This window comes from Solwaraspora sp. WMMD792, assembly GCF_029626105.1.
GTDB lineage: Bacteria > Actinomycetota > Actinomycetes > Mycobacteriales > Micromonosporaceae > Micromonospora_E.
The window spans coordinates 2,418,058-2,475,728 of the sequence record NZ_JARUBH010000009.1; the positions used below are offsets into that span (position 1 = coordinate 2,418,058).

At 71.1% G+C, this 57,671-nt stretch carries 30 protein-coding genes (2 of these 30 only partly in view); 8 read left to right on the plus strand and 22 right to left on the minus strand.

Annotated elements, in window-relative coordinates; all coding sequences use genetic code 11:
• The 5 genes from O7629_RS12490 to O7629_RS12510 all read right to left on the minus strand — a co-directional run.
• Positions 1 to 1,221, minus strand: partial view of a DEAD/DEAH box helicase gene (locus O7629_RS12490; RefSeq protein ID WP_278169343.1) — the 5' portion only. Its footprint begins 927 nt before the window's first position; only the first 1,221 of its 2,148 coding nucleotides appear in the window; its start codon is at positions 1,219 to 1,221; its stop codon lies beyond the left edge, outside the window.
• Complete coding sequence (brxD, locus tag O7629_RS12495) at positions 1,221 to 2,555, minus strand: BREX system ATP-binding protein BrxD (protein ID WP_278169344.1); 1,335 nt, start codon at positions 2,553 to 2,555, stop codon at positions 1,221 to 1,223. The genes O7629_RS12490 and brxD overlap by 1 nt, the downstream gene beginning before the upstream one ends.
• Positions 2,552 to 5,350 carry a BREX-2 system phosphatase PglZ gene (gene pglZ / locus O7629_RS12500; RefSeq protein WP_278169345.1) on the minus strand — a complete coding sequence of 933 codons (2,799 nt, stop codon included), beginning with the start codon at positions 5,348 to 5,350 and terminating at the stop codon, positions 2,552 to 2,554. The genes brxD and pglZ overlap by 4 nt, the downstream gene beginning before the upstream one ends.
• The gene (locus tag O7629_RS12505) at positions 5,347 to 9,210 is read right to left on the minus strand and encodes a DUF6079 family protein (protein WP_278169346.1); all 3,864 of its coding nucleotides are present in this window, start codon (positions 9,208 to 9,210) and stop codon (positions 5,347 to 5,349) included. Before O7629_RS12505 ends, pglZ begins: the two co-directional genes overlap by 4 nt.
• Before the next feature lie 108 nt (positions 9,211 to 9,318).
• On the minus strand, positions 9,319 to 9,459 hold the full coding sequence (locus tag O7629_RS12510) for a hypothetical protein (RefSeq protein ID WP_278169347.1): 141 nt from the start codon (positions 9,457 to 9,459) through the stop codon (positions 9,319 to 9,321).
• A gap of 239 nt (positions 9,460 to 9,698) precedes the next feature.
• On the opposite strand from O7629_RS12510, the gene O7629_RS12515 reads away from it, so the two are divergent.
• Together O7629_RS12515 and O7629_RS12520 are read left to right on the plus strand one after the other, a co-directional pair.
• A complete protein-coding gene (locus O7629_RS12515; RefSeq protein ID WP_278169348.1) occupies positions 9,699 to 11,078 on the plus strand; it encodes a helix-turn-helix transcriptional regulator in 1,380 nt (459 codons plus the stop codon).
• Positions 11,079 to 11,142: 64 nt separating this feature from the next.
• Complete coding sequence (locus O7629_RS12520; protein WP_278169349.1) at positions 11,143 to 11,535, plus strand: hypothetical protein; 393 nt, start codon at positions 11,143 to 11,145, stop codon at positions 11,533 to 11,535.
• Positions 11,536 to 11,644: 109 nt separating this feature from the next.
• On the opposite strand, the gene O7629_RS12525 is transcribed toward O7629_RS12520, so the two are convergent.
• The 8 genes from O7629_RS12525 to O7629_RS12560 all read right to left on the minus strand — a co-directional run bounded on the left by O7629_RS12525 (position 11,645) and on the right by O7629_RS12560 (position 25,568).
• A complete protein-coding gene (locus O7629_RS12525) occupies positions 11,645 to 12,568 on the minus strand; it encodes a hypothetical protein (RefSeq protein WP_278169350.1) in 924 nt (307 codons plus the stop codon).
• 20 nt (positions 12,569 to 12,588) lie between these two features.
• A complete protein-coding gene (locus tag O7629_RS12530) occupies positions 12,589 to 13,737 on the minus strand; it encodes a DUF3696 domain-containing protein (RefSeq protein WP_278169351.1) in 1,149 nt (382 codons plus the stop codon).
• Positions 13,734 to 14,822, minus strand: coding sequence for a DUF262 domain-containing protein (locus tag O7629_RS12535; protein WP_278169352.1), 1,089 nt, complete (start codon positions 14,820 to 14,822; stop codon positions 13,734 to 13,736). The genes O7629_RS12530 and O7629_RS12535 overlap by 4 nt, the downstream gene beginning before the upstream one ends.
• 217 nt (positions 14,823 to 15,039) lie before the next feature.
• Positions 15,040 to 16,191, minus strand: a complete 1,152-nt coding sequence (locus O7629_RS12540) for a hypothetical protein (protein WP_278169353.1) — start codon at positions 16,189 to 16,191, stop codon at positions 15,040 to 15,042.
• A 96-nt stretch (positions 16,192 to 16,287) separates the two neighbouring features.
• Entirely contained in the window at positions 16,288 to 21,294 is a 5,007-nt protein-coding gene (locus O7629_RS12545; RefSeq protein ID WP_278169354.1) for a DEAD/DEAH box helicase, read from the minus strand.
• Positions 21,291 to 24,629, minus strand: a complete 3,339-nt coding sequence (locus O7629_RS12550; protein WP_278169355.1) for a hypothetical protein — start codon at positions 24,627 to 24,629, stop codon at positions 21,291 to 21,293. Before O7629_RS12550 ends, O7629_RS12545 begins: the two co-directional genes overlap by 4 nt.
• A gap of 212 nt (positions 24,630 to 24,841) precedes the next feature.
• On the minus strand, positions 24,842 to 25,111 hold the full coding sequence (locus O7629_RS12555; protein WP_278169356.1) for a hypothetical protein: 270 nt from the start codon (positions 25,109 to 25,111) through the stop codon (positions 24,842 to 24,844).
• A complete protein-coding gene (locus O7629_RS12560) occupies positions 25,104 to 25,568 on the minus strand; it encodes a hypothetical protein (protein WP_278169357.1) in 465 nt (154 codons plus the stop codon). Before O7629_RS12560 ends, O7629_RS12555 begins: the two co-directional genes overlap by 8 nt.
• Before the next feature lie 351 nt (positions 25,569 to 25,919).
• Between O7629_RS12560 and O7629_RS12565 the strand changes: the two genes are divergently transcribed.
• Positions 25,920 to 26,705, plus strand: coding sequence for a helix-turn-helix transcriptional regulator (locus tag O7629_RS12565; RefSeq protein WP_278169358.1), 786 nt, complete (start codon positions 25,920 to 25,922; stop codon positions 26,703 to 26,705).
• The gene (locus O7629_RS12570; RefSeq protein ID WP_278169359.1) at positions 26,702 to 26,881 is read left to right on the plus strand and encodes a DUF397 domain-containing protein; all 180 of its coding nucleotides are present in this window, start codon (positions 26,702 to 26,704) and stop codon (positions 26,879 to 26,881) included. The genes O7629_RS12565 and O7629_RS12570 overlap by 4 nt, the downstream gene beginning before the upstream one ends.
• Before the next feature lie 109 nt (positions 26,882 to 26,990).
• On the opposite strand, the gene pglX is transcribed toward O7629_RS12570, so the two are convergent.
• The 3 genes from pglX to O7629_RS12585 all read right to left on the minus strand — a co-directional run bounded on the left by pglX (position 26,991) and on the right by O7629_RS12585 (position 32,696).
• Positions 26,991 to 30,575, minus strand: a complete 3,585-nt coding sequence (gene pglX / locus O7629_RS12575; RefSeq protein WP_278169360.1) for a BREX-2 system adenine-specific DNA-methyltransferase PglX — start codon at positions 30,573 to 30,575, stop codon at positions 26,991 to 26,993.
• A gap of 97 nt (positions 30,576 to 30,672) precedes the next feature.
• Positions 30,673 to 31,686 carry a hypothetical protein gene (locus O7629_RS12580; RefSeq protein WP_278169361.1) on the minus strand — a complete coding sequence of 338 codons (1,014 nt, stop codon included), beginning with the start codon at positions 31,684 to 31,686 and terminating at the stop codon, positions 30,673 to 30,675.
• A gap of 95 nt (positions 31,687 to 31,781) precedes the next feature.
• Positions 31,782 to 32,696 (minus strand): hypothetical protein, encoded by a 915-nt coding sequence (locus O7629_RS12585; protein WP_278169362.1) that lies wholly within the window; start codon positions 32,694 to 32,696, stop codon positions 31,782 to 31,784.
• Between the two features lie 283 nt (positions 32,697 to 32,979).
• Between O7629_RS12585 and O7629_RS12590 the strand changes: the two genes are divergently transcribed.
• The gene (locus O7629_RS12590; RefSeq protein ID WP_278169363.1) at positions 32,980 to 33,714 is read left to right on the plus strand and encodes a hypothetical protein; all 735 of its coding nucleotides are present in this window, start codon (positions 32,980 to 32,982) and stop codon (positions 33,712 to 33,714) included.
• 30 nt (positions 33,715 to 33,744) lie between these two features.
• Here O7629_RS12590 and O7629_RS12595 read toward each other — a convergent pair whose 3' ends face one another.
• The 3 genes from O7629_RS12595 to O7629_RS12605 all read right to left on the minus strand — a co-directional run bounded on the left by O7629_RS12595 (position 33,745) and on the right by O7629_RS12605 (position 43,330).
• Entirely contained in the window at positions 33,745 to 34,761 is a 1,017-nt protein-coding gene (locus O7629_RS12595; RefSeq protein WP_278169364.1) for a DUF559 domain-containing protein, read from the minus strand.
• A 204-nt stretch (positions 34,762 to 34,965) separates the two neighbouring features.
• On the minus strand, positions 34,966 to 39,738 hold the full coding sequence (gene pglW / locus O7629_RS12600; protein ID WP_278169365.1) for a BREX system serine/threonine kinase PglW: 4,773 nt from the start codon (positions 39,736 to 39,738) through the stop codon (positions 34,966 to 34,968).
• Between the two features lie 223 nt (positions 39,739 to 39,961).
• Entirely contained in the window at positions 39,962 to 43,330 is a 3,369-nt protein-coding gene (locus O7629_RS12605; RefSeq protein ID WP_278169366.1) for a S8 family serine peptidase, read from the minus strand.
• 266 nt (positions 43,331 to 43,596) lie between these two features.
• Here O7629_RS12605 and O7629_RS12610 point away from each other — a divergent pair, with 266 nt between their 5' ends.
• Positions 43,597 to 45,228 (plus strand): ricin-type beta-trefoil lectin domain protein, encoded by a 1,632-nt coding sequence (locus O7629_RS12610; RefSeq protein ID WP_278169367.1) that lies wholly within the window; start codon positions 43,597 to 43,599, stop codon positions 45,226 to 45,228.
• A gap of 10 nt (positions 45,229 to 45,238) precedes the next feature.
• On the opposite strand, the gene O7629_RS12615 is transcribed toward O7629_RS12610, so the two are convergent.
• Positions 45,239 to 47,101: a S8 family serine peptidase gene (locus tag O7629_RS12615; protein ID WP_278169368.1), complete on the minus strand. Its 1,863-nt coding sequence runs from the start codon at positions 47,099 to 47,101 to the stop codon at positions 45,239 to 45,241.
• A 188-nt stretch (positions 47,102 to 47,289) separates the two neighbouring features.
• Between O7629_RS12615 and O7629_RS12620 the strand changes: the two genes are divergently transcribed.
• Entirely contained in the window at positions 47,290 to 48,570 is a 1,281-nt protein-coding gene (locus tag O7629_RS12620; protein ID WP_278169369.1) for a hypothetical protein, read from the plus strand.
• On the opposite strand, the gene O7629_RS12625 is transcribed toward O7629_RS12620, so the two are convergent.
• Positions 48,521 to 49,102 (minus strand): sigma-70 family RNA polymerase sigma factor, encoded by a 582-nt coding sequence (locus O7629_RS12625; RefSeq protein ID WP_278169370.1) that lies wholly within the window; start codon positions 49,100 to 49,102, stop codon positions 48,521 to 48,523. The genes O7629_RS12620 and O7629_RS12625 overlap by 50 nt on opposite strands.
• 179 nt (positions 49,103 to 49,281) lie before the next feature.
• Here O7629_RS12625 and O7629_RS12630 point away from each other — a divergent pair, with 179 nt between their 5' ends.
• Positions 49,282 to 51,846, plus strand: coding sequence for a hypothetical protein (locus O7629_RS12630; protein WP_278169371.1), 2,565 nt, complete (start codon positions 49,282 to 49,284; stop codon positions 51,844 to 51,846).
• On the opposite strand, the gene O7629_RS12635 is transcribed toward O7629_RS12630, so the two are convergent.
• Positions 51,830 to 57,671, minus strand: partial view of a hypothetical protein gene (locus tag O7629_RS12635; protein ID WP_278169372.1) — the 3' portion only. Its footprint extends 3,329 nt past the window's final position; only the last 5,842 of its 9,171 coding nucleotides appear in the window; the start codon falls outside the window, past its right edge — the gene reads right to left on this strand; the stop codon is at positions 51,830 to 51,832. The genes O7629_RS12630 and O7629_RS12635 overlap by 17 nt on opposite strands.

Genomic DNA, 57,671 nt, shown 5'->3' on the forward strand with positions numbered 1-57,671 from the left:
GATCTGCTGGGCGACGATGTGCCGGGGCTCCGGCGGCGCGACGATGTCCTCGACCCAGCCCTGACCCCACAGCCGGAGCAGTCCGGCGGCGTGCACCAGGCCCGGTGTGTCCAGCGCGAGGAACAGGCAGTTACGGGTGCCGCCCGCCCGCCGCCCGGTGCGGCCGATGCGCTGCAGGAACGCGGCGACGGTCCGGGGAGCGTTGATCTGGATCACCCGGTCGAGGTCGCCGACGTCGATGCCGAGTTCGAGGGTGCTGGTGGAGACGATGACGCAGTCGCGCCCTTCGGCGAAGGCCTGTTCGGCCCGTCGCCGGTCGTCCAACGCGAGCGAGGCGTGCGACAGGTACGTGGTGACGCCGGCCAGCCGCAGTTTCTGCCCGAGCTCTTCGACCAGCGCCCGCGAGTCGCAGAACACCAGCCGCTTCTCGCCGCCGTGCAACGCCGCGATGATCCGGGCCGCGTTGTCCGCCGACCCGACGTAGTCCAGCTCCACCTTCCCGGGCGGCGGTCCCACTGAAGCAGCTCCAGCCGACACCGCTGGCGCGATCGCGGCAGCGGGCAGGTCCGGAGCGACGACCCTGGCCGGACGTTCACGCCGGCCGGATCCCTGCAGCCAGCTCAGCAGCTCGTCAGGGTTGCCGACGGTGGCAGACAGGCCGACCCGTTGCACCGGCCGGCCGGCGACCCGGGTCAGCCGCTCCAACACCGCCAGCAGATGCCAGCCCCGGTCGTCACCGGCGAAGGCGTGTACCTCGTCGATGACGACCGCACGGACCGACCGGAGAAACTCGTCGTGGTCGACGTTGCGGCTGACCAACATCGACTCCACCGACTCGGGGGTGGTCAGCAGGACGTCGGGGCGATCCCGGAGAATCCGGCGGCGCTGCCCGGCGGTGACGTCGCCGTGCCACACCGCGGCCCGCCGACCGAGCCAGCCGGTGTACTGCTCCACCCGTGGCAGCAGGTTGTTCAGCAGCGCCTTCAGCGGGCAGAGATACAGCAGGCCGGGGCCGGACCAGTTCTCCTGAGCCATCCGCGACAGCAGCGGAAACAGTGCGGCTTCGGTCTTACCGGCGGCAGTGGGTGCCAGCAGCAGCGCGTCGTCGCCGGCGAGCAGCGGAGTGACCGCGCCGGACTGCAACGGACGCAACGCCGGCCACTGCAACGAGTTGACGATGTGGTGCAGCAGTACCGGATGCAGCAGGTCGGCGGCGGCCATCACAAGTCGTCGAGGGCGATGTCGTCGGCCCGGGCCGCGTTGCGTTCGACATCGGTCAGCTCGGTGTCGTTGAGCGTGAGCGGGTAGTGCTCCCGGGGCCGGAAGTCAGGCACCTGGTCGACCCGGTCGAGCACGTCGACCAGTTTTTTGAGGAACAGCCGGGGGGCCACCCCGACCCTGCCGCCCAGTCCGCCGGCGACGGCGCGGGCGAACTGGGCGACGAAATCGTCGTCGACGAGCCCGGCGATGCGGTCCGCGCCCGTGCCGGTGGCGCCGACGGCGTACAGGTCACGGACCCGGGTGCCCAGCTCGACCAGTGACTCGTGGGTGAAGCCGGGGAGCCGGATCTGCACCGCCCGAGGGTTGTCGAACCTCGGGTCGGCGGTGAAGTCGACCGCCAGCCGCTGGGCCAGCGGGGCGAGCCGCTGCACCCCCTGCGGTCCGTCGTAGAACGCCGGTGTGCCGGTGATCAGCAGATACAGCCCGGGGAACCGCCCGGAGTGCACTTCGTCGATGAGTTGCCGCAGCGCGTTGAGCGCCTTGTCCCTGGCGTCGGAGCGGACCCGTTGCAGGGTCTCCACCTCGTCGAGCACCAGCAGCAGGCCGGGGTGTCCGCTGTCGCGCAGCACCACCAGCAGGCCCTGCAGGAAACTCAACGCGGCGAAGTGGTCGAGGTCGCCGCGTACCCCGGCGGCCCGGCGGGCGGCGGCGGCCACGTGCGGCTGGCCGCCGAGCCAGGCGAGCACCGCGTCGGCGGTCGCGGTCTCACCGGCGAGGGTCGCCGTACGGTAGCCGCGCAGCGCGGCCGCGAACGCCGGCGCGGTTCGGCTGACCACGGCGAGGCGCTGTTCGAGGAGCAGACCGACGGCCGTATCGAGGACCGCCGGGTCGTCTGCGCTGACGTCGCCGCCGGCGAGGACGTCCTCTTCCAGGGCGTAGAACCAGCCGTCGACGACCGCCCGGAGCGCGCTGGGCGGGAAGGTGGCGGTGGCGAGCCGCTCAGTGAGCCGGCGGTAGACGGTTTCGAGCCGGTGCAGCGGGGTCTCGTTCTCGGATATCTGCACCTCGGCGACGGCCAGGTTGGCCCGCTTGGCGCGCTCGGCGATCCACCGGGTGGTGAACGTCTTACCGGAGCCGTACTCGCCCCGGATCGCCTTGAACACCGCCCCGCCGGTGGTGACGGTCGTCAGGTCGTCACCGATCGCGGCGTTGATCCGGTCCATGCCGACGGCGAACAGGTCAAGCCCGGCAGCGGGTACGGCACCGCGCCGCAAAGCGTCGATCACCTCGCGGCGGCGGGCCGGGCTGGCGGTGGGTTCGGCCGGCGACGTCATCGGCGCTCCCCGGCACCGGGCAGGCCGAACTGCTCGCGCAGCAGCTGCTGGTTGAGCCGCACCGTGCGGTCCTGGTCGGTCAGTGACAGCACCGGATAGCTGTCGACGTTGAGCACCCGCTGCAGGGTGGTGACGAACCCGGTGGCCCGCAGCGGGGCTTCGCCGGCCCGCTGGGCGAGCACCGCCAACGGCAGTACGCCGCCGGCCTCGACGAGTGCCCGCAGGGCCGCTGCGACCTTGGCGTCGGCCGGTCGCCGGGGCATCGCGTCGCGCTGCTCGACGTACAGGTTGCTCGTCAGCAGCGCGTCCACCAGGTCCGCGCCGGTGGGTGCCGGCGCCGCCGGGGGCGCTGCGGTCGGCGTCGGTACGGCGAACAGCGGCTGCTCGCCTTCGACCGGCGCCGGTGCCCGACGTTGCCGACCTCCTGCCGGGCGGGGCGGCGCGGCCGGCGTGGGTGCCGCCACAGCTGGTACGGCGGTGCGGGCCGGCTGCCACCAGTCGGGGTGCTGTGGGCCGAGCGCCGCCCAGCCGGCGGGCGGGTTGGCCGCGTTGGGCGGCAGGAACGCCAGCAGCGGCACGGTGACCTCGGCCAGTGATGCGCCGCCGTGGTAGCCGGCCCGGGTGGGTCGGTAGCGCAGCGCCGGGTCCCACAGGGCAACGATGCGGTGCCCGGGTGCGACGACCCGGGGGCCGGCGAGCACCATCTCGCCGTCGGCGGGGGGCGTGTCGCCTCGACGGTGCCGGGCGGACAGTGCGTCGGTGGTCGCGCGGGCGGTGGCACCGTGGTCGAGTACGTGCCCGTGGTCGCTGGTGATGATCACGGCGCGGCCGGCGGACCGGGCCAGGTCGAGCAGGCTGCGCAGGAAGCCGATCTGCCCGAGCTGCCAGCCGGGTTCGTCGCCTTCCCGACCGTACGCGAGGGTGTCGTCGACGGTGTTGATCACGACGGCGACGAGCCGGGCCGGGTCGGCCACGGCGTCGCGCAGGTCGTCGGCGTACACCTCGCCGGCACCGCCGCGCGACGGACCCTTGTGGAAGATGACGGCCCGCTCGCCCCACCGGCCGGCGGTGAACATCTGCCGCTCGGTGACCTGGTTGCCCTCGCGCAGCTCACCGGCGAACAGCGAGGTCCGGCTGACCGCAGTGAGGGTGGGCAGGGCGGCGACCGCCGCCCGCCGCCGGGCTGGACCGCCGCCGGCGACCGGGTCGTACTCGTCCCACTGGTGGCGTAGCTCGGCGGCGAGTTCGACGGCGACGGCGGCGCTCATGCCGTCGAGCACGATGAACAGGGTGGGCCGGCGGGCGGCGATCAGCGGATCGACCACCCGACGCCGCACCTGCTCGATGGCCAGCAGGTCACCGTCGTTTCCGGGCCCGGCTGTGGTCCAGGCCGCGAGGCGGCCGGCGAACGCCTCGTCGATCGCCCGCCGACGCCGCGTCGCCTGCTGGTGGATGTCCCGGTACGCGGCCTGCAGTCCGGCGTGCATGTCGTCACCGGCCCACACCTGTGCCAGCGCCCGGTCCACCCAGCCCAGGTCGCTGATCTGCTGGTGGATGCCGTCGGCGACGCTGTCGGCAGCGGCCGGGTGGCTGGCGAGCCAGCGCAGCAGTCGGCGGGCCATCCGTACCCGGGTCACCTTGGCGGCTTCGTCGACGGCGAGCACATGCTCGGCGACGGCGGCGACGGCACTGTCCAGCTCGGCGTCCAGCGACGCGGACGCGGCGCCGGTGGCTGACGGCGCGCCGGTCGCCGACGCGGCGGCGCTCAGTGCTGCGGCGGCGCGGTCGAGGCGGTGAGCGAACCCGGTCCGCAAGATCCGGCTGTGCCCGGCGCAGCCGGTGGCGGCGAGCCCGGTCAGTAGCTCCTCTGCCCGGTCGAGGATTCCGTGGGCCTCCCGCCGCAGCTGGTCGTCACGGTCGGCGAGCATCCCGGTCACGGTTTCTACACAGGCCGCGGCGTACCGACGGATGGTGTCGTCGTCACCGCGTACCGCGCCGAGTAGCGGGTCGATCCGCCCCTGGGCCCGGGCCGCCTCCTGGTCGGCGCTGCTCCACACCGCGTCGCAGACCAGCCCGAGCGGCAGCGCGTCCGGCCCGTGGCCGGCGTCGATGAGGGCGATGACCGCCCGGGCGGGGTGGTGCAGGCGGCCGGTGAGCCAGCGGCCGAGTCCGGCCCGCTCCTCGGCCCGCAGGGTGGCGAACGCGTCGACCGCGCCGGGGCGGCGGGTCCACCGCAGCAGGGTCGGCACGTCGAGGTCTGCGGCGCGCGGGCCGGTCGGGTCGAGTCCGAATCGGGCGGCGGCCAGCCGGCCGAGCGCAACGTCGCGGCTTAGTACGCTGGCGGCGTCGAGCTTCGGCCAGCCGCCTGCGGGCATCGCTTCCAGCAGCGCGGACCCGGCCCAGCTTTCGGCCGCCAGCGCGGGTTCGACGTTGCGGGCGCCGAACGCGGCCAGCACCACGTCCCACGGTTCGATGGTGATGGCCCGCTGGCGGAATATCCGGCTGCGGATGCCGTCGCCGAGTTCGGTGGTGCGCAGCGGGGTGAGCAGGATCAGCACCTCGCCGTCCGGCCGGGTGACGAGGTGCTGCCAGATCGCCAACGGCGACGGGCAGGCGACGACGCGGGCCCGCCGGTCACCGGTCAGGACCAGCTGCGGTTCGTGCGGCCAGTCCGGTTCCGCGGTGACGACGACGACCGGATCCGGCTCCCCTGCGGCAGCGCGGCGCAGCTGGTCGCCGATCTCCTGGGCGAGGACGGCCGGACTGACCCGGTTGGCTGGCGCGGCGACGGTCACGGCACGACCCGCCAGCTGACTTCGACGTGCGCGTCGGGGTGAGCGGCGGCGAACGCCCGCAGCTGGGTCACCGCCTCGTCGAGCGCTGCGGCGGCGACGGTGGCCTGCCCGGTGGTGCTGGCGACCTGCCCGGCGGCGTCGGTGACCCGCTGCGACGGATCGGCCAGCGGCGGGCGCAGCTCGATCGCCGGGTTCGGCACCGACGGAACCGTCGGCGGTGGGGTCGCCGGCGGCGGGGTGGCCGGCGGCACCGCCACCGGCGTGACCTGCGACCCTGGCTGCGGCGGCGTGGGCGGTGCCGGCGTCCTTTCCCGCATCACCCGGGCGATGAGCTCGACGGCGTCGCGTTCGGCCCGGCGCAGCACCGGCACCAGCGGGGTGGTCAGCTCGTCCGCCTGGGCGGCGGCGTGCAGCTTGCCGAGGATCGCGGCCGCTTCGGCGGCGTACCGATCGGGCAGGTCGGCGATCAGACCAAGGTTGTCCCAGCGGGCGGCGACCAGGGCGCTGCGTACCTCGGCGGCGGCGGTGACGCTGCGGGCGACCTGGTCGACGCCGGCGGGTCCGCCGAGGTCGGCGCGGGCCAGCTGCTCGATGGTCTCCACCGCCGGGGCCCGGCCGGCGAGGGTGGCGAGCAGGGTGGCGGCGGTACGGGCGGTGGCCAGCCGCCCGGTCGGTGCGTCCGGGTCCAGGTGGAGGTGCTGGGCGTACTGCTCCAGTTTGGCGACCAGGTCGTCGGCGTCGCCGCGCCGCCGCTGTGCCTCGGTGACCAGGTCACGGGCGAGCAGTCCGACGATACGGCCCCGCCGCAGACCCGGTTTGTGCACCCCGAACAGCCGCGTCGCGCGGTCGCGGGCGGCGGTCCAGTCGGCTTCGCTGGGCAGCGGTTCGGACCGCAGGGTGTAGTCGGTGCTGATCCGGCCCGGTTCCGGGGCCGGGGAGACCGCCGCGCCGTGCAGGTAGAACATCCGGTCGGTCTGTTCGGCGAAAACGGCGACGATCAGCTGGGCCACCAGCGGGTCCAGCCCTCGGGGCTGCGGGTGGTCGATCCAGCGCAGCAGGTCCCGTACGGCCAGTTCACCGTCGATGCCTTCGACGGCGGCGCGTTGGGCGAAGTGCTGCACCCATTCGTTGCCGAGCACGAAGGCGGCCTCGTGCATCTGGCCGAGGCCGAGCGGGTTGGCCAGCCGCCGCATGGTCTGCCGGTGGGCGCGTTCGACCTCGACCCGGCCCTCCGGGTTACCGATGGCCTGGTTCACCCGGTCGAGCACGATGCGTACGTCGGCCGGGCGGACCGGCTCGCCTTTGCGGTCCGGGTCGAGGTCCGGGTGGGCGGGGAACTGGTGGGTGAACATCTGGTCGCCGATGGTGCGCAGCGCGTCGGCGAAGCTGGTGCCGACCGGCAGGGTCGGGTGGAAGGGCCGGATCAGCGGCTCCAGGTGATCGTCGTATCCGACGCGGACGTCGGTGGGCTGTTTGGTGGCCAGCCCGTACGCCTCCCGCAGCACGTCGCGCAGCTTGCCGGTCAGATTGCTGCGCTGGTTGGTCAGGGTGCTCAGAGCGCGACGCCGGTCGTCGGGGTTGAGATGCTCGGCGTGGCTGTCGAAGCGGCGCCCTTCGAGGATCTTCTCCAGGATGGCGAGTTTGCCGAGGTCGTTGAGGCGCTCCAGGGTCAGCGACGCCGGGATCCAGCAGACCGTACGGGGGTTGATCCGCTCCCGCAGTTGCTGCACCCGCTGCCGGTCGTCGGCCGGGGTGTGGGTGCCGCTGTCGAACGGGTAGTCGATGATCAGCCGCCAGCCGGCCGGGTCGGCCGGTTGGAAGGCGTCGTCGCGCAGGTCCCGGTCGTCGCGGACGTTGCCGTAGACGAGTTCGAGCCGTCGGCGGCTGCCGCGCCAGACCAGCTCCGCCTCGGCGTGGAAGGTGTCGGTCCACGGCACCCCGAGCTGGTCCCACAGCAGCCGCTGCACCAGGTTCTTGCGGGCACCGTCGTTGTCGTAGTGCTTGGCGGTGGCGAGCACGCTGTCGACGTCGACGCCGACCAGTTCGAGCGAGATGACCGGGTCGTCGCCGTCGCCGACGCGGATCTCACCGAAGACGCCGGCCCAGTCCTTGACTTTGCGCAGCACCTGGGCGACCTCGCCGCCGGGGATCGGGCTGACGATGGAGCCGTGGTTGAGCGCGGACAGCCGGCGGGCGGTCAGGTTGCGCAGCGCCGGCACGCTCGGCGCCAACGCCGCCAGCAGCAGGGTCTTCACCAGCCGGTCGTCTCCGGTGAATCCCCGGTGCCGGGCGGCGATCGGGCCGGGCAGCTCCTCGCCCCGGCGGGCCCGGTCGAGGTCCTCGTCGGTCAGGTCGTACTGGGCGAGCAGGTGGGGCCGCAGTTTGCCGGTGTAGATGCGTTGCGCGGTCTCGAACTCGTGCTTGAGTTTGTCGGTGAACGGCTGGTCGCCGCCGCCGCTGATCACGTCGTACAGGTCACCGAGGGGCACCAGTTGGCCGAGCCGCAGCGTTTCCCGCCGGTCGACCAGCAGTTGACGCATCAGCTTCAGCGCGGTGCGGGAGCGTTGCAGGGCGCTGGAGACGTGCACCAGGGTGGAGATGAACGCCGGGCTGAACGGGTAGGTGGCGCGGAACGCGTCCAGGTCGGCACCGGCGCCGGAGTCGACGCCGAGCAGGGCGTCCCAGACTTCGCGACGTACCTTGGTGGTGGTGTCGAAGGCGGCGGTGATCGCCTCGGCCGCGCCGGGCACGTCTTTGCGGGGTTTGAGTAGCCGCTTGCGGGCGATCTCCGGCAGGTTGCGGTCTTCCAGGGTGATCGTGTCGAAACGGCCGCTAGCCAGGTTGAGGGTGTCCTGGAAGCTCAGCTCATGCGCACCGGTCGCCCCTTCGCCGACAAGTTCCCGCAGGTCCCGCTGCCGGGCGATGAAGCTGATCACCGGGATCGGCCGGCGGGTGTCGCCGCCCTCGACGAAGTTGGTGATCTTCTGGATTTCCCTCGAGACGAACTGCTGATCGCCAATGGAGTTGGCCAGCCAGAGGATCAGCTCGTCGAGGAAAAGGATCAGGCCGTCGTAGCCGAGATCCTTGGCGTGCCGGCTGATCTCGGTGAGTCCCCGGTCCAGCGAGATGTACGCTTCGGCGTCCTCGCGGGCGTTGCTGAAGAAGCCTTTGTTCCAGCTGCTGAGCAGGTCGTTGACGAGCTTGCGCCGCTGCGGGTCCTCGGGGGCGGCGGCGAACGCGGCGTCGAGGCGCGGCCCGGTCCAGTACGCCTCGGAGTCGCCCCATTCGTCGTCGGGGTCGCCGCCGGGCAGATTGGCGATGAACTGGCCGTCGCCGATCGTCTTGCGCAGTTCGGCGGCTTGTTCCAGCAGCGCGTCGGTGCGGTGCACGGCCGGGATCGTCGCTCCCGGGTGCAATTGGCGGACCCGGTCGACGTAGCCGCCGAGGACCCGCTGCTCCAGCGACCGGGCGTCGAGCAGGTGGTACGGCACCAGCAGGAACTGCCGCCCGTCGAGCCAGACACTGTGTTTGGCGACCAGGCCGGAGAACTCCTCGCGGCCCCGGGCGGCCGGCTCACCGCGCAGCAGCGCGTGCAGTACGGCCATGAAGTGCGACTTGCCGGAACCGAACGATCCGTGCAGGTAGGCAGCCTTGGAGGTGTGGCCTTCGATCGCCGAGCGGATCAGCCCGAGTGCCTCGTCGAAGTTGCCGACCAGCCGGTCGGTTATCACGTATTCGGCCAGGGTCGCCTTGGCGTCGGTGACGCTGTCCGCCAGCTTGAGCACGAAGTCACTGGTGCTGGTCCGCTCCGGGATGCTGATGTACTCCCGCAGCAGCTGAGGTGAGGTCGACGCAGGCATGACGTTTACCGTACCGAGAGCGACGAAACGCACATCGACCGCGCGGACCGTTTCCGCCCACCGGACCGCCGCCACACTGCCCTCAGTTATCAATCCATCACATGTGGCTCATCTTTCACGTACGTACGCAGCGGCGAGGCCAGCCAGTGCGGCGACGATCCCGCCGATCGCGCTCACCGCAGCCGATCGCCCGGAGCCACCTGCCACAAGCATGATGACGACGATCGCCACGACGCCGAACAGGCCCACGCCAAGTGTCCGATTGACGACAGCGACCCGGCGAAGGCCAGGTCGACCGTGATCCGAATGGTCCACTGTCTGCGCTCCTCACCCGCCGTCCGGCGCCATCACCGCCGCCCTTGCAGAACAACAGAGACCAAGTAGCGCCGACACGCGCCGTTACCGGATACGCAAGCGCTTTGCACACGCTGGCACCCGCGTTGCACAGTGGAGGCAATACCGAGCGTGACCATGGGCGGGAGACTGCGATGAGCGGCGACCGCCGGTGGCCCGGCCTTCCCGAGACGCGTCGGGCGGCGGCAGCCGGCGACTACGGCAGCCTGATCCGGCTGGCCCGCACGGCCGCCCGGCTGACCCTCGCGGAGGCCGGACGACGCTGCGGCTACTCTGCGGCGAGCCTGTCGCGGATCGAACGCGGCCGGCAGCGGTTGACCGACGTGTCCGCCCTCCGACGGCTCGCCGACGTGTTCGACATTCCACCGGAGCTGTTCGGCTTGACCAACTCTGGCACATCGGCCAGCCACCACGAGTCCACTTCGATCGTTAGGCTTCCCGGTAGCCGATCCTGGCCGCAGACGGGAGAGGACGTGATCCGACGGCGCGCGGTACTGGGCGGACTGGCCGGGCTGGCCGGTGCTGCCATCCCCACCGGTCCGGGCTCTGCCGGCCACGCCGCCAGCCGCCCACCACAGCTGGCGGCCGGGCTGTCGGGCCTGCTCCTCGACGCGGATCCGAGCACCACCCCACCTGTCGGCCCGGTCGAGCTGCGCGCCACGCTGGCCGCCGCGTCGGCAGACCTTCAGGCGTGTCGGTACGCCCGACTCGCCACCCGCCTACCGCAGCTGGTCACCGGTGCGGCGACGGTCACCGCGAACGTCGCCGACGACCAACGGTGTGCCGCCACCGCCCTGGCAACCCGGGCGTACCACCTCACCGCACAGGTGTTGATCAAACTGCACGAGGACGGCATGTCCTGGTCGATCATGGACCGGGCCGGTCAGACGGTGCGGGCCTGCGGGGACCCGCTGCTGCAGGCCGAACATGCCCGGATCACCGCGATCGTGCTCCGGCGGACCCGGCACCGCGGCACCGCGCAAGAGGTCGTGCTCACCGGCGCGGCGACGCTCGACACCACGACCGGGCTGCGGCGGCGCGATGACGTCACCGCGTACGGACGACTGCTCGCCACCGCCGCCTACACGGCCGCACTCGTCGACCAGCGGGACACCGCTCTGGATCTGCTCGCCGAGGCGGACGAGGCCGCCCGGAGAGCGGATCTGAAGCCCGCCTTCGGCAGCGTCGACGTCGCGCTGTACCGGATCGGTGTCTCCCGCGCACTGGGTGACTTCGGCGCGGCGGTCGAATGCGCCCACGCCATCACCCCGCAGCAGTTGGGCACCGTGGAGCGTCAGGCCCGCTACTGGCAGGACACCGCGCTGGCGTTGCACGGCCGAGGTGCCAACGCAGCGGCATACCGGGCGTTGCTCGCCGCTGAGCAGACCGCGCCGCAGGAGGTCCGCTATCGACCCTGGGCCCAGCGGTTGACCGCCGACCTGCTGGCGAGCGACCGCCACCGGTCTCTCCCGGACCTGCGCACCTTCGCCGCCCGCGTCGGCGTCGAAGCCTGATCCGACGCGGCAGGCCGACCGATCCGCCGATGGCGCGCTGTCTGCTTAGCGGCACGATGGACGGATGCGTGTTGGTGACCCAGACTTCGACCGCGCTGTCGACCTTAGCATCGACGCACTTCGGGATCTTGCCCGGCAGGCGAGGCGCTTCGAGGATGCGCTGATCACCTACCGCCAGCTCAGCGAGCGGCTCGCCGTTGACAATCTTCTGGTGCCCTACCACCAGGGGCCCCTGCCGCACATCCTTGAGCACGCGTCACGCCGCGAGCACGCCGAAGGCCGCGGGCTGATCTCCGCGCTGGTCGTGCAGCAGGGCTTCGACGGTCGGCCGTCGATGCCATCCGGCGGCTTCTTCGCCATGGCACGGCGGGCACCCTTCAAGCGCTCCGGCAGCAATGAGGCGATCTGGATGACCGAGGTCCAGCGCGTGATCGACGAGTGCGCCGAGCGCAGCTGAGGCAGTCAGCCCACACATGATCCGATACGCCCCAGCAAACCCGCCACCGGCGTGTCGGTTCGATGACGCGCAGTGGATCAACCACCGCGAGGAGGTGGATCAGCGCCAGCTACACCAGCTTGCGTCCGATATAAGCAATCACGAGAGCTCTACGGCTACTGTCGAGCCGAAGGTGCAGCCGTCCCGGGCCGGGCGTGAACCGCGCATGCAGGTCAAACAGGCGGCGCTCGCCGTCCTCGTCGTCGGTGAACCAGCACAAAGGTTTACGACTGTCGCTGTCCGGTGTCACCTTGCTGCGCCAGCTCGGCAAGGGGCCGCCCGCAGCGCTCCATTCAGCCGCAGCCGACTCCAGCTCCGCCAGCCGGGCCTTCACCGCGTCGAGCGCTGTGGCGGGGAGCTTATGCAGGTCATCAGCGACGCGGGCGAGGAAACGTAGATGCGGAAACACGTCCTCCCGGGCGTCCCACAGATCACCCGGGCTGATCAGGCCGGTCAGGGCGGAAGTGCACATCCACTCCCGATGACCATCGACGTGGCCTACCGAGAAGGCGTGGCGCACGGACGCCTCGCCGTCGGCGAGGACCACATCACCAGCAGCCGTCTCGCGAAGGGTCCGCTGCACGAGTGGCAGCACGCCGTGGTCCCACTTCGCCTCCAGCGGCAGGCTGAGCGCCAGTCCGCCCATCAGATGGGCAACGCCGAGGCCGTCTGCCGGAACACCGGCGTGGAAATACTCCGCCTCCGAATCAGCGCTTGTGGTCACCACCGCCCGGAACGGTGCCCGATTGCGCATGCTTCTGATGTACCGCAGCGCATCGGCGTTGCGTCCATCCGCAGCCCACTTTCGCAGCGAGAAGTCATCCGACATCGGAAGATCGATGAACTGACGCTCGGTTACCAGGGCGACGTCGGTGCGGTGCCGGCGGGCCTGTCGCAGCACCGATACCAGTTTGTGCAAGGCGTCAGAGAGATCATCGTAGCGCGCTTTGACCTCACGGTACGAAAGCTCGTTCAGGACCAACAGCAGCGGCACTGTGGACTCCGAGATCAGGGTCAGTCAAGCAGGCGATCGAGTGCTCTGTCCCATTCGTCAAAGAAGCCGATGGGCCACTGCGAGAGCATACCGTCCACATCGATCTGTGGCGAACTCGTCCTGATCTTACCGTGATCATCCCGATCGAAGTAGTGCAGTGCCACACTGTCCGGGCCAACGACCGACTCCTTGACCGCCAACCTGACCCCGTTGAGGATATGGTCGCTGTGGCTCTCGATGAGGACCTGGGCACCGGCCGCGACGGCCAGCGCGGCCAGTCGCGCCATCGCGGTCTGACCCCGAGGGTGCAGATGAGCTTCCGGATTCTCCAGCATGATCAGACTGCCGGGACCGGCGGAGATGCAGGCGACGATGATCGGTAAGGCGTAGGTGAGTCCGAACCCGACGTTCGTCGGCCGGTACCGGATGTTCGACGATCCGATCCCGGCGGTTCCGCCGAATCCGTAGCTCAGCTTGACGAAATCTGTGCCGCGCACGTCCTCCGCCATCAGGTTAACTCCAGGGCACACCGTCTGCAGCCAGGCCTCGACTTGGTCCAGCAGACCAGTCGACTTCGCCCTGGGATGCCGCACCGGCAAGGCAGCCACCGGATCATCACGTCGTGCCCTGAGGAAGTTCACGGTGTGCTCACCTCGCGCACCCAGCGAACCTCTACGAACAACCGCCTGATAGGACTTCGGGTAGTGCACGGCGGGAACGATACGGTCCGCCTTCAGGAACTGGAACCCGCTCCCCAGGAGCCCGCCAGCCCCGTCCTGTGCGCTGTCCGGCAAGGGCTGGCCCGCAGCGAACCGCAGCAGGTCCGCCTCACGATCCCGACTGGTTTCGTACTCGGCCCGCCACCAGAGGTCACGGGAGCCGACGGTGCAGCCAACCATGATCGGGATCGGCGTGTCGCCTCGACCATCCGCATAGTCCTCATGCAGTACGTCCTGTCCGACACCCAGCTCCACCAGGTCACCATTGAGCAGGAACCCACCACCGGCGTCGAGCATGCCTTCGTCGTAGCTCTGCCGCACCAGGGCAAGGCTCTGGATGATGGTGCTCTTACCGGCGGCGTTGACCCCGGTCAACAAGGTAAGGGGGCCGAGCCGGAGCTCGAGCTCCCGGAAGGCTTTGAAGTTCCGCAGCCGTACGCCGTCAATCATGAGTTGCCAACCGTGTGAAGAACCGCCCGGATCGCCACGAACCGTCGACGGACCCGCCCGGGGTCACCGGTTCCCTGACTGATTGACAGTTGAAAATCAACATCCCGCATCAGCTGGACGAAATTCTCTCCCACCGCCTTGCGGCGTTGCACCAGACGCTCCAGCTCATCATCTGACATGGCTGCGAGGTTTCCCGCCACCGATTCGAACAGCGCCTTGTTGATCGGGTGCTTCCGCTCACCACCCGAACGGTCACGCTTGCGAAAGGCGTGGACCCCAAAGATCTCGGCCGCCGCCACCATCGACCGCTCAAACCTGACCCAAAGCGCTTCCAACTCCGCACGCGACAGGGCATTCAAGCGCTTCATAGAGCTGCGCAAGAAAGCGTCGAAGTCCTCCTCGCCGTACCTGTACGGATCGGTGAGCTGAAACGCGACGAAACGCAGGACCATCTCACGGTCGGCCATCCGTTCGCTGCGTACGCTGTTACCGGTCGCCTGCCGGAACGCTGCGGACCCAGCCCAGTCACGAAGGATGTCGCGGGCCTGCCCAGGGATCAGGGCGTGTCGCAACTCCTGACGGGAGAGCGGAAGTCCACCGGTGTTGATACGGGCGAAGATGTTGAACTTGACCTCATCCGGCGTGCCACGCCGGATGAGGTGCACGATCAACTCGGTCTCTCGCAGCCGGGTCTGCAGCCGACCGGGGAGATCTGCGAACACGGCGTCGTTGTACTCGTTACCAAGATATTCCAGGTCACGCAACCGTAGCGGCTGCGCCCCGATCGACGTCGGCTCGATGAACTCCACGATGCTGGTCAACCGCTGGATCCCGTCGACCATCGCCCAGACCTCGTCGTCGCCTTCGGCGGCGTAGAAGGTCGGCAGCGGGATCCTCAGCAGCAACGACTCGATGAGCCTGCTCTTGTTGCGGGCCTTCCAGATGCCTGCTCGCCGCTGAAAGTCAGGCTGGAGGTCGATCCGCTTACTCCGCACCCGGGACAACAGCAGGTCGACGGTCGTATTACGGGTCACCACGTCGATCTCTTCCGGATCGAACGGGGTGCGAATGCTCTCCCCGGACACGCTCTCGCCGGCGTCGGGATCCTCCTCGATCTCGACGCCCGTACGCAGGCCAAGGGAGTCGAGCTCCTCGATGACATCGTCGGTTATCGAAGAAAGGATCGCGCACCTCGATTCACAGCGGGACAGCTAGTACGCACACCGGGCTCACCGCTGTGAGCCTAGCCGACTGCCGGACCCGCCCCTTCGCCACCCACAGTCGGCTCAGCCTCACCAAGCCCTACTGGGGCCGTCCCGGGAATCTGTCACCGTCCACGATCAGGGTCACGCCGTTGTTCCGGCAGATGTCGCGCCACACCTCGTCGACCGGAGCCGAGGTCAGCAGGATCGGGGTGACCACCCGGCTGGCGAGGGACAGCCGGTGGCGGTACTCGAGCACCTGCCCGAGACCGAGCCGCAACTGATCTTCCGGGCTGACCCCCACGAGGCTCTTGACCTCCGCGATGTACTGCCGGCCGTCAGCGTCCTGCCAGGCCAGGTCCACTGGCACCTCGGCGAGCCCGGTGCCCACCGACGTGCCGGTGGCGGCCAGCGTGTCGATCAGCCAGCGGCTGAGCCGGTCGTGCTCGTCGCACCCGGCCGAGTACGCCTCCTTGTCAAAGGCCCGGGTATCGGCCAGCGCTGCCGGGTCCACGGCCGGAGACCGGTACGGCCGGTCGAACCCCGCCCCCGCCCCCGGCTGCGGAGAGTCGAAGTGCACTTGCGCGGCGGACCAGGCCCGAGCCAGCCGCTCCGGCCGGTGGAGCCGATCAAACGTGAAGCCACCGACGGCCAGACTCATGGCGTTGACCAGCCGCGCCGCAGCGAGGACCGGTGGCTGCCGCAGCGCCCACAGCGCGTCGTCAATGGTGCCGCACACGTACCCGGCCTTCTCGCCACGCAGCGTTGCATGCGGGTCGTGGTCATGTTTGGTGACCCGGGCGTCCCAGGCATCCTCGTCGATGACTCCGGCGTCGAAGGCCGCATCGAGGGCAGCCTTGTCCAGGTGGAAGTTGATCCCGTCGCCGTCCTCGAACAGCCACAGTGTCTCCAGCCGGCCGAGGGTCACCCGCAGCAGCGAACGCCCCCGTACCCGAAGCTGGTTCAGGAACCACAGCTTGCCGTCTGTCTCCACCGGCTTCGGCACCGTCATCCGGATGTACCAGCCGGCGAGTGCCCATGAGGAACGCGCCGGCTCGTCAAGATCGGCACCGAGTGGACCCATGCTCGGTGCCGCCAACTCCCCGAGCGCTGGCAGCGCCGGATCGGCGAAGACCCAGTGGGCCATCTCCGCAGGGCTGGTGTAGCCCCACAGCCTGGCTCTGGGATGCCGGGCCAGGTCCTTCTCCACGTTGGCGACGTCTTCCGCTGTCCACCACGATTCAGTTGACACGAGCACCACCCATCACCACCGATTGTGATCCGACATGCACGTTAGGCAACATTCGGCGGCGTTGTGCGGCGACACGCGTACGGCGGCACACTCTGGTCAGAGCAGCGCGACGCCGATGAGGGTCAGGTCGTCGAGTCCGTCCAGCGGTTCGCCGACCAGCGGCTCGACCCCGGCACCGACGATGTCGCCGTTCTCGCTGTCGCGGCGCAGCCACAACCGACCCACGGCCGTCGCGTCAGTGGTCGACACGTCGGCAGGGGCGGCGGCCTGCCGGGCGAAGACGATCCGTCCCTCGTAGAGGTCGAGCTGACCGGATGTCACCGATTCGAACACCTCACCGGGTACGTCGCCGATCAGGAACCTGCGGTCGGCGTTGACCGCGGCCGTGTACTCGGCGAGGGTGACCCGCAGCGCGCCGACCGGGGTCTGGTCGGCGCGGCCGAGCAGCCGACCCAGCACGTCGGCGGCGACACCGCGACGCAGGTGCTCGTGGTATCGGTCGTTGCGGAACACCCGCAGGCACCGGTAGCAGCTGGTCTCCACCCCGCACTCGCAGTCGCGGACCCGCCGCAGCGCCTCGTCGAGGACGTCACGTACCCGCGCCGCGATCCGTTGCACGTGCCCGGCACCGCCCGGCACGGTGTCGTACAGCATGATCACGCTGCGGTTGGCTTCGGTCCGGTAGACCGTGGCGTCGATGTCGTCGCGGGAGATCTCCAGGGCCAGCACTGCCCCTTCGACGACCGCGTACGCCAGGGACCGCCAACCGTTGTCGTCGATGCCGCCCAGCGCGGCGCTGTCGACACTGAGGTCGAGGACGTCGGTCTGGTACTTGTGGGCCAGCGACAGCAGTTCCAGCCGGCCCCGGCAGTCCCGGCCGGTGAGCGGGCTGGCATGCGAGCTCTGGCGCTGCTTTCTGCTGGTGTTGGACTGGGCGAACCCGCACCGATCGCAGATGAGGTAGCCGGCGCCGCCGGCACCGTCGCTGATGGCGATCAGTTCGCCGCGTGAGCCGGCCCGCACCGTCACGGAGCCGCCCGGCAGGTCGATCTTGTCTTCGAAGATCTCCGCGCCGGTGGAGACGACGTGGGTGGCGCCGTGCCAGGTGCGCCGGGGCGCGGTGCTGGGCCGCCGGCCCCCGGACCGGTCTGCGACGAACCCGAACACCGGCACCGTGTACTGCCGGGGGACGCCGGTGGCCGGTGCCCCGCAGGCCGGGCACTGCGGGTCGAGCCGTTCGATCGAGTCCCGGTAGTGGCCGCAGCCGGCGCAGACGGCGTAGTGGCGCCGTTCCAGGTCCCGGCCGGGCAGCCGGTACACCCCGGCCGACTGCCAGGTCTGTCCACCGGCGACCACCTCGGTGCCGGGGGCGTACTCGTAGATCGCCGACGACAGGTCCCGGGACAGCTCCAGTTGGCGGGACATCTGGTCGTCGGCGAAGGTGAGCCGCAGCTCGACGGTGTCGACCGGGAAGCCGTACTTGGGTAGGACGTTGCGGTTGGCGAGCAGGCCGAGCAGTTCCCGGCCGGTGATGGTCCTCATGACCCGGCCGAACCGGGCGGCGCTGTCGTCCTTGCGGGCGGCGAACGCCTCGGCCCGTTTCTGCTCGTAGATGTCGACGTCGTTCTGCAGCTCGACGCGGACCGATTCCAGCAGGCCGACCAGGTGGGTGACCCAGTCGCCGGAGTCGACGCCGATCTCGTCGCGGACCTCGGCCGGCAGCACCCGGTGCAGTGATTCGACGATCTCCGCCGGCACCGGGTCGAGGAAACCGGCGACCAGCGTCACCGGCGCGACGCCGTCGTCGCCGGCGAGCAGGAACTCCCCCGCCGTACGCCAGATGGTGCCGTAGGTGCGGAAGTGGTGCCGGAAGAACGCGGCCAGGGCCACCGAGTGGGCGTGCCTGCGGTCGATCCGTACGTTGGTCAGCGGCACGTACGGCGCCCGGACCTCGCCTGCGATCATCCGGTCCGGTTCGGCGAACCGGGACAGGTCGTGTGACCGCCGCTGCGCGTAGGTCAGCACCAGGGCCGCCGAGTCGGTACGCCGGCCGGCCCGCCCGGCCCGCTGCACGTAGTTGGCGGTGGTGGGTGGCATGTTGCGCAACATGACGGCCTGCAGTTCACCGACGTCGACACCGAGCTCGAACGTGGTCGAGCAGGACAACGCGTTGACCTCGCCCCGGACGAACTGCTGCTGGATCAACGCGGCCTGCTCGCTGGTCCACTGGGCGGTGTGTTCGAGCACCCGCATCGGCACCGGGTTCATCTCCCGGTACACCGACCGGTAGTGGTCGTGGTCGACGTCGGCCGGCGGCGGCACCCAGCGGGCCAGTTCACCGAGGCACTTCATGGTGGGGCAGACCCCTCGGACGGTGTACGGGGTGATCCGCCGGCAGGTGCCGCACTGCCAGACCGGGTGGTCGTCGCCCGGGACCGTGCAGGTGACGAATTCAGGGTCGAGCTGGTAGACCTGCCCGATGCCGGGTTCGAGGCTGTCGCGCAACAGTTCCCTCATCGGCCCGGCGGTCAGCAGCCGCCAGATACCGTCGAGCAGCTGGTGCGGGTCGGCGGTGACACCGAGGCGGGCGAGGACCCGCCGCAGGTAGTCGACCCGCCGGTTGGTGCCGCTGGTCGGCAGCCAGCTCAGCACCTTGCGGCGGGCGTCGGAGCCGGTGCCGCGCAGGTAGATCGGCCCGACGCGGGGTGCGAACGCCTCGTCGCGCGGGTCGACCCCGTCGGGGGCGGCGACGGCTCCCTGCAGCCGTACGGAGCGCAGCAGCTCGTCGAGCAGCGCCCACACTTCCGTCTCGGTCAGGCCGAGACTGATCAGCGGTTGGGGTGCCTGCCAGGCGGGGTCGCGGGACATGCCCCATGCGAGCAGGCCGCGCCCTTCCAGCGAGTTGCGTTCGTCTACGCCGACGATCTCGGTCTGCGCCCAGAGGACGACCTGCCGGCGGCGGGCCTGGGCGGAGTCGCGGCGTTGGAAGATGCCGTACTGTTCGGCGGCGCGGGCCGTGTCGCGGACGACGTCGTCGAGCCGGATCTCGGCGTCGCCCCGGCCGGCGGCGGCGAGTGCGCCTTCGCGCAGCAGCCGGCGGCGCTGCACCCGCTGGTAGGAGTCTTCCAGGTACGGGGCGAAGTAGGCCGCCGACTGGCGGCTGTCGCTGAACAGCAGCACCTTGCGGCCGCCGCCGGGCCGGGCCTGCTGCGCCGGCTCGGTGGCCTGCGGCAGTCGCTGGTACAGGGCGGTGGCGAGTACTGAGGCGGAGGCTTCGTTGCCGCTGGCGAACAACCGGATGAGCCCGTCGCCGCGTCCGCCGCAGCCCACACAGGCGGTGAGCGCTTCGGCGTTCTGCCGCACGAACCGCACCGTCCGCATCGGACTTGCGGGGCACTGCGGGCAGTTGCCGGCCGGCCCGACCTGGAACACGCCGCAGCGGGCGCAGAGCGCACCGGTTTCGCTGCCTCTGGCGACGCTGTTGGCCTGCAGGGTCTCCTCGTCCTCGTCGGTGGTCACGTCGTCGACGAGGGCCAGCCAGGTCTGTTGTTCGTCGCGGGAGCGGCGGGACCGGAAGACGGCGGTGGTGCCGACCCGTTCGACGGTGCCGGCTAGGTGTTCGGTGCCGCACCGGCGGCAGGTGCCGATCTCGAAGGCGGCGTCGCCGCAGTGGGTGCAGCGTTCGCGCCGGGTCAGGCTCACGTGCGGGCCGTTGGTGCCGAGGCAGGCGAAGGCACCTTCGGTGGCGCGGGCGAACAGGTGGTAGCGGGCGGACAGCACCGGGGTGCCGGTGCTGTCGTGTACGGCGTTGGCGAGTGCGACGAGGTCGGTGACGGCTGTCTGGTCGGCGTCGTCGGGGAACAGCGCCTTGGCGACCTCACGTAGCGGCATCGGCCCGTGGGAGAGGAGCCGTTTGAGGCGGCGTACCCGCTGCTCCTGCTCCAGCACCGCAGCGGCCGCATCATCGGCCGACCCGGCCGGCACCGCCGACATGGCGGGCACACCGTCGCGGCGGGCGTGCTCCAGCAGGGCGGCGGCCGGCGACGCGGCCTCGCGAAGCTGCCGGTACGCGGCGGCGGGCAGCGGACCCCATTCCGGCCCGGCCGGCACCTCGACCCGTTCGGCGGTGATGACGTCCTGCGACGCGGCGTCGGCCGGGTCATGCTGGAACGGCACCGGGAACAGGGAGCTGGCGAAGTCGGCGACGGCCGCCAGGTCGCCGCCGACGGTGGCGCTGGTGGCGATGCACTGCACCGACCGGCCTTGGCCGACCCGGTCGACGAGGCGACGCAGCAGCATCGCCAGTTCGGCGCCGCGCGCCCCGTCGTAGACGTGGGCTTCGTCGACGACGATGAACTGCCAGTGGCCGGCGTGGTCGCCTTCGAACAGGTCCATGTCCAGTGGCCGCAGCAGCAGGTATTCCAGCATGGCGTAGTTGGTCAGCAGCAGATGCGGCGGCGTGGCCTGCATCTGTTCGCGGCTGAGCAGTTCGTTGGGCAGCCGCTGCTCGCCGGGGTGCTGGTGGGCGAAGACCTCGGCGGCTTCACGCAGCGTGTGCCTGGTTTCGCCGGTGTAGCGGCCGAAGGTGATGTCGGGGGCTCCGGCGAGCAGGGTGCGTAGCCGTTTCATCTGGTCGTTGGCGAGGGCGTTCATCGGGTAGAGCAGCAGCGCCCGGACGCCGGGGCCGAGGGTGCCGGCGGCGCGCTGCGCCATCAGCCGGTCCAGGATCGGCAGCAGGAAACTTTCGGTCTTGCCCGAGCCGGTGCCGGTGGCGACGACGACGTTGCGGCCGGCCCGTACCTTGCCGATCGCCCGTTCCTGGTGCCGGTACAGCGGCCGGTCCAGGGCCAGGCCGGCACCGAGCGCGGCGATCCCCGGGTGCAGCGCCCCGGCGTCGATGAGCTGACGCGGGGTGCGGCCGGTGCGGTACGGCGGGGTGGCTTCCAGCAGCGGCCCTTTGGTGATCTCCTGGCTGATCGCGTCGGCGATCGCGGTGTCGAGTGCGGCGGCGAGTCGGGGGTCTCTCGGCTCGACCAGGCTGCGCAGGTACCGCTGATAGGTGGCGACGATGTCGTCGCTGGTGGCCAGGGGATCCAGGATCATTCGGCGTCTCCGGTGAGGGTGAGTTCGGCGAGGAAGATGTCGATGGTGGTCAGGTCGGGGGCGTGCCGGGCCAGGGTCGCGTGGTGCGGGGTGGTTCGGGTCAGCAGGGCGGCCGGCAGCCGGTCGCGGGCGATCAGCCGGGCGGTGAAGGCGAACGCCAGCGACAGCGCCGGCAGGTCCGGCCAGCCGGGTCCGCACTGCCGGGCCCTGACCGCCGCGTCGACGACCGGGCCGCCGGCGGCGGCCAGCGCCGGCCGCAGGGTGCGCAGCAGGTCAGCGCCGACGGCGGCGACCCGGGCCACGCCGGGTCGGTCCCGCACGTCGAACAGCCGGCGGGCGGCGGCGACCCGTTCGTCGGCGTCGAGGAGTCCACCGGGGACGATCCGCATCGCCCGCCAGAGCGCGTCGAGCTGCTCGGCCGGCAGCCGCGCCAACTGCTGCGCGGCCCGGTCGAAGCGGCCGACCGCCTGGTGCGGGTCGGGCTCACCGGCCAGGAGCACATCGAGGGAGTCGCCGCACGCCGTCGCCGCCCGTTCATACAGGTCGTCGCCGGCCGCGGTGACCCCGAGCCGGTACGCGGTGGCCAGCAGCGCCGCCAGTGGGCTGGTCTGCCACAGCCTCGCCTCGTCGGCGGTGCCGAGGTAGGCCAGCGGTGGCAGCGCCACCAGCCCGGAGTGCACCAGTGGGGCCACCAGTTCGGCTGCGGGTGACCGGGTGCGGGTGAGCGCGGTCAGCGCGGCGACCGGGTGTCGGCGCAGCACGGCGGCGGTGGCGCGGACGTCGACGGTGACGCCGTGGCGGCGCAGGTCCTCGGCGCGGCGGTACAGCGGGAGGATCAGTGGTGCGATGTCGGGGCGGTCCGGCGGGTCGGTCAGCCCGGCCAGGTGGCGGGACAGCGCCGTGTCGGGGGTGTCGGGCAGCGGCGGGTCCCAGTCACCGTCGACGGTGAAGCTGTTGTCCTGTCCGGGCCAGTCGGGCCAGGGTTCGGGCAGCCACGGGTCGTCGACGCGCAGCAGCACCGCGAGCGGCCCGGCCCGGGTCAGGTCGGCGGGCAGCGGTTCGCTGGCCAGGTCTGCGCCGATCGGGGTAACGTGCGGTGGCCGCCACGGGGCCAGCACCTGGTAGACGCCGGCGGTCAGTCCGTTGACCGGGCTGGCGTCGTCGAGGGCCAGCTGGTCGTCTTTGAGGTGGACGGTGCCGGCGAGTTGTCGGGGCAGGCAGCGGGCGACGGGGAACTGTTGGCCGCCCAGGCGGACCGCGAGCTGGGCGGAGCCGCAGACCCGGACGGTGTCGGCGATCGCGGCGAGCGGGAACCGGGCGAGCGGCTGGCCGTAGGTGGCGCGGGAGGCGACGGTCTGCCGTTGCTGGCCGCCGCTGGCCACGACAAGGTCGGCGTCGACCGCCGCCGGCAGCCGGACCAGCAGTTCGCCGTCGCCGACGGTTTCGGTGTCCAGGCGCAGCGGCTGCAGCGACCACCGGGTGGTGCGGCCGGCGCTGACCCATTGGGCGGCCATGTGCGGCGGGGTCACCCGTACCGTGGTGGTGTGTCCGGCGGCGGTGAGCTGCGCGTCGGCGCTGGTCTGGGTCGGGTCGAGTCGGGCCAGCGACGGGTCGACCCGCAGCGCCGGGTCGGTCACGCCGAGCCGGACGGTCGCTGGCGCGAGGCCGTCGGGCCGCAACTCGCGCCACACCGGGTGGACGGTGACGGTCAGCCCTTCGGCGAGGTCGAGGGTGCGGGACAGGCCCCGGCCGAGCGGACCCCGGACGGTGATCTCGTAGCTGCCGACCAGTGGCCGGGGCACCTGCTCCCACGGGTCGGTGACGGTGTCGCCGGTGATCCGCACACTGGCGGCGGTGAGCAGGTCGGCGCTGCCGGGCCGGCGGACGCGGATCGACCATTCGGTGGCCACGCCCGCCTCGGTCGGCAGGAACAGTGCCGGGGCGGCACCGTACACGGGGGTGCCGGCGACGCTGACCACGTCGGGCAGCGGCGGGCTGAGGCGCAGCTGGGCCCGCCGGGCGGTGCCGACCCGCCGGGTCGGTCCGTCGCCGAGCCGCAGCCCGGTGACCTGTCCCAGGTCGACCCGGCGCAGCGTCCAGCCGAACCAGCCGTACGGCACCGGCAGGTCGCCGTCGGCCGCCGGGCCGCCGGGGCCGGCTTTGGTCGCGGCGGCGGCCCAGTCGATGTGCAGGGTGACCGGCTGGCCGGTGCTGTCACGACCGGGGTGCAGGATCCACACCGGCTCCGGTGGCAGGCTGGCGGTCAGCGGCACCCGCCGGCCTTCGTCGGTGAAGACCAGCAGCGGTTCGCGGGGGTCGATCAGGTCGACTTCGAACTCCCGCTCGATGGCGGCGAGTTCGACGGTGACCTGCCGCACCGGTCGGGAGATCGTCGCGACGGCCGGTGGCGCGGTGTCGACGTCACCGGGGATCCGGGAGCGGCTGACGATCGTCTGGACGTCTTCGCCGGCCCGGACCCGCCATTCGACCCGGCCGCCGGGTGCGTCGGGCACCGCCGGCAGCCGCACCAGCAGGCCCCGGCCGTACGGCTCCAGCTCCACGTACGGTCGGGGTGTCGCCGCGCCGCCGCTGCCTCCGGCGGCGGTGCCGGTGCGGGTCGCGGTGCCGGCCCAGTCGAGCTGCCCGGCCTCGACGTAGCTGCGGGCCTGGTCGATCAGGTGCGGCGGCAGGCCGAGCCCGTCGGCGGTGAACGCCGGCGCGCGGAACCGGTCCAGCAGGTCGATGCAGCGGTCGACGAGGTCTTCGGCGTATTCGCCGCCATGCTGTAGCAGCCGCCGCACCGGCATGTCGAGGGTGTTCAGTCGCGATTCCCGGCCGGGTGTCAACGCCCAGGCGAAGAAGTCCGTGACGGTGGTGCCGGGTTCGCGGGACTGTCGTTGCAGCAGCAGGTTCAGCAGGTCCCCCAGGCAGTAGGCGGGAATCCCGCCGTGCATGAGGATTTCACCGACGTTGATCTGCGGCAGGCCGGGGAATCGGGCCAGGCCGAACTGGTCCAGGTTGGCCCGGAACGCCGCACCCCAGGCGGTCTCGTCGACCTGGTGGCGGGTGTGGTCCCGCACGGCTCCCCAGTAGTTGCCCTGCTCGTAGCGGGACGCTCCGATCCCGCTGAGGCCGACCAGCAGGCAGGCCGGGTAGCGGTAGTACAGGCATTGACGCTGCTCGTATTCGCTGCCGGCGCCGTACAGTTTTCCCAGCGCACTGACCGCTCGGCGGGCTTCAAGCTCGGGCACCGCGATCTCGGCGACCAGCGATACCGCGCGCAGCGCGGGCCGCCACTCACGCTCCCGTTCATGGAGATAGTCGGACGCCCGCACCACGGTCCCCCTGACGAATAGACGATCTGGGCCGTATCGCGACTATGCAGATGTATCGGCAGCAACTCAAGGAAACAGGTCCCTCCGGAACCTGACCGTGTCCGTTCGGTCAGCGCCGCCGGGCTGACAATCCCGCCACGCTCACCGACGCGGTCGGCGCGGCCGGCACCGATGACGGGTGCCAACGCCGCGCCGACCGCCGCCGGCTTCTATCACGGGTACGGGTCGGTGCCGTTGACGGCGCGCGGTGCTTCCCGCACCCCGGGGTGGGTCAGCGACCGCTTGTAGACGGCGATCGCCACCATCCGGCCGTCGCGTCCACCGCCGACGATCGTGGCGAGGATGCCGATCACCGGCGACTCGTCGTTGTCGTGGCCATAGCGGATATCGGAGACCCGTACCCGCATCGAACAGTCGCCGTACACCCAGTCGGCCTTGCCCAGGTGCAGCATCTCGCCGATCCGCAGCGGCTGGTCAGTCATCGGCGTCGTCCTTTCCGTGCGGGTAGCCGTCCCGCATCAGCCCGGACAGTTGCAGCACCGCCCGCACCCGCCGGGCCTTGCCCGGGTCCCAGCGGTCGAGGATGACCAGCGACCGCTGCAACGGCCGGCACGGCGCGGCGACGTCGCAGGTGCGGCATTCCCCGAACCGCGCCGACGGCAGATGCTCGGCGATGTCGAGCCGCGCCTGGTGCACCGCCTGCGCCACCACGGTGTCGCCGGGGTCGAGCGCGGCGTCGATCGCGCCGGTCAGAGCGGGGTCGACCGCGCGGGCGGCGGTCAGCCGGAAACGCGGGTCACGGCCGATGTCCGTCTCTCCCGGCGTGCGTCGCGGCAGCGGCGGCCGGTTCGGGGTCGCATCGGTACGCCGTGGCGTACCGATCGACGTGTAGCGGGCCAGCCGGGGCGTCCCGCCGATCCCGTCGTTCCTGTGCACCACCAGGCTCCTCCTCGAATAGCCAATGAGTCGAGACATCCACCCTGGACTCGCAGTCACGGTTCGCGGAACCCGGCTGGCTCCCCCGTGCACGCCGGGAGTCCCATGACGCGAACCCGCGACCACCACGAGGGAAACTGAGGGATATGAAAGCCTTGCGACGACAGGTGTGCATCTGATAGCACGAAGATCAATTACTCCACCCGATCTCGAAGTTGTCCACAGCGCTGCAATCCATGCTGGACTCCTCGTCATTCGCGGAGGAACATGAATGGTGACCACACGCATCGGGCCGCCCAGCGGCAGCGCCTCCGTTGCGTGTGCACGAGGGAATCCGAAGGATGCGAGGGGCTTGTGAGCGGCAGCGAGTATCTGATATCGGAGTTGCGGCGAGTGCGCGAGTCGATGGGCCTCACCCAGGAGTCGTGGGGCGAGCGCGTCCACTTCTCGGCGAAACACGTCGGCTCCATCGAGCGCGGCGAACGCCCCGCCCTGCCCAACTACCTGGGCATGGTGGACAAGGTGTTCGGCACCGCGTTCATGAAGTTCTACCGCGAGTTCGTCATCGGCGAACACGCCCCGGTCTGGTTACGGCCTTTCATCGAACACGAGCAGCAGGCGAGCTTGCTCCGTGTCTTCCAACCGCTCGCAGTACCCGGCCTACTGCAAACCGAGGCGTACGCGAAAACCATCATCACCGCGTACGGCGCAAGGGAGGAAGACTTGGAAGCCGCGCTCGGCACGCGACTCGCCCGGCAGGAGATTCTGCGCCGCAAGCCGGACCCCTGCCAGCTCGTCGCGGTGATGGACGAGTGGATGCTCCATCGGGAGATCGGCGGGCCGGAGGTCATGCGGGAACAGATGCTCGCGATCCTCGCCGCGAGCGAGTTACCCAGCATCCGGGTGCACATCATCCCGACGAGCGCGGGTGCTTATTTGGGCCTCGACGGCCCGTTCACGCTCGCGACTGTCGACGGCAGATCAGTCGGCTACCTGGAAGGCCACCTCAAAGGTCGCGTCGTTGAAGGATCCGAAGACACCGCAGACCTTGAACGGACCTGGGAGGCCGTGCGGGAGTACGCTCTGCCCGGAAACCAGAGCCGCGACGTGATCATGAGGATGGCGGAGAAGTGGACATGACCGCTGCACGTTGGCACAAGAGCACCCACAGTGACACGAGCGGGTGTGTCGAAGTAGCCGAGAACCTTCCTGGTCGGGTGTACGTCCGGGACACCAAGGACCGCGACGGTGGCACCCTCGCCTTCGCGCCGGCCTCGTGGCGCGCGTTCGTCGCGGCAGTGAGCACCGACCGCTGAGCCTGTACCGGTTCACCAAGCAGCACCAACGCTGACCGAGCCCGGCCACTGCCCGCGACTGCGGGAGTGAGCCGGGCTCTGCCAACGCCTCGCCCTACCGGCTGCTACGTCACGCCTTCGCTTTGCGGCCCCGGGTCGCCTTCGGCGGACGCCACGAGGTCAACGCCTCGTCGGTCAGGTGCAGCCGGTTGGTGGTCTCGTCGAGGAAGCCGGCGTAGATGTCGGCCGGCGACGCGCTCCACTCTGCGTCGAACTCGCTGTGCCACTGCTTCACCCACGGCAGCACCTCACGCAGACCGGCGACCAGCGGCAGCAGCCGGTCGGCGTCCCAGCCGTCCTCCTGCTCCCGGGCCACGATCAGCGTGGCGAGGGCCTGCGCCTGCTCCCGGTGGTCCCAGCCGGCCCAGCCGAGCAGCAGCGTCGGATCACCGTCGCGGCTCGACCCCGGGTACGAGATGAACCGCTCCTTTGGCACATCCAGCTTGCCCCGGTGCCGCCAGTAGCTGTTCTTGACGAAGTCCGCCGACGTGTACTTCGGCGGCACCGGGATCCGCTCCCGCACCCGCTTCTTCGCCGGCTCGTCCGGCTGGGCGTCCTCCTCGCGCTGCAGCTGCCACACCTGCTCCCAGTCGGCGCGCTTCACCAAACCGGACGGCTTGTAGCGCAGCGCCGCCAGGTGCGGTACGTGCTCGTCGGCGACCAGGTCAACGATGACCTTGCCGAGATCCTGGCCCGGCGCGTACAGCTGGGCGACCGCCAACACATCGGCGTCGCGGCGCAGCTCGTCGGCCAGCTCGGCGGCGGTCAACGGACGCGGCTGCTCCATCCCGTCGACGGTGTGGAACCACAACTCGCGCGCCTCGCACCGGTCCAGCAGCCAGTCCCGCAACGCGGCCTGCTCCATCTTGTCCCAGCCATCGGTGGACCAGCGCCGCTTACACTCCGGCCGCTCGATCAGCCCGATGTTGCGGTTGCTCTCGATGACGTCGATCCGCCGCTGCACCACCGCCCGATACTCCTGCGGCCAGTGCGCCGGGATCTCGGTGATCGGCGTCGAACCGTGCCGGTCGAACCACTGCGTTTCCGCCTCGCCGGCCGCGACCTTGCGGGCCAGCACGATCTCGAACGCCCGCTCCCCCAGCCGCAGCTCCGGCACCGATCCGGCCGGCGCGGTGAACTCCTCGTCGAGCAGCCCGTAGAGCTGGTACACCTGCCAGTCCAGCTCCTCCTGCAACGCGATCATCCGCGCCCGCGTCGAATGCCACTCGTCGCGCGCCGCCGCCAACCGGTCCCGGGTAGGCACGCTCTCGGCGGCGACCACCGCCGGGCTCACCGCCGCGAGCCGCTGCGCCAGCGAGTCGACCTGCTGAGCCACCCCCAACGGGTACGCCGCCGGCAACGGAAACTCCTGCAGCTTGGTCCCCGTGAACTCGTAGAAGTGCTCCCAGTCGTCACTGGTGAAGCCACCGCCCTCGCCACGGATCCCCTTGTCGTGGCTGACCTGCTTGAGCCAGAAGCACGCCGTCGAGCTGTTGAGTACGCCGAGCAACCGCAGGTGATCCTCCTCCGACGCCCCCTCCCCCAACTTAATCACCGGCGCCGAACGGTTAAAGACCTTCCCACCCCGGTCCAACACAAAATGATTATGCGTAGCCACAAAAGCGAACGCAATCGACAACGGCACCCGGTAACGTCGCCCGAAGAACATGGAGTACTCGAACCACTTTAGGCCGCGGTCAATTTGACTGGAACCATACGCAACTCGATCTTGCAAAATGCGCCGGAAAGGCCAAAGAAGAGCACTCGCGGGACCGTCTACTGCGGCGGAAAGGTCTTGCTCACGGTACGGCCATATCGAATCAATCGGGCTCGACACAGCCCAATCACGAGTAACGTCACCCTCCACCAGGGGGCGCCTGTGACTACGATCCACCGCTTTCCTACGCAGGACTCCTTCGCCGAGCATATATGCGCCGTCTTCGCGCGTCACGGCACCGAACCCTATCTCCTGGATCGCACTGGTCAAGCGCGCATCTCCGGCCCCTTCAAGTGCAACCTGGAGGCCAGGAGCTCCACCACCAGCAAGGCTCCATGGGTGTTTGGCGAAGAATTGTCGCGGCACGTCATCGACACTAACCCACACAGACTCAGATTTTGGACTATCAACCTGAGAAACAATTGCATTCCAGACAAACCCATCAGCCGGATTCTCCGGTGCATTGGGCTCCCCACGGATGCCAAGTACAGCACGCACGGTATTCAACCGATACAAGTTTGTATTCCGGCCCACCAGAATGACCGTCGGCGTGCCATGGCCAGGAATATACGCACCGGAGGTGTCGATCACATGAGTCAGGTTTACATTCAACGCAAAAAGATCCGCAACCAGCCGTTTCCCAAACTCACGCTTCATAAATGAATTCGCGGTGATCTGACCTACGTAGCCGGCGCCCTTACCGTCACTGCCGGCCGACCTGGCCAGGTTGAAGAAGCGCTGTGCGAACGGCACCGACAGGGCGTACTCCCGATAACAGGCAGAGTACATCTCCCGGTACGCCTCGTTGAGGCCCTTGTCCTTGACGGTGATGTAGGGCGGGTTACCGACCACGACGTGGTAGCGGCCGACCTCGCGGATGCCGGGGTGCTCGTCGATGTCCTCGGTGGCGTAGGTGAACTCGACAATCTTCTCGGCCTCGGGATCCGTACCCGGGATGGTGTTTGCCCGGTGTTTGATCAGGGCGTCGCCTACTGCCAGGTGCATGGGGAAGGTGTAGCCTGCGACGTCGGCGAGGGACTTGAAGCCGCACGCTTGGATCGCGGCGATCAGCAGCCGGAAACGGGCGATCGACACAGCGAACGGGTTGATGTCGATGCCGTGCACGGCGTCCAGGGCGAGCCGGACCCGTTCCTGCGGATCCCGGTTCGGGGCGTGCTCCTCCCACTGCTTCAGCAGCCGGTCGAACGCGCCGAGCACGAAGTGCCCGGAGCCGCAGGTCGGGTCGATCATCTTGACCACGTCGTGGCCGAACTCGTCGATCGCCGGGGTCAACGTCAGGTCGAGGATGAACTCCTCGACGAAGTCCGGGGTCTGCAGCAACGCATACGTCTTGCGGGCCGCCTCGGACAGGTCCTGGTAGAGGTCACCGAGGAACCGCGTACCCCACTCGGGGTCGGTGAAGTCGTGCACCAGCGCCCCGTCCGCGCCCCGCGTCCGCCAGAACGCGACCAGCGACTTCGCCGCGTCATGCGAGAGCGGGATCTGGTAGAGCGGGTTGTGCCGCTGGTCGAACAGTGACCGGCCGGCCTGGCTAGCGGCGATCGCGTCGAACGCGGTCAGCAGCCAGCCACGCAACGTCTCATGTGGCTGGTCGCGGAAGAACTGCGCCTCGGCCTCCTCGGCGATCACCATCCGCTCCCCCGGCCCGGCCAGGTACGGATCGGTCAGCAGCGAATTGTCCTCACAGAAACGGACGAACACGCTGCCGAGCACCCAGGCCACCGCCGCCTGCGTCACCCGCTCATCGCGCCACGAGGTCCAGGTCGCCGCGGTACGCCCGATCTTGAAGGCCCGGTCGTATTCGCCGCGCAGCCGGCCGCGCACCTCCTCGACCGCGTCGACCTGCCCTCGCAGGTCGTTTTCCAGCGATTTCACCTGGTTCTTCAGGTCAACAAGTAGCAGTTTTCGGTCGATCACAGCACGACTCTAGTGCCCCCGCCACCCCACCCGGCACCGCCCAGCCGGGTGGCGACACCCCCAACAACCGGCCATCCCTCGACGGCACAGCACCGACTCACGCCAGAAGCTCCTCCACCCGTCGGCGCTTCTCCCCCGGAATCTGTTGCAAAATCGACTCGGCATGCTCCTGCGTGACCAGGGCGAGCAATACCGCAATCCGCCCTTCCCACAAGCCCATAAGGGCGTGGGCCGCCCGGTCGGCCGGCAGCCCGGCCACCACGTGACACGCCCGCCGTGCCGGCATTCGACGAAACAGCCTGGTGAGACTTATGTCTTCTACTTCTGCCAGTAGATCCGAAGCCCGCTCGACCAGCACATCATCGGACATCCCGCCGAGCAATTCGCTGAAGTTTGATAAGTCTGATACGGCAATAACCCGCGCGGCTTTACCCGCCGAGATCGCGGTCAGCCACTTAGCAGCATACGATGAAGGAAAAAAAGAGATCAGGTTCTCGACGGTCTCGGCCGACATGGCCTCCAACAGCTCCACCCACGAGCTGAACTCTAGCTCAACCATGAACCGAATCAATCGATCTGCGGGGATCGCCGCGAACATAGCCGCCGCATTCCAACGCCCCGTGCCTCTGCGCGACAAATCCACTGCAAGTCTCGCAGCAGCTACATCCGCGAAAGTCATGAGGATCTGGGCTGTCCTTTGGGGCTCCATCTCCGACAGCAGCCGCAGCTTCGACTCCTGCGAGTGCTGTACTACCAGCTCGGCGGCCGGTTCGGCAGGCATATGGCTCAGGATGGCGGCGGCCTGGGTATCGGGAATCCTTACCAGTCGTTCGTAGGCCAACTGGTGGTCCATCCGGGCCAGAATCTGCCCGGCCGACTCCGGTGGCATCGCCTGCAGACGGAGGCGGGCTACCTCCGGGTCCATGTCGGCGACGATCACCACTGCCTCGTCACGGGTGTCGGCACTGGCCGCCATCTCGGTCAGGACCTGCGCCGCCGCCGCGACGTTCAGCACCGTCAGCTTGCGGGCGTTCGCGTGCGGCTCACCGGAGATCACGATGTCCCGCCCAGCCTGAAACACCTGCCCCTGCCCATCCGCCGAGGCGTTCATGCTGGTGTCACCGGCTGACGGCACGTCGACCCTCCCGCCCAATCATCGGTCGCTGGTGGTGACCACCATAGACACCAGCGTCACCAACGCGCCGCCTACCACAGGTGAGGCTTGACGACCTGCTGCTTCGCCTCCGGCATCTGCCGCACGATCTCGGCGGCCCGTTCCTCGGGAACCTGAGCGAGCAGCACGGCGCACCGCGTCTCCGGCACGCCCGCGAGGGCAGCGGCCACCCGATCATCCGTCAGACCGTTCAGCAGCGTGCCAGCCCGCCAGACCGGCTTGAGGAGAGTGAACACCGTTCTCAGGTAATCCTCATCCACCTTAGACAGCAGCGAGCCACTGCGCGCGGTGAGTGCTTCGCTTGACATGTTGGCGAATGCCACGACCGTCGCCTCGGCAGATGCAGCAGCCACCACCCGCGCGGCTTCGGCACTCGACAGCCACGCCAACCAGTATGCGCCGTGCGCAATCGTAAACGGAATAAGCGCCATCAGGACCGGAAAAGACCAATTGATCTCAAGCCGTGCAGGGAACTCGATCAGTAGCTCTGCTACCAGTGAATCCGGCATCTGGGCCAGGATCGCCGTCACCTCTTCTGGTTCCATCCTGGCCAGCTGCTGCACCGTGCGTTCCGGCGGAAGCTCGGCGGCGAGCATGGCTGCGGACCAGACCGGCATGCACCTCAGGATGGCTGCACCCGCGCCATTCGGGATCTTCGTGAACCGCTGGAGGACCAACTGGTGGTCCATCCGGGCCAGGATCTGCGCGGCCCACTCTGGCTGCATTGCACCGAGTCGACTCGCCGCCACCTCCGAATCCATGTCGGCGACAATCACCACAGCCTCGTCACGGGTCTCGGCACTGGCCGCCATCTCGGTCAGGACCTGCGCCGCCGCCGCGACGTTCAGCACCGTCAGCTTGCGGACATTTGCGTGCGGCTGACCGGAGATCACGATGTCCCGCCCAGCCTGAAACACCTGCCCCTGCCCATCCGCTGAGGCGTTCATGCTGGTGTCACCCGCTGACGGCACTCGGCACTCCTGGTCTGTTGTTCGTCGCCAGTGGTGACCACGATAGACGCGGAGTCTTCACGATCGGATGCGGGTGATCGGAGGGGGTGCCGGCGTGGCGGGTCGACCAGGCGAAGTGGATCAACGGTGGTTCCGCGGTAGTGGATCACAAGTTGAGCCGCAGTGCTGGGCCACGGTGGTGCCGGGCTGCCCCTGAGCGCGGAGCGCGCCAGCGACTCGGCCACAATGATCTGCGACGGGCCGGACACAGGAAGTGATCATGGGGCATGTTGACAGCGGGTCGGGCACCCCTCCACCGGCACCGGGCGGCCTGCCGTCGCTGCCCGAGGTGTTCGGTGTCATCGTGCCCATCGTGATCGCGGCGGGCACACTCATCGGCTTCGCCGCTGGCGGCGTCGACGGGGTGGCCATCATCGGTCCGATCTCCGCGGTCCTCGCCCCCGTTGCGGCCTGGGGGTGGTACGCGGCGCAGCAGACACAGGTCCGGCAGGGCCGGGCGGTCGTACCGCTGCCGTGGTCCCTGCTGATCCTGGTGCTGGTGCTGCCCGTCGCGCTGGTGGTGTGGCTGCCCTCGGCGAGTGGCCAGCTCCGCCCCGAGGACGAGGAGTCACCGACGCCCATCTGGTCAACCACGCCGTCGCCGACCCCGACGCCCACCGGGTCACCCGCACCGACACCGACGCCCACCCCGACTCCGTCGCCGACCCCGGCACCCAGCCCCACCGAGGATCCGGTGCTCGGCTGGCCGACCGACGCCAACGACGGGCCGCCGAAGCTCTGGGCCTACTTCGGCTCGGAGTTCTTCTTCCCCGACTGGGTCTCCTGTCACGACAATGACTGCCTGGTCGGCGAAGGCACCCAGGTGCACGTCTACACGCTCGACCCGTTGGGCCGCGACCGGACGTTCCGTGGTGACGTCGCCGACCCGGTCACCACGCTGATCAGTGAGGGCTTCACCCCGACGCAGGCGTACGCGCTGCTCGAAGACCACTAGTGACGCGGGCCGGCTGACCGGGGTGGCCGGTCAGCGGCGGGCGGCCAGCACGGCGAGGATCTCCCGGCGCACCTCGGCGGTGTCGTGCACCAGCCGCCGGTGGCTGAACCGCACCACCTGGATGCCCAGCGTGGCCAGCCAGGCGTCCCGACGCAGATCCACCTCCCGCTGACCGGGCGCGCCGTGCACGCTCGCGCCGTCCAGCTCGAACGCGACCCGTTGCGCCTCGGCGTACACGTCGAGGTAGCAGGTGCGCCGCCCGTCGCTGACCCGCACCTGCCGGCGCAGCGGCGGCATCCGGGCACCGGTGAAGACGTGGTCGTGACCCCAGATCTCCAACGGGCTGTGGCAGCCGGCCGCCAGCTTGCCCAGCAGCTCCCGTAGCTGCGCCCGGCCGGGCAGCTTCGGCGCGCCGGCCAGCGCCGCGCCGATGCGCCCCGGGGTGCTGTGCCGCCCCGCCACCGCCTGGATCACCGGGCCGCGCCGCTCGCCGGCCGGCAGCAGCGGCCACGAGTCGACCAGGGCCCGGTCCAGCCGGGTCACCGGCACCCCGTGGCGGGTCAGCGTGTCCGGCGCGTCGAGGCTGAACCCGCGTACGTGGTGCACCACCAGCCCGGGGTGGCTGCTCAGCCGTACCGTCGCCGGGACCGTCAGGTGCACCGGCTCGCCAGCGGTCGGCTGCCACAGCCCCCACAGGTGCAGCGCGGTCAGGTGGCTGAACGCGCCCCGCCCGTCGGCGTAGCCCAGCGCCGCCCGCCGGGCCCGTGCCGGGTCGAGCCCGCCCAGCCCGGCGGCCGGATACCGGCCGGGGTCGCCGGTGCCGGTCACGTCAACGGTGCCGACACCGACCACGCCACCGGCACCGGTGCCGGTGCCGGTGGCGGTGGCGAGCAGCGTGGTGTCGGCGTACACGCCGGGCAGGATTCGGCGCACCCGCCCTTCGCGGCGGGCCACGTCGATCGCCCAGGACGGGACCACTTCGGCGGCGTCGCGCCGGCAGAGTACGCCGTGGTTGCGGTCGAGCAGGGTACGCAGCTGCGGGTCCATGCCGCCGAGGGTGCCCGCCCAGCCGCGCTGGCGCTGCCGTCACCAGGGTGGTCTGTGGACAACCGGGCGGCTGTGGACGGGGTTGCGGCGATCGGATGCTGGTGATCTGACGGGGTGTCGGCGTGGCGAGTCGACCAGGCGAGGTGGATCACGAGCGACGCGAGGCGAAACGAGGCAGGAGGAGGCGTCACGAGGCAGGGCGGGTCAGGCCGCCACGCTGCGGTGGGCGTTGGCCACCCATGCGTCCGGCAGCGGAATCCACTCGTTCTCGCTGACCCGCACCACCTCACCGTCGAGTTTCGGCAGCGCCTGCGGATCCTCGGCCGGGCAGAGCAGCCACAGGGTGCCCGCACCGGAGCGGGCCGCCTCCGCGAGGGTGTCCAGCCGGGGCATCGACCGCCAGCGGGCCAACGGTGCCGCGTCGTGCAGCAGCAGCGGCCCAGCGGACCCGCCGGGTGCAGCGGATGCGCCGGACACAGCGGGTGAGCCGGGGTCAGCCGGTGGGGTCGTCGCGCCCAGCTCGGCCAGCAGTTCGGGCAGGGCCCGCTGCCACGCCTCGTCGACGTACTCGCCGAACTTCAGTGCCGCCCGCGAACCCGGCTCGGCCAGGTCCGCGCCGAGCACCGTGGCCCAGGTCGGCTTCGGACGCGAGTCGACCAGGGCCCGCAGGTGCCGCAGGAACCGGTCGGCCACACTCACCGGCCGGGCACCGAAGCGGCGGACCAGCTCGTCGGCGGCGGCCGGGTAGCGGCTCAGCCGCACCGTCAACGCCCGGAAACCGTCACCGGGGGCGGACAGCCGCTCCTCGGCACGCAGCGCCGCCGCCAACTCCGGTGAGTCGGCCAGCCAGGACGTCGTCGGCGTCGACGCCGACGACCGACGCCGGATGATCGACATCGACGACGACAGTGGACGGGGCGGGGCCACCCACACGTCGCCGACCATCCGCAGGTCGAAGCCGGCCTGGGCGAGCAGTTTGTCCAGTTGCGCCGGTGGCGGCAGGGGGTCCAGCTCCGGGAACCGGCCACGGACCCGGGCGGCGATCTGCTCGGCGGTCAGCGTCGCCTGCCGGTGCACCGCACCGGGGACACCTGACGTCGCGCCCGACCCGTCAGTCGACGGCGTGGACGGTGCGGTCCTCGACGCGGTCGGCTGGCCCGGGCCGGCCGCCGGCAGCACACCGGCCTGCGACAGCCGCAACGCCCGCACCGGCGACAGATCCTTCGGGTAGATCTCCAGCCGGGCGTTGGCCGCCGCCCGCTGGGCGGCGGCGGCGGCCAGGGTCACCCGGCGGCGTTCGTCGACCACCTCGGCCGCGCCGCCCGGGGCGCTCACCCCGGCGAGGGTACGCAGCACCGTCGCCGGGCTGGGCAGCACCTCACTGTCGGCGAGCCGGTCAGCGGCCCGACCGAGCGCGTCGGCGTAGTCCAGCAGCGCCGGGGCGGTCGGAGTGTCCGGCGGGTCGTCGTCACCGGCTTCCAACGCCACCAGCAACCGGTCCGCCACCGGCTCCCGTACCGTGGGCTGCGGACCTGCGGCGGTGCCGCCGTCGCCGGCCGACCCGGGGTGGGTGTCGCTGTGCCGGCGCAGCAGCAGCCGCTGATCCTCCTCCAACGCGTCGATCTCGATCGCCGCCCGCACCGCCGCCCGGGCCACCGCCATCCGCACCTGCTCGCCGGTGCGCACCGAACCCCGGCTGGCCAGCAACGCGGCCGCCAACTCGTCGACCGACATCACCCGGCCGCTGTCGGCCAGCAACCCGATCACCTGGGTACGCAGACTGCGTACCACCGGCAGGCCGCGCCACCGGCGACGCTGCTTGCCGAGGATCTGCGCGATCCGGCCCGGGGTGACCGAGACCGCCTTGGCGACCAGTGGCTGCCGGGGCCACGGCGGCAGGTCCGGCAGCACGCCACGGGCATCGGGCAGGGCCAGCAGCAGCCGGGTGGCCTGCGCCTCGGTCGGGTTACGGGTGTTCGGCGCGGGCACCAGCAGCGCGGCGACTGCGTCGAGGCCGACCCGCAGCAGCTCCACGTCGCCTTCGGCGCCAGCAGCGACCGGGGTCGCTTCGGCGGAGGCGGCGCGGCGTTCCGCCTGGCTGGCCGCCACCGGCTCCCGTTCGCCGAGCCGGGCCCGCCACTCCTTCACCCGGCGCTGCAGCTCCTGGCGGGTACGGGCACCGAGCCCGCGCAGGTGTGCCAGCCGGGGCGCCACCGTGAGCAGGTCACCGACGGTGTTGGCGTCCAGCCGATGGGCGGCGGAGATCGCCCGGGGAGTCAGCCCGGCGGACTCCAACGCCGTCGCCCGGGTCGCCCGGGTCGCCGCCTCGTCGCGGGCCGCCGCGGCGGCGTCGGCGTCGATCTCGTCGTCGAGCGGCTCCGGATGGTCGGTGCCGGCCGGGGCGCTCGCGTCGGATTGGCGGAACAGCCGCTGCCAGGCGTCGCGCATGTCCTTGAGCGAGCCGAACCGGCGACGCGCGTCGCGGTGCAGCGCCTCCTCGAAGAAGGCGATCAGGCCGTCACGGATCGCCGGGTCGAACGCCTCGGCCGCCAGCAGCGGCGGGCCGTCGGTCAACTGCGGCTCGGTGGCCCCGTCACCCCAGACCGGCAGCTCACCGGAGGCCATCTCGTGCAGGGTGACCGCCAGGGCGTACCACTCGGCCGACCGGTCGAACACCGGCCGCTCGGCAGTGCCGAGGAACGGGTCGAGGTAGCGCGGCGTACCGGCGGTGATCTCCTTGACCGACACGGCGGCCAACGAGAAGTCGAACAGCACCAGCTGCCGGGTGCGGTTGGTACGAATGCGGATGGCGATGTTGTCCGGCTTGATGTCGCGGTGGTAGACGCCTTCGCCTTCGAGGTAGTCCAGCGCGCCGAACAGGTAGTCGCTGTAGTTTTCCAACTCGTCGACGGTGAGCCGGCCCTCGTCGCGCAGCTGCCGGGCCAGGGTCCGCTCGCCGGCGTGTTCGAGCACGATCAGCGTACGGTTGCCGATCTGCAGCGGATCGGGTCGGGCCAGCCGGATCACCCGGGAGTCGGTCAGCGGCCCGAGCACCTCGGCCTCGCGGGCCAGTCGGGTTGCCTTCTCGTCGGAGAGACCGACCTTGAGCACCTCGTCACGGCCGGTCCGGTCGTTGTGGGCCAGGAAGGCCCGGCAGGTCGACCCGGTGCCGAGCCGCTTGGTGATCGTCCACTCGCCGACGGTGTCGCCCGGCCGCGCCTCCAGCGGATCGACCTGGACCAGCTCCTGGACCAGCTCCGGTTCCGGTCGGCTCGGATCCGGCGCGGCGCCGGTCACGGGATCCGTCGCAGAGCCGGTCGCCCGGTCCGTGGTGTCCGCAGGCGCCGTCGTCGAGGTGACCGCCGGCGGCGATGGTGGGGCGGTCAGCTCGTCCTCGACCACCTCCAGCATCTCCACGAACTCGGCGACCGTGGTCAGCCGCTGGGTCGGCACCGGTGCGGTCGCCGCCTGGATCAGCTCGTCGGCGAACTGCGAGGCGGTGTCGGTCACCGCCGACGCCCGCAGCCCGTTCTCCTTGGCGAGCCGGGCGAGCAGTTCGGTGCGTTTGCCGGCCGGCGGCTGCCCGGTCAGGATCAGGTACGCCACCGCGCCGAGCCCGAAGACGTCCATCGCCACCGGGTCCGGCGCCGGGGAGCTCAACTCGGGGGCGAGGTACGCCTCGGCGGAGCGTTCCAGATGGTCGGCGGCGTGGCTGGAGGCGAGGATCGGCTCGTCGGATCCGGTGCCGGCGGTGCCGACCGTGGCGCTGCCCGCGCCGTCGGCGGCCCGGGTCGCCGCCTGCCAGTCGCTGACCAGCAGCTGCGGATAGAGCCAGCCGACCTCGTCGTTGCCGCGCCGCCGGCCCGGTGCCGGGGTGACGAAGATGCTGCGCGCCGACAACGCCCGGTGGTGCAGGTGCCGGCCGTGGGCGTACGCCAGGGTCTCAGCCAGTTGCCGGATCATGGTGACCCGACTGGCCGGTTCGAGCCGGTCGCCGTACTGCGCGAGGTAGTGGTCCAGCCGCAGCCAGCGAGGGTCGTGGCGGAACACCAGCGCCGGGCCGGCCTCGTGCGGCTCCATCGCGTCGACCTGGACGATGTTGGGGTGGCTGATGCCGTGCAGCACCCGCATCTCCCGGCGGGCGGCCCGCTCGATGCTGGCCCGCTGTGCCTGCACCGCGTTGCGTTCCACCAGGTAGATCCGCACCCGGCGGCGCTCCCGGGGCAGTTCCCGGTGGGTGGCGTGGTGGTCCTGCCAGGTGGGCCCGACGTCGAACGGGCGGGGCTGCAACTCCCAGGAGCCGATCTGCAGGTGCCGGCGGCTACGGGCGATGCCGACCTTCTCCAGCAGGCCCGGCAGGGCGCGGGACAGCTCCGGGGTGACCCGGTGGCGTTCATCGGTGGGTGGACGTAGTAGCAGGCCGGTGCCGATCGGCGGCAGGTCGCCGCTGCTGCCGCCACCAACGGCAGGCTCGCGGCCAGCGGTCTCCCGGTCGGCGGGCGGCTGTGGGCCGTACACGTTGTGCCGGTGGTGGTCGGACAGGGCCACCTTCAGGCCAGGTTTGCTGAGGAAGACCGCCGCCTGGATGAACGGCACCCGGATCCGGTTGCCGCGCCCGCCGCCGCTGGCCGCCGCAGCCGCCTGCAGGAGTGATTTGAGGCGTTTCGCCTTAGCGTCGGCCAGGTGCAGCGGGTTGTCGAGGGTGTGCACACCGCCACCGGACTGCTGGTGAATCCAGTTGGACCCGCTGGAGATCAGCCGGCCGGTGAAGCTCTTGATCTCGATCAGGTGCAGCCCGCCGGGCGTGGCGACCAGCAGGTCGACCTCGTACGGATGCCCGGTGTCGGCGGTGAAGGTGAGGTTGGACCAGGCCCGGAACGGCTCGGTGTCGGGCAGCAGCTCCTGCAGGTGTGCCAGCGCTTCGCGTTCGTGTGCGAACTGCGACGGCGTGATCGACGTCCACCGGCCCTCCTGCATGCCTGCGATCCTATGGGCCGGGGCAACCTGAGGCGGCAGGCCGTCCCCGCTGGCCGGGTTGGTCATGATCGGATGCGGGTGATCTGACGAGGTGTCGGCGTGTCGAGTCGACCAGGCGAAGTCGATCAACGAGCTGGGGGTGGCTAGAGGCGACGCGGGCCTTGGTGGCCGTGACCCGGGTACCGGGTCACGGCCACCAAGGCCCTTCGGGGAGTGCGTGACGTCAGTCGGCGGCGGCCAGCCGGTAGGCGTGGAGCACCGTCTGGGTGAACGTGTTGCCCTGGCGGTCCTCGGCACCGAACCGCAGCGACACGTACCCGTCGCTGTCGGGGTGCTGCACCGTGGCCACCCAGTTGCGGCCGTCGGCACGGACCGGGGCCGGCAGCCAGGTGGTGCCGCCGTCGTAGGAGACGTCGACCGACAGCGCGTCCAGATTGACCGTGACGCCGGTCTGCCGGCGGACCGTCACCGGGATGTCGACCTGCTCTCCGGCCGGGGCGGTGCCGGCCTCGTCGACCGGCGGCGCGGGGCGGGCCACCATCACCGGCAGCCGGCGCCACTCGTCGCCGTTGACCCGCCCGGACTGGAAGGTCCAGGCCATGTCGACCTCGGTGGCCAGATCACCGGCGTCGCGGGTGGCGGAGGTCTCCAGCCGGTAGCCGGCCTGACCGGGCGGGACGACGAAGTAGCCGAACCCGCCGACCTCCCACTCGTCTACGAGTTCGCCGTCGCGGTAGAGGGCGGTGCGTGCGGTGACTGTCTGCGAGTCGCCGGCGTGCCCGGCGGCGTCGCCGAACAGCGGGACCTCCGCCACGATCTCGTCGCCGATCCGGCTGACCCAGCCGCGCGGTACGGTCGTCGCCGGCATGGCCGGACCGAACGGCGGCAGGTTCCAGGTGTCGGTGTGCCGGCCCTCGGGGGCGTACGCGCGGGCCGGGTCGAACAGGAACGACACCGGTTCCAGCCAACCGTCCTCGCCGAGGTGGTTGGAGAAGTACAGGTCGGAGAACCAGGCCACCTGGTCGGTGCTGAACCATTCGATCCGTTCACCGGGGACGGGCACCACGGTGACCTCGCTGAGCGCGCCCAGCGCCGGGTCGTCGAACTCGGCGACGAGCAGCCGGTCAGAGACGTCACCGGTCGGGGTGCCCCGGAAGTCCTGCCGGACCCGGGCCAGGTCGTCGGTGGCGTAGTCGCGCTGGTAACCGGTCGGCAGCCGGCCGTCGAAGACCTCGCTCAGCGCGTACGCGAACGGGCTGTTCGCGTACCCGCCGTCGGGGTCCGGCTTGAACCACTGGTGGGAGATGGCGGAGCTGAACCCAGGTGCCGGCTCGTCGCCGCCGATCTGCCTGGTCGACAACCCGTCGAATCCGGGGTACGCGGAGCCGATGCCCACCGGGCCGTCGACGGTGTCGAAGCCGACCGTGACGTCGACGATCGCCGCTCGGGCAGCCGGTTGCGGCACGGTGGCCTGCACCGGTGCGGCCTGCCGGGCGTCCAGGGTGACCGTGGTTTCCCCGGTGACGATTATCCGGGGCTGGGCAAGGATCGCGCTGCCGGTCTGCCGGCCCTCCGTATCGAATGCGTCGATGGCGGCGAACAGGCCGTACGCACCCTTGGGCAGCCGCGTGACGACGGTGCCGTCCTCGTCGTACGGGTAGTCGAAGTACGGGAGGTTCAGGCCGGCCAGCACGGTCCAGTACGACTCCGACGGATCGCCGTCGGCGCCGATGTGCGACAGGGTCACGTCGTAGCTCTCGACCTCGCGGTGCACCCCGACGGGCGTGACGACGCGGGTCTGCCCGGCGGTGGCGACCAGTTGGCCGCTGTAATAGCCGTCGGCGGCGTCGACCCTGGTGTCGGCGGTGGCGTCGACGCTGGCCGTACCCCCGGCGGGCACCTCGACCTGAGCGGCGCTGGTGGTGAACATGCCAGCCGGGACGGAGGCACCTGCCGGTCCGGTGATCTCCCAGGTCAGGTCGAGGGTGACCGGCTCGGTGCCGGTGTTGCGGTAGGTGACGGACCGGGTGATCGGCTCGTCGTCCTGGTGCGGCCAGGCCGCGCGGCCGTAGGAGATGCTGGCCGGTGCGGCGGTCACCGTCTGGGTGACGGCGCGGGCCACGTCGACCAGGCCGGCACCCTGCTGGTACGCGCCGGTGCCGGGGTGCGGCGCGGCGGACCCCATCAAAGTGGACTTGAACTGATCCGCGGTCCACTCCTGCTGCTGTTGGGCGAGCAGCGCGACGGCGCCGGTGACGTGCGGCGCGGACATCGACGTGCCCGGCGCGGAGACGTAGTGTTCGTCGATCGGAATGTCGAGGGTGGTGCCCTCGGCGCGGGCGGCGACGATGTCGACACCGGGTGCGGTGATGTCGGGTTTGACGGCGTCGTCGCCGACCCGGGGGCCGCGGCTGGAGAAGTCGGCCAGCGTACCGTCGCGGTCGACCGCGCCGACGGTCAGCGCCGCGTCGGCGCTGCCGGGTGAGCCGACGGTACGCTCGGCGCCGGAGTTGCCGGCGGCGATGACGAACAGGGTGCCGGTCTGCTCGGTGAGGGTGTTGACCGCCTCCTCGAGAGGGTCGATCTCGGGTCCGTCGCCACCACCGATGCTGATGTTGACCACCGGGACCTGCTTGTCCACGGCGAACCAGTGCATCGCGTCGATCATCGCCGAGTCGTCGCACCAGGCGGCCGGGCAGACCTTCGCGGAGATGATCTTCGCGTCCGGGGCGACGCCCTGGTACTTACCACCGGAGGCGGCACCGCTGCCGGCGATGATTGAGGCGACGTGGGTGCCGTGGCCGGTGGTGTCGCCCTCCTCCGGCGCGTCGGTGAAGTTACGCGTCTCGATGACGACGTCGGTCAGGTCGGGGTGTCCGGTATCGACGCCGCTGTCCATCACACCGACGGTGACGCCGGCGCCGGTGAATCCGGCCTGGTGGGCGGCGGGCGCGCCGATCTGCGCGACGCTGCGGTCCAGCAGCATCTGCCGTTTGCCGTCCAGCCAGATCCGCTCGACGCCGGTGTCGGCGCCCCGGGCGGCCGGGCCGCCGGACACCGTGGACCACAGGTCGGTAATGGTGGACTTGTCGGCGGTCACCGCCGCACCGTCGATCGCCGGCAGGTCACGTTGGACGTCGAGACCGTCGGCCGCGAGTGCCGCGACGCTACGGGTGGCGGTGTCTCCCGGCGCGGCGGTGACGATCAGCGGCAGGTTGTTCCGTGCGGCATCGTGGTAGCCCCACTCGATCAACTTGGTGACGTTGAACAGCCGACTGTCCAGCGTGCCGCGTTGGACCAGCTCAGCGGCGTCACTCGGGACGACGTGCAGGTCACCGTCGATGCGGTAGGTGCGGAACTGCATGCCGTCGCGGCCCTCGCCCGGGCGCAGTGCCGCAGCACCGTTACCGGTGACGGTGACCTGGTCGCCGGTGATGAGGGTGACCGTGGTGCGTTGCCCGGCCGGCTGCTGTCCGACGGATGTCCGACCGGCGCTCGCACCGTCGGTCGGCGCGGCCCGGCCGGGTTGCCCCGGCCCGATCACGAGTACGGCGGCCAGGCCGGCCGCCGCGAGTCTTTTCGAACGTGTCACCAATACCTCCCCATTGGACGTCTCACAGGACGTCGGGCAGACGCGAAACTTCAGCGTTACACAGCCGACCACCGGAGGAAAGGGTTGAAGTCGGCTTACTGTGACAATGCCGGGCAATAAGTAGGTAATGCAACGGATTCGGCGTCAGCCGGTCTGCGCGCCGCCCGGCACCGGACCGGGCGTCGCCGCAGTCCTCGTCCCTGATCTGAACCTCGCCGGCCGGCTGATCGTCCTTGCCGTGGAGCAGCCACCGACGAGGAGTCATCGTGAAACTGACGACCGGTACCCGCCGGGCGATCGCCGGCGCGGTCTTGTCCGCTGCAGCGCTGTGCACCACGGCGGCCTCGGTGGAGTTCACCCCGGCCACCGCCGCCGGGATGCTGCGCGGCGCCGACGTGCCGGCCGACGATCAACGGACGGTCGTGGCCGCAGCCGGGTCCTGCCCGGCGCTGACCCCGGCCCGGTTGGCCGGTCAGCTGATGACGGCGTCGCAGTTCAGGTCCGAGCCGGTGCAGGCGGTCAGCGCCAGCGGCGGTAGGGGTGTCGCCGGGCTGACCGACCCGGTGTGGCGCCGCTGGGCACCCTGGCCGCAGGCGCAACCCACCGACCGCAGCGCCAGCATCCACGCACTCGCCCGCCACATGTGCCAGCTGGTCGGAGCGCTGCGGGTCGCGCAGGTGCCCGGCGAACCGTGGCGGCTGGCGCTCGCCGCACACCAGCTGGGTGTGCCCGAAGTACGCGCCGCCGCCGGGGTGCCGACCGCCGCCGCCGACTACGTCGACACCGTCGAGGGGTACACCCGGTGGTACGCCCTCTACCCCGCCTTCGGCGGCACCGGCACTCCCGATCCCACCCCGCCGGCGTTACCGGCGACTCAGACGACGGTCAGCCGGGCCACGCCGATCGACGTACCGGACGAGTACCTCGCGGCCGTGCGCACCGCAGGTGGCGTCTGTCCGACGGTGACACCGGCTCGAATCGCCGCCCAGGTCATGGCCCAGTCCGGTTTCGACCCGAACCTGCTCGGACCGACCGGCGGCCAGGGCATCGCACAGTTCCTGCCGCAGATGTGGGTGCAGTACGTCCAGGCAGCCGGCGACGCGACACCGTGGGACCCGCAGGTGGCCATCCCGGCGCTGGGCCGCACCATGTGCCGCCTCGTCGAGGAGATGACGCCGCTCAGCGACGACCCGTACCCGCTGGCCCTGGCCGCGTACCACTGGGGGGCCGGCGCCATCCAGGCGGCCGGTGACGTCGACAGTTCCTCCACCCTCGCCGCCTTCACCGCAATGGTGCACGGCCACGAGAAGTTCTACGCGGCGGACCCACGGCTCGGCACCGGGGCGGCACCGTCACCGCCGGTTCGCCCGGACCCCACCCCGACGACCGCCGCCGGCACGCCGCCCGCCGACGCACCCACCCCGGCCGGTACGCCGACCCCCGCGCCCGCCCCGTCCAGCGCCGCACCGAAGGCGACCACCCCGGCGCCGACGGCCCGGTGGCAACTGGTCAGCCACGCCTCCGACAAGTGCCTGACGCAGCACCACGGGCCGCAGACCGAACGGTCCACCCCGCTGACGATCTCCACCTGCACCGGGGCTGCCAACCAGCTGTGGGAGTTCCTACCCGACGACACGATCCGCTCCCAGGGCATGTGCATGGATCTGACCAACGGCCGGACCGTCGACCTCACCGTCATCGGCAGCACCCGCTGCAACGGCACCGCCGCTCAACGGTTCCGCCTCAACGGGGCCGACGACCTGACCTCGCTCAAGGCCTCCGACGCTCGCGGCAAGCTGATGTGCGTCGACGTGTACGACGGGCGTACGGCCGACGGCAGCCAGGTCATCCTCTGGCCCTGCACCGGTCAGGCGAACGCGAGCTGGAGCCGCCGCTGACCGGCTGACGTCAAGTCGCAGGCGGCTTCGCGCCGGGCGCCGGGCGACCCGCCGACAGGTCGAGGACCGTGGTGACCCGGGTGTCCGCCGACGTCGTCGCCGTCGTCGGTCCGCCGCCGTCGACGTCGGCGGCACCGCCGGGCGACGCCGTACCCGACCGATCGGACCCGGCTCCGGGCGTCTGGTCGTCCTCGGCCGTGGCGGAGTTCGCGGACCGGACGGCGGACTCGCTGCCGCCCCAGGCACCGGCCCTGGTGTCCGCCGCCTCGGCGGCGGCCGCCTCCACCGGTGCGCCGAGTCGGCGCCGGGCCCAGAACAGAGCACCGAGAATGACCAGCACCACCGACGCCACCGCCAGCGGCCAACCGGCCGCCGCGCCGGATCCGCCGTCGCCGTCGTCGACAGGACCACCCGGACGGGCACCGCCGGCACCGACCGCCGCTACCGGGTCGACACCGCCCCAGCCGATCTCGTCGTCCCGGTCGGCCGCAGCCGCGAGTTCCGCAGTCTCGGTGAGCCGTTGCACGACCTCGGCGGCGGTGAGATCCGGTTGCGCGGACCTCAGCAGCGCGGCGACGCCCGCCACATAGGCCGCCGCGTAGACCGTGGCGTCGCGCGGTTCGGTATCGGACACCGCCGGTGCCACCACGTCGACCTCGCCGGCCGGGTGCTCGGCCACTGGCGTGCCCTGCTCGTCGACTGCGGCGACCCGCAGTACCGCGTCGGGTGGGCCGGGCGCCGGGTCCAGGTCCGCACCGGACCTGGCCGGCACGACCACAACGCTGTCGTGCTCGGCGACGCCGGCGAGAGCCTGCACCACCTGCGGGTCGGACAGATCGACGTAGCCGCCGATCATCAGGACCTCGGCCCCGGTGGACAGTGCCACCTCGATCGCGGTCACCTGATCGGTGACCCGGGCCCGCGCGTCGGTTTCCACCAGACGCACCGGCAGTACGGTCGCCTCCGGCGCCACTCCGTGGCGGGACCCGGCGCTGTGGTCGGCGGCGACGATCCCAGCGATGGCGGTGCCGGTGCCGAGACAGTCGGTGCCGGCCCGCCCGGCCCCGGTCACGATGTCCGCCCCCGCGGTCACCCGGCCGGTCAACTCCGGCAGCGTCGCGTCGACCCCCGAGTCGACGATCGCGACGGTCACCCCGGCTCCCCGGCTACGCGACCAGACCTGGTTCAGCGCCGACCACGGCTGCCCCCAGTCGGCCAAGCTCGCCTGACAGCCGGAAGTCAGCCAGGGCAGGGCGCCGGAGGCCGTACCCGGTGGCCGGCTCGCCCCCGCCGAGGGCTTCGCTGTCGGTGTCGGCGAGGCGGACGGCGAGGCGGGGGTCGGGCCCGGCGGGGAACCGGACGGCTGCCCGCCTCCCGGTTGGCCGTTGCCGGTGCCCCCGGGGCGGGGAGTAGACGTCGCGTCCGGAGCCGGCGGCTGGGGTGACGGTGCCGGGCTGGTCGGGGCGCTCACCGGGCTGAGATGGCCGTACCGCACGCCCTCCCCGACCGCGTCCCACGGCAGCACCAGCTCCCAGCCCGCCCGCAGCACACTCGGATCGACCAGAGCGCCGCCGGTCGGCTGCGGCCGACCGGCGTTGAGGTCGAAGATCTCGGTGGCCCGGTCGGCGTCGCCGAGCAGCCGGCTGGCGATCAGCCAGAGGTTCTCCGGTCGGCCGTCGACGCTCGCGGCGACAACGTAGTAGAGCTGGTAGCTGCCGGACGGCCCGGGGTCCGGGGCGGACCGGTGCACCGGTACCGCTGCGACGGCACCGCCCGCCGCTCCGGCCGGCGCGGTGACGCCGAGCGGGCCAGCGGCGATGACCGCGAGGAGCAGGCCGAAGGCGACCGGTACGCGGCCGCCGCGCATCCTCATCAGATCGTTCCTCCTTGATCGGGTGCCGGTGATCCGGCGGTCCGCTACGGCATGGACGACGGCGCGATGTCCTAGGTTCACCACCACTAGGGAAGTACATCGTGAACCTTTGCATATGCTGCTTCGTCCCAGCGTTGGCAGAGCTTTGATGGCTGGCGGGGCCGTCCCGCGCAGCGGCAGGAGTGGGCATGCGGCACCGATCGGAGATCCGCCACGGCCTGGTGAGGCGGGCGGGCCGGATCGTCGCCGTCGCGGTGTGCGCGACGGCGGTCAGCGTACCGACCGGGTGGGCCGATGCCCGACCGGCCGGCGCTGGTCCGGCACCCGACGTCAGCTCCACCCAGGATGCCGCGACCACGGGCAACGTGCGGTACTACGTCGTCGGTCAGCAGCCGGGCGGTGAGCGGGACTTCCTGTTCGCTATCGCCGCTCGCACGCTCGGCGATGGCCGACGGTACCCAGAGATCTTCGATCTGAACGTGGGGCGGACGCAGCCCGACGGTGGACGGTTGACCGATCCGACCGTCCTGGAGCCGGGCTGGGTGCTACGGCTGCCCGACGACGCGCGCGGTCCGGGCGTCCGGTACGGGCCGTTGCCGGCAGCCGACGGTGTGTCGACCGGGCCGCAGCTGCCGACCGTCGGCGGTGCGCGGCAGCCGGACCCGGGATCCGAACTGCTGTTGCGGGGCGGGGCGGCGATGGTCGCGGTAGGGCTGTTCGCTCTCGCGGTGGTAGTGCTGCGCCGAGGCGGCGGACGTCGACCGGCTACCAAGGCGGTCCGGCCGGCGTCCAGGGCGGTCCGGCCGGCATCCGCGCTGGTGCCGGCTCCGGCGACCGGACCGGCTCCGGCAGCCGACCTGACCGCCCGGCCGGCCCCGACCTCCGACCCGATGCCGACGACCGGGCCACCGGAGAGTTCGGCCGAGGACGACCGTCGGCTCGCCCACCTCGAGGTGCGGCTGCGGGTGGGTGACGATCCGGCGGTACTGCGGCTGACCGGCCTACGGCGGCCACGCGGCGACACGCCGTACGGCTGGCGGTCGGCGGAAGCGGACACCGACCAGCCGGGATCGGAAACGACGCTCGACGTCGGCACCGGCATCGGAGGGCAGTTCTGGATCGAGCTGCGGCAGGCGCCCGACGTACTCGCCGTGACCGGGCCGGCCGACGCCCGCGAACGGGTCGCCCGGCTGCTCGCCACCCGGCTGCTGGCCGCCGGGGCCGCCGTCACCGTCGTCGGCGACGGGCTCACCACGCTGCCGCCGGGCTGCCGGCGCTACCCCGCCGACCTGGCTGCACTCGCCGACGACGACGCGGCACGGACAGTGGTCACCCTGGTCACCGACCCCGCACCGAGTCAGTTGGCGGCACTGGCGGCGCTGGTCGAACGGCCCACCCCGGCCACCGTGCCGATAGTGGTCACCGCAGGGCCGCCGGCCCGCTGGACCTTGCAGATAGTCGATGGTTGACCGGGGCGGCAACGGGGTCGAGCAGCTCCCGCAATGCCTGCAGAGCGTAGAACGTGCGCGATTTGACGGTACCAACGGGCACCCCGAGCCGCTGCGCGGCCTCCTGGCCGGATCGTTCGTGCAGATAGACCTCGACGAGTACGGTGCGCTGCCGCTCCGGCAGCGCGTCCAGCGCGGCGTGCACCACTCCCGCATCGATCGCCCGCTCGACCGGGTCGTTGTCGTCCGGATGGTCGTCGAGCAGGTCCCCGACGAGCTCGACCGGACGGGTGGTCCGCAGGTCGTCGATGGCGACGTTGCGGGCGACGGTGTAGAGCCAGGACCGTCGCCACTCACCGGTCTCGGTGCGCGACTCCGGGTGCCGCCACGCCCGCACCAGGGTCTCCTGCAGCAGGTCCTCGGCCCGGTACCGGTCCCCGTTGGTGAGCCGGACCAGGTAGCGCAACAGGCCCGGCGCCGGGCCGTCGTAGAGCGCACGCAGCTGCGCGTCGAGGCCGGCTGATGCCGACGCAGCGCCGGGGTGCACGGTCATCTTCGTTGTCGTCCTCGTACGGGTGGCTGGCTCTACGCGACGGTATGGAGGTCGACGATGATGCGGCAAGGCAAAGTGTCCGATCCCCCAGCCAACGCCTGGAGGATCCCATCTCGACACGGATTGTTAACCGACGGCGTCTCCCTGGCACCAGGCCACCATGGTAGGGATTGAGCGACATGACCCTGGTACCTCACACCTCCAAGCCTGCGCACGATGTCGCCCCGCATCGCATCACCCTGACGACCACCGTCGGAGGCGGACTGGCCGAACCGGACAGGCCGCAGACCGCGCTCACCGCCGGAGAGCTCGCCAGGATGGTCGTCCGGGCCGGCGGCGGAGGCCGTGACGTGCAGGTGCTGGTCCCGGACGGTGCCCGGCACACCGCGGTGCTGCTGGCGCTCGCCGATCTACTCGGCCGGGACGTGCTGATCGTCCCGGCGGGCGCGGTTGCGAGCCGGCCGGCCGCGGACGCGGACGAACCGACCCCGGTGGACCGGACGACCGGTGCCGTGGTCGACTGGCTGCACGTCCAGCCGCCGTCGATGTCGACCAGCCTGCCCGGTTGGTACGACCTCGACGGTGGTCGGGTCCGGCCCCGTCGAGGCTGGGCCACCCTGCCGCTGCCCCGGGGTCTGTCCTTCACCACCCGTGAGGCGTTCCCGGTCGCCCGGGCCGCCGCAGCGCGGCTCGCCGGTGGTCATCCCGGGCTGGCCACCGTCGCGTTCAGCGTCGACGGCGACACACCGCTGCTGAGCGGATACGACGGCGTACGCACCGCTGCGTCCGGAACCGACCTGGCGGCTGCGCTGGCCGCCGTTCCGCTGTACGGCGGCGACCTGCGAGTCTGGCCGCAGGTGCCTGACCACCAACCGGCTTCCGGCCAGGGCTGCGCCAGCGGCGACCACAACGCTCCGGCGGACCCGAGCGGTCACCCGGCGGATCCGCGCGTCGACCCAGCGGACCGGGTCCTGTTCCCCGGCCTCGGCGCCGAGGTCACCGCCGGCCTCGCGGCATACCTGGCCGAACTGGCGGGACGCGTCGGTGCCACGGTCTGGGCACCGCCGACCGGTAGCCGGGTGGTGCTCCTCGACGGGGTCCGTGACCTCGCCGTTCGCGACCGCGACGGCCACCAGCGCGGCTGGCAGGCCTTCCGGCCGCCCGGCCCGGACCATCCGGACCGGTTCTGGTCCGACCGCGACGGACGGCTGGCGCCGGTCGGCGGAACCATGGACGCGGGCCTGTCGACCGCCGAGATCCGGCTCCAGCACCTGGGCGAGACCGGCGACGACGCGGCTGAAGAGACCGGCGAGGATGCTCCGCACGCACCGGCGGCCAGCGGTGTCGAACTGGTCAGCGTGGCCACCGAGGCCCGGCCGGCGGCGTTGCGCCGCTGGGCGACGGTCCGGCGACGCGACGGGCAGTTCCGGGTCGAGCTGGCGGTGCTGGACGACGGACGGTTGGCAGCCCGCCACGGCGACGGCGGGCTGCTCGCCCTCGGGCCACGGGAGCTACCGGCGCTGCTGCGCAGGGCCGGTTGGGCCGGCCAGGACCTGGCCCTGTTGATCTCGGTTCCACCGGAGGGTTTCGGGCAATTGCGGGCCCACGTGACAGCACTCGCCGACCAGATTCCCGCCGAGATCTGGGTGCCGGAGCCGGGGGCGCGACTGGCCGTGGTGCAGGGGCAGCCGCGGTCGTTGCGGGCCGCCGGTGAGCCGGCCCGGTGGTGCCGGCTGGCACCGTCCGCACCCGGCGCCACCGACCTGGTCACCGTGTCCGGGCGGTGGCGCAGCCACGACGGCTGGCTGGTACCGACGTCGGCGTCGCCCGGCCAGGGCCGGCTCACCACCGATCCACCGGCGACCGATCCACCGCCAACCGGCCGGCGACCGTCGATGGTCCCGGCCGCCCGGGGCAGCCGCGGGCACGGCGTGACCTGGTTGCCGGAGCGGCCCATGGTGAACGCCGAGCCGGTCGAGCTGTACGTCCCGGTCGGGCAGCCCGCTGCCCGGATCGCGGCCGAGGGACTGCCCACGGCGGAGCTGTTCGTCGTCGGTCAACTCGACGCGGACCGGCTCCGGACGGCACACCCCGACGCGGTGGCGCTGCGGGTGTCGGTGGCCCCAGGCGGGGCGGTGGTGACGACGGGGCTCGACGAGACCGCGCCCGCCGAGGTCCGCCACCTGCTGCGCGGTGTGGACAGCTACCTGCTGCCGGCCGGATGGTTGGACCGGGTCCAGGTGACCCAGGGCTGGACACCGGCGGGCCCCGGCGAGTGGCGGGCACAGCCGGACCTCGCTCCGACCTCGTTGTTCCTGCGTTGCACCGGCGCGCGGCACGGTGCTGACGGCCTGCCCAACGACGTGGTCCGCTGGCCGGCGGGGCGGCGCGCCGCGACCGCGTACGCCGTGCTGCCGGCCGCCGGCGGGCCTGACGGCGACCAGCTGGTGGTTTCCGACTCCCGACCGGCGACACCTGCCGACGGGGTGCGGTTGGTGCGGTTACGGATCGAGCCGGGCCAGGCGATCGACGTCGCGGCCAGCGCCGGCCGAATCGCGCCGCTGGCTGCGGTACGGTCCCGGCTGGTGGCGCTCAACGCCGCCGGTGTCGAGGTGCTGTTGCCGCCGCGCAACTACGACCGGGTCACCGTGACCCGGGTGTACGGCGCCGAGGGCGGCCACTGGGTCCTTCGTGCCCGGCGGGTCGAGCTGCCGTTGGCGACGCTGCTCACCCAGCCCGGCTGACCGGGCTGAACAGCTGCCACGGCGAGTCGTCTGCCGACTGCTCCGGCGGCACCGGCACCCGCGGCGGCGAGGCCGGCGAGCCGACGCGCGGCGCGACTGACAGCACCAGGACGTCGACACCCATGGCGCTCGCGTAGGCCGAGACGAAACCGCCGTCGACGGTGCCGACGTCACCGATGATCAACGCCACCGTGCCGGACAGACCGGCCAGGGGGGCGGTCATCCTGGCCAGCTGGCCCGGCGTCACCGGCACCTGCCGGGTCCGGCCGTCCGCGTCCAGCACCGGCACGAGAATCCGGTCGCCGGCAGCGCGCACGACCACCACCGGCATCTCGCCCGGGGGCAGGAGGTCGGCCGGCGACATCCGCTCCAGATCCGCGTCGTCGAGCAGCGCGAGCCCCGTCCGGTCGCCGGTCAACCGCTCGCCCAGCACCTGCTGCCCGTCGAGGTACCAGCGCCGGTCCGGCCTCCTGGTCAGGTCCGCCTCTCCGGCAGTCGGCTGCGCGGTCCCGGCGGGCGTCGCCGGGGCCGATGCCGTGCCCGCAACGGACGACGGGGTCAGCGCGGCGAAGATCGGATCGTGCTCCGGTTCCGTGGCAGCCGCCGTCGGCGGGCGGGCGGATGACGCCGGCTGGGTCCTGCTGCCGACCGCGGCCGGCCCCGCCCGCCGCGGCACGACGGTGACGTCGGACTCCTCAGCTGAGTCGGACTCGGACGAAGACTCCGCCTCGGATGAGTCGACCTCAGCCGGTGGGCCCGACGCTGCGCTCGCCCGGCGGTCACCCACCGGCGCGGTACGGCCGACTGGCGGTGCCCCGGCGGTGGGAGTTGCCGCAGGCACGGGATGGTCCGCCCCGGACCCGTCGTCAGAGTCGGAGTCAGACTCCTCATCCGACTCCGACTCCAGATCCGGCTCCGGATCCGGCTCCAGATCCGAGTCTTCGTCCGAGTCGGATTCGGAGTCGCTGCCGGAATCAGCCTCGTACCCGGCCTCTGCCGTGCCCGAGCTGTGGCTCGACTCCACGCCCGTCGTGATGCCGCTGCCCGGCGGCAGCGGGATGGGCGCGGGAAGGCGCGCCGGCGGGTTTGCCGACATGGCGAGGAAGCCGTCCGTGACGTCGATGACCAGCGTGCCGGCCCGGCCGGATATGTAGACGGTGACGTCGTAGCGGTACTGGTAGTAGCTACGTAACGACTCGACGTTGCGCTCGGAGACGTCCCCGATCGACAGCTCACCACCGGTTTCCCGGGACCGCTCGACGGTGAACGGGGCGTCCGTGCCAAGCCGTACCCCCTTCGCGACGTCACCCCGGCCGGACGGCCCCAGGGTCACCGTGGTCCGGGACCCGCTGGTGTTCCCGGCACTCGGGGACGCTTCCTTCTGCCCGTATCTGCGGCCCTTCTTCCGGACGGTGAGCGGCTCCCCGGTCGACGACTCGTAGTACTGGACAGCCCGAACGTCGATACCGACGGTGATGTCCGTTCCGGGGATTCGGTACCCGTTGTCGAGCAGATCCCACACCCGGGACCGCATCGTCGATCCGTCGGCGTGGTCGCCGAGCGCCAGGGTGACGACGCTGTGCCACGGCAGGCCGGGCACCCGGCCCTCGACCACCGACGTCGGCGGCAGCTGTGCCGACAGGGTGGTCAGACCGGCGAACGCGCGCACCAGCTGGGCGACCTTGTCCAACGTCCAGGGATGCAGGGACTGGTCCGTGAGCAGATCCCGGTTGGCCTGCGGACGACTCGCCGATCTGGTGCCCCAGCGCACCGGCGGCGCGGCGGGAAACCCGGCGGGCCGCTGCGCGGTCGAGGAGACCCACCGCCCCCGCTGGTCGGCGGTCTCGGCGAGGTACGTCGGCACCAGCAGCTTCACCGTGCCGGTCAGCGGCGTCGCGGTGGCGCTCTCCCAGTCCCATTCCGTCAGCCGGTTGTCGAACCAGATCTGCCGGGCCCACTGCTCGCCGCCGTCGCGCAGCGAGCTGGCGAGGAAGAACGTCTCGCGTAGCGTCGCGGAGATCAGCTGCATCCAGTACGGTTTGTGGTTGGTCAGTCCGATCCGTACCTCGAACTCCATCGGCTGGATGAACTGGGTGGCCCCGCCCTTGACACCGACCCGGAAGATGTCCTTGTCGTCCTGGGTGACCCCGAGGTCCGACTCGTGCTCGCGGGAGTAGGCCAGCCCACCGGAAGCACCGGCGTCGGTGGCGTCGGTGGGCTTGCCGTAACCCTTGATCTTGACGACCGTCCAGGACCACTCGTTGCCCTGGGTCTCGGACCGGGACGACCCGTCCAACGCCTCGCCGCGCAACAACAGGTCCACGTCGCTCCGACTGCCGCTGGCCGTCGGCGCACCGGTGAACCGACCGGTCACCTCGATCAGCATCAACCGCAGATTGCGCAACGGACTCGGCACGACGAACAGCCCCCGTACGCCGGAGCCGACGAGCGCGGTCCACTGGTTCTCCAACGGCATGGACGCGAACTGGGCACGCACCGCGCGGCGCAGCAGGGTGTGCCGGTCGCCCGCCGGGATCAGCCCCTTCGTGCGCATGGTGTCTTCGATGAACGTCAGAACCGGGCCGGCCTGCAGTCGTTCCGGGTGGCCGAGGGCCTGCGCGAGATCCGGATCCGAGTAGATCGCGACGGGCGCCGCGGGTACCGCCGCCGGATCGGTGCCGGTCTCGGAATCCGCTGGATCGGTGCCCGTCTCGGAATCGGCCGGATCGGCTGGCGGCGCCGGCAGTGGCAGGCTGAGCTCGTCGGCGATCTCGACCGGCATCATGAAGTCGAGTCCGCCCGGCACCTTGAGGTAACCGGTCCGGGTGGTGCTCGTCGGCTGATCCGGCCGGTCGGGCTGGAAAAGGTCCTTCAGGTCGTTCCACTCCACGATCGAGGCTTCGATCAACACGTCGCCCTGGAAGATCCCTTTGTCCCCGCCGTACGTGGCGCGGCTGATGTCGGCGCTTCCGGCGCTCTCGGCGTTCTCCTCACCGACGGACCACTTCCGGCCTACGCCGGCGATCTCGACATCAACCCGGCCGATCGCGGCTTCGTCGTCACCGCTGGGGTTGGGGGCCAGGTAGCTGCCGCTCGGCGCGAACCCCAGCTTGGTGTCGGAACTCTGTTCGGCGCCGAGCTCGTGCTTGCCCGCGCGCTTGAGGTAATGCTCGATCTCGACCGTCCCGGAGACGCGGCCGGTGCCCGGCGGCACCACCCGGGCCCGGATGATCAGCACCATGTGAGAGGTGATGCCGCTTTCCAGCGAAATGATCCAGCCACGGCCGTCGGTCAACTCGCCGAAGTGGGCATTGAGGTGGTTCGGGATACCGATCTGCCACAGTTCGCGTGGCCAGTTCAGCGGATCGCTGAACCACTCCTGGGTCTGGCCGGTGGTCTGCCGGTAGAGGTCGGCGGCCAGCGCGACCAGCTCCGGCATCGTCACGAACGCGGTCTCGACGGCATTGACACCGTACAGGTCGAACCGGACGAAATCGAGAGAGTCGACGTCCTCCCGCATCGCCGACCACTGTGTCTCGACAGCGGCACCGGAGGTCAGGGTGTTCGCCTGGCGGACCTGGTCGAGGGTCAGCGGTGTCTCCGGGACGTGCTCGACCGGGGTGACGATGCCGGCCTGCGAGCCGAAGACCCAGGTGCGGCGTTGCCCGCCGACCTTCGACTCGCGGATCACGAACACGTAGGCCACACCGTAACCGTTGTCGACGACGTCGCCGGTGGTCTCGGTCCGGCGGTACGACTCGACCGAGACCGACCGGTCGTCGCTGTGCCCCGCCGAGTGACCCTTCTCCGCGCTGAACGGCAGCGCGACCCGGGCCTCCGTGGCGACCGGGATCACCGGACCTCCGCTGAACGCGACGGTCACGCTCGCGTCGTCGGCGATCGACCCGGAGTGGCCCTGCGCGACGATCGTCCGGGTGTTGACGCTCATCCCGTACCGGCTGCTGTCGCGATGCTCCTCCAGGTAGACCGTCAGCATGATGTCGTAGTCCTTGCCGCCGACGGTGACCGTGAACGGGTCGCCGACCAGCTGACGGTTGAGGTCGGCCTCCAACGCCGGACGGCCCAGTCGCTGGACGATCGTCTGGGAGGTGTCCCGGTCCAGCCGCGGCACCCCGGCGATCAGCCGCAGAGCCCGCTCGATGGTCTGCACCACGACTTCGGACCTCGGTAGCGACACCGGCACCCCCCAGCCGGTGCCGCGCCGGGTGGCCAGCGCGAGCGGCTCGCCCGCCGTCGGGGTGGCGATCCTCCGACCCCGGTGGTGCGGCATCGGCACCACCGGCTGGGTACGCGGCTGCGACGGCGGCGGCGCCGGCTGCCGCGGGTTGCCCGGCTGCGAGACGCCGAGCAGCCGGTCCAGGATCTGCCGGGGGTGGTACTGGACCATGTCCAGCGGCCCCGGTGGAGTCCGCGTCCACCGGGTGACACCCGGGGTCAGCACGGCACCGGCGATCGCCCGCTCGAAGCTCACCCGGTCGGGTTCGGCCACCCCGAGCTCGGCCGGCACGTCACTGAGCGACACCGAACCGAGCCGCTGGCCGTCCAGGTCGGTGTGCAGCGCGACCCGGTAGCGGACGAGGTAACGCGCCTGATCGGAGCGGCGGACCAGCACGACATGGTTGGACACGTCGCTGCTGAGATCCAGGGCCAGGCTCTCCCCGCCGGAGACCTTCAGCTCGACACCGAGCGTCCCGGTGGCCCGTTGGCCGGTTTGCCCGATCGTGTCGGTGCTCGGGTCGGCCATTCCGATCGCCGTGAACGACGGGTCGAACGCCAGTCCGCTGGTGACGGTCGCCCCGTCGCTCTGGCTGAGCACGACACTCATGTCGTCGCGCACCTCGACACCAGGTGCCGAGCCGATGTACTGGATCTTGGTGGGCGTCACGGTGAGGTTCAGACTGCCGTTGAGTCCGCCGACGGACAGCGAATCGGTGCGTACCCCGTTGGACAGCAGATGTGTGCTGCGGTTGATCAGACTGCGTTCGTTGAGCAGTTGGCGGGTACCGGCTGCGGCGACGGCGACCCGCTGCTGCGGTGTCAACCGGCTCCTGGCGAGCTGCTGGTGCCACTGGACGACGAGTGTGGTCAGGCCGATGGCGTTGAGCACCGGCCTGGCCCGGGTGATTCGCTGCTGCTCCTGCCGCTGCGGCGCCGGGGGTGTCTCGTGCCCCGGCCACCCGTTGTCCCGGTTGGCGTACTGCTCGGGCACCACGACCGTCAGTCCGCTCCGGTCCGGCGGAGCGGTGCCGGTGGAGCCGAACCGCCGGCCGTCGGCGTACACCTCGAAGCGCAGGCCGACGTCGAACATCTGCCGGTTCTTGACGAACATCTGCCGGCCGGCGACCAGGGTCCGGTTCTCCGACCGGGGATTGTCGAAACCTCCTTCGAGCTTGAACGGGAAGTTGAACATCAGCCGGCTGACCCGCTTGGCGAAACCAGTGAGGCCGACCAGCATCAGATCCATCGGCGCGGGAACCCCTCGGTCGACCCCGCCGCCGCGCGAGGTGTTCGTCGACCCCGAACCGAAGACGACCTTGTACGGAGCCGGGCCGGTCCGGGTCCGCTGGTGTGGCCGGCCGTTGTCGAGGACCGGATGAATCCAGACAAGACGATCACCGGCCAGTACGGTGATCCCCTGCACGAGGACGCGGTCCCACTTCTCCAGGAACTCGCTGTACCGCTCGTCGATGAACGGGTCCGGGGTGTTGTCCGCCGGCGCACCCGCCGGTGCGGGCGGCAACGGTGGCGCGGTGTAGAGGTCGATCAGCGCGTCGCGTACCGCCCGGCGGATCGCGTCCCGCTGC

Bases quoted from the DNA above. Each gene is read 5' to 3' on its own strand.
- pglW (WP_278169365.1), bottom strand. From the start codon at position 39,738: ATGCAGGAGGGCCGGTGGACGTCGATCACGCCGTCGCAGTTCGCACAC.
- O7629_RS12520 (WP_278169349.1), top strand. From the start codon at position 11,143: ATGCGTGTTGGTGACCCAGACTTCGACCGCGCTGTCGACCTTAGCATC.
- O7629_RS12620 (WP_278169369.1), top strand. From the start codon at position 47,290: ATGCGGCACCGATCGGAGATCCGCCACGGCCTGGTGAGGCGGGCGGGC.
- O7629_RS12590 (WP_278169363.1), top strand. From the start codon at position 32,980: ATGGGGCATGTTGACAGCGGGTCGGGCACCCCTCCACCGGCACCGGGC.
- O7629_RS12615 (WP_278169368.1), bottom strand. From the start codon at position 47,101: ATGAGGATGCGCGGCGGCCGCGTACCGGTCGCCTTCGGCCTGCTCCTC.
- O7629_RS12530 (WP_278169351.1), bottom strand. From the start codon at position 13,737: ATGATTGACGGCGTACGGCTGCGGAACTTCAAAGCCTTCCGGGAGCTC.
- O7629_RS12545 (WP_278169354.1), bottom strand. From the start codon at position 21,294: ATGATCCTGGATCCCCTGGCCACCAGCGACGACATCGTCGCCACCTAT.
- brxD (WP_278169344.1), bottom strand. From the start codon at position 2,555: ATGACGTCGCCGGCCGAACCCACCGCCAGCCCGGCCCGCCGCCGCGAG.
- O7629_RS12595 (WP_278169364.1), bottom strand. From the start codon at position 34,761: ATGGACCCGCAGCTGCGTACCCTGCTCGACCGCAACCACGGCGTACTC.
- O7629_RS12580 (WP_278169361.1), bottom strand. From the start codon at position 31,686: ATGAACGCCTCGGCGGATGGGCAGGGGCAGGTGTTTCAGGCTGGGCGG.
- O7629_RS12570 (WP_278169359.1), top strand. From the start codon at position 26,702: ATGACCGCTGCACGTTGGCACAAGAGCACCCACAGTGACACGAGCGGG.
- O7629_RS12555 (WP_278169356.1), bottom strand. From the start codon at position 25,111: ATGACTGACCAGCCGCTGCGGATCGGCGAGATGCTGCACCTGGGCAAG.
- O7629_RS12625 (WP_278169370.1), bottom strand. From the start codon at position 49,102: ATGACCGTGCACCCCGGCGCTGCGTCGGCATCAGCCGGCCTCGACGCG.
- O7629_RS12630 (WP_278169371.1), top strand. From the start codon at position 49,282: ATGACCCTGGTACCTCACACCTCCAAGCCTGCGCACGATGTCGCCCCG.
- O7629_RS12515 (WP_278169348.1), top strand. From the start codon at position 9,699: ATGAGCGGCGACCGCCGGTGGCCCGGCCTTCCCGAGACGCGTCGGGCG.
- O7629_RS12585 (WP_278169362.1), bottom strand. From the start codon at position 32,696: ATGAACGCCTCAGCGGATGGGCAGGGGCAGGTGTTTCAGGCTGGGCGG.
- O7629_RS12505 (WP_278169346.1), bottom strand. From the start codon at position 9,210: ATGCCTGCGTCGACCTCACCTCAGCTGCTGCGGGAGTACATCAGCATC.